Below are 56,940 nucleotides of genomic sequence, written 5' to 3' on the forward strand. Positions count from 1 at the left end.
GCGATGGCCGAAAGCCACGCCGGCGTGGCCCGCTGCGTCGGCCACACCCAGCGCACCGTGGCCCTGCTGGACAACGTGCACCGCTCCATCGAGGCGATTAAGGCGATTGGCGTTTCCACCCGCGAGCAGCTGGCGGCTACCGCCGAAGTGGCACGCCTGATCGAACAGGTGCGCCAGGTGGCCGGAGAGACGGCGCGCGACGCCGGCGAGGTGGCCGGCGACAGTCAGCGGCTGGCCTCGCTGGCCGAGCACCTGAATGGTCTTTGTGACCAGTTTCACGTCAGCCAGAACCGCGTGACGTCCTAGTTGCGGCCGGCGCCGATTGCTCGCAGCATGGGCGCCCTCGTAACAAGGATGTGAGCATGAAACGCCTATTTATCACCCTGGCTGCACTCATGCTGGCAGTGACTGGCGCAGGAGCCTGGTACCTGCACAGCAAGCAGCCACTGCGTGACGGCCAACTGACGCTGCAGCGTTTGAGCGCGCCGGTCGAGGTGCGCTACGACGAGCGCGGCGTGCCGCATATCGAGGCGCAGAACGAGTCCGACCTGTACCGCGCTCTGGGCTTCGCCCAGGCTCAGGATCGTCTGTTCCAGATGGAAATGCTGCGCCGCCTGGCACGCGGCGAACTAGCGGAAATTCTCGGCGCCAAACTGCTGCCCACCGACCGCCTGTTCCGTAGCCTGGAAATCCGCACAAGGGCCGACCAGCAGGCCGCCCTGCTGGATGCCGACAGCCCCCACGCCAAGGCACTCGCAGCCTATCTCGATGGCATCAACCAATATCAGGACAGCCGCCCGGCGCCCTTGGAGTTCGACCTGCTGGGCATCGAGAAGCGCCCTTTCACGGCCGCCGACACCCTGTCCATAGCCGGTTACCTGGCCTACAGCTTCGCCGCGGCGCTGCGCAGCGAGCCGCTGCTGACTCGTATCCGCGACGAGCTAGGCAGCGACTACCTGACTATCTTCGATCTCGACTGGCACCCCGAAGGGGTGATCGACGCATCCCTCGGGAAAAACGATTGGCAGATGCTCGACCGCCTCGCCCAGCTCAGCCAGCAAGCCCTGATCGACAGCGGTCTGCCGCAGTTCGAGGGCAGCAATGCCTGGGCGGTATCGGGTTCGCGCACCGCCAGCGGCAAGCCCCTGCTGGCCGGCGACCCGCATATTCGCTTCTCCGCACCGTCGGTGTGGTACGAGGCGCACCTCAAGTACCCGGGCTTCGAGCTGTACGGCCATCAACAGCCGGCGACCCCGGTGGCGTTTCTCGGCCACAACCGCGACTTCGCCTGGAGCCTGACCATGTTCCAGAACGACGACATGGATCTGATCGCCGAACGGGTCAACCCGGACAATCCCGGACAGGTCTGGTACCAGGGCCACTGGGTCGATCTGCAGCATCGCCAGGAGACCATTCAGGTCAAGGACGCCGAGCCAGTATCCCTGGAGCTGCGCCGCTCCCCTCACGGCCCGATCATCAACGATGCCCTGGGCGACGCCGACGGCACGACACCGATCGCCATGTGGTGGGCCTTTCTGGAAACCGAAAACCCGCTGCTCGATGCCTTCTACCGCCTGAACCGTGCCGACACCTTGGAAAAAGGCCGCGCCGCTGCAGAGCGCATCCACGCCCCCGGCCTGAACCTGGTCTGGGCCAACGCCAGCGGTGACATCGCCTGGTGGGCCGCGGCGAAACTGCCTGAACGACCTGCCGGGGTGAATCCGGCGTTCATTCTCGACGGCGGCAGCAACGCGGCAGACAAACCCGGCTTCCACCCCTTCAGCGCCAACCCTCAGGAAGAGAACCCTGCGCGCGGCTATATTGTCTCGGCCAACTTTCAGCCGCTGTCGCCCAACGGCCTCGCGGTTCCCGGTTACTACAACCCGCCCGAACGCGGCCAGCGCCTGAACCGGCACCTGAGCAATCCGGATGTGCGCTGGGATCTGCACAACAGCCAGGCCCTGCAGCTGGAAACCGGCACCGATTATGGCCCGCGGTTACTGGCGCCGATCCTCGATGACTTGCGTGCTGCCGCAGCGGATGATCATGAGCGCAAACTGGTGGAGTTACTGGCCGCTTGGGCGGGTGATCACCCCGTGAACTCGCTCGCCGCGACCCTGTTCAATCAACTCACCTACGAACTCAGCCGTATTGCCATGGCTGAGAGACTGGGCCAACCATCTTTCGACTACCTGCTGTCGACCCGCATGATCGACAGCGCACTACCACGCCTCACCGCCGACCCTCAGTCGCCTTGGTGGAAGCATCTCGGCGGCCAACCCCGTAGCCGGGCCGAGGCAGTGGCCGACGCATGGCGTGCGACCCTGCAGCACCTGCGAGCGACCCTCGGCGAGAATACCGAGCAATGGCACTGGGGCTCGGCGCACACCCTCACCCATCAGCACCCGCTGGGCGTGCAATGGCCGCTGAATGAGCTTCTCAACGTCGGCCCGCTGGCCGCGCCTGGTGGCCATGAAACGCCGAATAACCTGTCGCACCGTATCGCCAGTGCGCCCTGGCCGGTGGGCTACGGTCCCTCGACGCGGCGCCTGATCGATATGGCCGATGCCAGCCACAGCCTGGGCATCAACCCGCTTGGCCAGAGTGGCGTGCCTTTCGACCGCCATTACCGCGACCAGGCGCAGCGCTTCATCGACGGCCAGTACGCGCCACAACACCTGAGCGACACAGATGTCACCGCCAATACGCGCAGCACGCTGACCCTGCGCCCCCTACCTTAGGAACAAATCCCAGGCATGAAAAAGCCCACCATGAGGTGGGCTTTTTCAACAACAGGGTCGCCGATCAATTACTTGATCTTGGCTTCCTTGTAGTTCACGTGCTTACGTACGACAGGATCGAATTTCTTGATTTCGAGCTTGTCGGGGGTGGTGCGTTTGTTCTTGTCGGTGGTGTAGAAGTGGCCGGTACCGGCACTGGACACCAAACGGATCAGTTCGCGCATGATAGCTCCTTAAACCTTTTCGCCACGAGCACGAAGCTCGGCCAGGACAACGTCAATACCACGTTTGTCGATGATGCGCATACCTTTAGCAGTAAGGCGCAGACGCACGAAGCGATTCTCAGTCTCGACCCAGAAGCGATGATGCTGCAGGTTCGGCAGGAAACGACGACGGGTTTTATTGTTAGCGTGGGAAATGTTATTCCCGCTTACCGGACGCTTACCGGTAACTTGACAGACTCTCGACATACCTCAGCCCTCTAAAACCACATGCCCAACCCGGCATGGGTTGGCCGCTTAATCTCTGTTTTTCGGCGCTGGGCGCCGCGTTTCTTCAGGGTCTTACCGGTGATAGATAGCAATCAAGCAACCGGGCCCCTAGAAAAGAGCGCTGCTTTATACCAGAAAGACCTTGGTGCAACAAGCATGAACACACGCTAAAACGCAGTTCATCTGCGCTTTAGCCCGGCCCTGCGGGCGTGCCCAGCAACGACCATTGGTCGCCAGGATACGTTGTCCCCCTCCGACTTATCGCTTAGTGTCTGTTCACGCGTCAACGCGACCCACCCCAGTCAGCGTTTTCCATTCGACGGCCCGCCGGATGCGCGCCGCCCCGTTCAGGAGTTCACCATGCGTCTCGCCCTTTTGCCGCTACTCATCGCCCCGCTGTTCGCCCAGGCCGCCACCCTCAGCGTCTGTACCGAAGCCAGCCCGGACGGGTTCGACGTGGTGCAGTACAACTCCCTGACCACCACCAACGCCTCGGCCGACGTGCTGATGAACCGCCTGGTCGATTTCGATGCCGCCAGCGGCAAGCTGGTACCGAGCCTGGCCAGCAAATGGGAGGTTTCCCAGGACGGCCTCGCCTACACCTTTACCCTGCGCCCCGACGTGCAGTTCCACCGCACCGACTACTTCAAGCCCAGCCGCCCACTGGAAGCCGACGACGTGCTGTTCAGCTTCCAGCGCATGCTCGACCCTGCCCAGCCTTGGCATAAGGTGGCCACCAGCGGCTATCCCCATGCCCAATCCATGCAATGGCCTGAGCTGGTCAAGGCGATCGAGAAGGTCGATGCCCACCAGGTACGCATCACGCTCAACAAACCGGACGCGACCTTCCTCGCCACCCTGAGCATGGGCTTCGCCTCCATCTACTCGGCCGAATACGCGGATCAGTTGTTCAAGGCCGAGACGCCCGAGAAGCTCAACAGCCAGCCCATCGGCACCGGGCCTTTCGTGTTCAGGCGCTTCCAGAAGGACGCCGCCGTCCGCTATGTCGCCAACGCGGACTACTTCGCCGGCAAGCCGAACGTCGACGCGCTGGTGTTTGCCATCACCCCGGATGCCAACGTGCGCCTGCAGAAGCTGCGCCGCGGTGAATGCCATATCGCCCTGTCGCCCAAGCCGCTGGACGTCGAGGCCGCCGCCAAGGACGCCAACCTCAGCAGCGTGAAAACCGCGGCCTTCATGACCGCCTTCGTCGGCATCAACAGCCAGCACCCACCACTGGACAAGCCCGCCGTGCGCCAGGCCATCAACCTGGCGTTCGACAAAACTAGCTACCTGAAAGCGGTATTCGAGAACAGTGCAGAGCCCGCCAACGGCCCTTACCCGCCCAACACCTGGGGCTACGCCAGTGAACTGCCGGGCTACGCCCATGATCCGCAGAAAGCCCGTGAACTGTTGAAAGAAGCCGGGCTGGCCGACGGTTTCAGTACCACCATCTGGACGCGCCCGTCGGGCAGCCTGCTCAACCCCAACCCCAGCCTGGGCGCACAACTGCTGCAGGCCGACCTAGCCAAGGTCGGCATCAAGGCCGAAATCCGCGTGATTGAGTGGGGCGAACTGATCCGCCGCGCCAAAGCGGGCGAGCACGACTTGCTGTTCATGGGCTGGGCCGGCGACAACGGTGACCCGGACAACTTCCTGACCCCACAATTTTCCTGCGCCTCGGTGGAGTCCGGCCTGAACTTCGCCCGTTACTGCGACGCCAAGCTCGACAAGCTGATCGCCGACGGCAAGACGATCAGCGATCAGGCAAAACGCGCTGCGCTATATAAAGATGCTCAGGCGATCATCCAGCAGCAGGCGCTGTGGCTGCCTCTGGCGCACCCAACGGCCTACGCCCTCATCCGCAAGGATGTCGAGGGCTACAGCGTCAGCCCGTTCGGCCGCCAGGACTTCTCCAAGGTCAGCGTGAAGCCCTGAAACCCCGCGCCCTGTCTGCTGCCTGCCCGCTCTAGCTGCGTGCAGGTGGCAGGTAGTTGTCACAGCCATGACACACGCCTGCCCCACCCTGTCCGTTCTCTACAGACGGGGATCGTTCGGCCATGCGCTTCAATGCCAGTGTTTGCAAACTGCTAGCCACCACGCTCTGCTGCGTGCCGCTCATCGCCCATGGGCAGAACACAGCCAGCGCCTACCCGGCGATACTGGCCGGCCACGCCGTGCTACCTGCGGCCAGCTTCGTGACTCCGCCGGCGGATGCACCGGCCGATTTCGCGGTCAGCGGCAAATTCTCCAATGGCCAGCGCAGCGAGAAAATCGGCAGCGTCGAAGGGATGTCGGCCAATCGCCCCACCGGTATGTCGCTGCCTTTTGAAGGTCAGCCGCTGCAGGGCCATTCCGGCATCAAGCACATGCCTGATGGCAATTTCTGGGTGCTGACCGACAACGGCTTTGGCACCAAGGCCAACTCCGCCGACGCGATGCTCTACCTTAACCACTACAACGTCGACTTCCAGTCAGGCGAGTTCAAGCGGCTGGCGACGGTATTTCTCAGCGACCCGGACAAGAAGGTGCCATTTCGAATCGTTCACGAAGGCACGCAAGCGCGCTACCTGTCGGGCGCCGATTTCGATCCCGAGAGTTTCCAGTTCGCGGGTGATGCAATCTGGATCGGTGACGAGTTCGGCCCCTATGTGATCAAGACCGACCTGCAGGGCCGGGTGCAGAAGGTGTTCGACGTGGAGGTAGCGGGCAAACCGGTGCGCTCGCCCGACAACCCCGCGGTCAAGCTGCCTGGCTGGCCTGCCGAGCCGATGAATGTCGAGGTGCGTCGTTCCAAGGGCCTGGAAGGCATGGCGGCCTCCAGCGACGGCAGCAAGCTCTATGCACTGCTCGAAGGCCCCTTGTGGGACGCAGCCAGCAACGGCGCCGAGCAGCAGGATGGCAAGAGCGTATTGCGTATGGTCGAATTCGACGTGCAGCGCGAGGCCTGGACGGGTCGCCACTGGCTCTATCCCCTTGAGCAGCCCGGCCACGCTATCGGCGACTTCAACATGATCGATGCTGCCAGCGGGCTGATCATCGAACGCGACAATGGCGAAGGCACGCCCGACAAGGCCTGCCCTGCAGGCGAGACCGGCAGCACCTGCTTCTCAGACATCGCCCGCTTCAAGCGCGTCTACAAAGTAGCGTTCGACGATAGCAATGTTGGCCAGCCCGTGCGCAAGGTCGGCCATATCGACCTGCTCGCCATCCAGGATCCGCAAGGCCTGGCGCGCAAGCCGCTGAACGATGGCGTGCTGACCTTCCCGTTCTTCACCATCGAGAACGTCGACATCGTCGATGACACGCACATCGTTGTCGGCAACGATAACAACCTGCCGTTCTCCAGCAGCCGAGAGCCCAACCAGGTCGATGACAACGAACTGGTTCTGCTCGAGGTGGGCGAACTGCTGCGCGCCCAGTGATCGGCGATGGCCGCGCCGGCTACATCCAGCCGTGCTCGGCCATCGACAACGGCTCGCCATCGCCGACGATGAAATGGTCGAGGATGCGGACTTCGACCAGGGCGAGCGCCTCCTTCAATCGCTGGGTCAGCACCTTGTCGGCCTGACTCGGCTCCGCGACGCCTGACGGATGATTGTGCGTGAGGATCAGCGCGGCGGCATTATGCGCCAGCGCGCGCTTGACCACCTGGCGCGGGTAAACGCTGGCGCTGTCGATGGAGCCCTGGAACAGCGCCTCGAACGCCAGCACGCGATGCTTGGCATCGAGAAACAGGCAGCCGAACACTTCATGGGGTTCGTGACGCAGCAGCGCCTTGAGGTAATCGCGTACGGCCTGTGGGCTTTCCAGCGCTGAGTCACGGCGCAGTTGCTCGGCCAAATGTCGTCGAGCCATTTCCAGCACGGCCTGCAACTGGGCGAACTTGGCCGGGCCAAGCCCAAGACGCTGCGTGAAGGACGGCAGGTCGGCCTGCAGCAGCGCGCGCAGGCTGCCGAAGTCGGCGAGCAGATGGCGCGACAGATCCACCGCACTCTGCCCCGCTACACCGGTGCGCAGGAAGATCGCCAGCAACTCGGCGTCGGTCAGGCTCGCCGCGCCCTGGGCCAGCAACTTCTCCCGCGGGCGCTCTGCCGCGGGCCACTCACGAATACTCATAAGACACTCCTTGTCCATCCACTTGATTAGCGTGTGCCGTCGGCGATTCGCTCGCCGCGCGCGCCGCTGCTCCCCTGCTGCCGCTGTGCTATCGTAGCCCGGTTTTTCGCGTGGTGCCGGGCCTGGGGAGGATCGGTCATCTGCGTCTGTAACTACACACGACAAAGGCAGAGTTATGCAGCGGCTGTATCGCAAACGCATCATCCTCGGCGTGGGTGGCGGCATCGCGGCGTACAAGAGCGCCGAGCTGGTACGCCGACTCAAGGATCAGGGCGCCGAAGTGCGCGTGGTCATGACTCAGGGCGGTCGCGAGTTCATCACGCCGCTGACCCTGCAGGCGCTATCCGGTCACCCGGTGCATCAGGATCTGCTCGACCCGGCGGCCGAAGCCGCCATGGGCCATATCGAACTGGCGCGCTGGGCCGACCTGGTATTGATCGCGCCGGCGACCGCCGATCTTATGGCGCGCCTGGCACAGGGCGTGGCCGATGACCTGCTGACCACACTGGTACTCGCCACCGATGCCCCCGTAGCCCTGGCGCCCGCAATGAACCAGGCGATGTGGCGCGACCCGGCAACTCAAGCCAATACCGAGTTGCTGCGCGCACGCGGCCTGCGCCTGTTTGGCCCGGCATCCGGCAGCCAGGCCTGTGGCGACGTCGGCCTGGGGCGCATGCTCGAGGCCGATGACCTGGCGCACCTAGCTGCCGACTGCTTCGAGCATCTCGCGCTGACCGGCAAGCACGTGCTGATTACCGCCGGGCCGACCCAGGAAAACATCGACCCGGTGCGTTACATCACCAACCACAGCTCCGGCAAGATGGGCTTCGCCCTCGCCGAGGCTGCGGTGGAAGCCGGTGCCAAGGTCACCCTGATCAGCGGCCCGGTGCACCTGGCGACGCCGGATCGGGTCAACCGCATCGACGTGGTCAGTGCCCGTGACATGCTCGCTGCCTGCGAAGCGGCAATGCCCTGCGACATCCTCATCGCCGCGGCAGCGGTCGCCGACTACCGCCCGGAAGTTGTCGCTCAGCACAAATTGAAGAAAGACCCCAACAGCGGTGACGGCCTGCTGTTGCAGATGGTGCGCAACCCGGACATTCTCGCCACCCTGGCACACCGTGACGACCGCCCCTTCAGCGTCGGCTTCGCGGCCGAGACCGAGAACCTGCTGGAGTACGCCTCGCGCAAGCTCAAGGACAAGAACCTCGATCTGATCGTCGCCAACGACGTGGCCAACCCCAGCATCGGTTTCAACAGTGAAGACAACGCGATCACCATCATCGATCGCGAGCTCCACCAGAGCAGCTTCGCGCAAACCAGCAAGGGCAAGATCGCCCGACAACTGGTGAGCTTCATCGCCGCGCACCAACCGAAACCCTGACATTCATCAGCACGGAAACCCTGATCACCCCATGCACGCCCTACAAGCCAAGATTCTCGACCCCCGCCTCGGTAACGACTTCCCCATGCCGGCTTATGCCACGCCGGGTTCGGCAGGCCTCGATCTACGTGCCATGCTCAAGGAAGACCTGACCCTGGAACCGGGGCAGACCGTATTGATCCCCACCGGCCTGGCGATCCACGTTGCCGACCCGGGCCTGGCGGCGCTGATCCTGCCGCGCTCGGGCCTGGGCCACAAACACGGCATCGTGCTCGGCAATCTGGTCGGTCTGATCGACTCCGACTACCAGGGTGAACTGATGGTGTCGTGCTGGAACCGCGGCAACAGCGCCTTCAAGATGGCGATTGGCGAGCGCATCGCTCAGCTGGTGCTAGTGCCCGTCGTACAAGCTCGCTTCGAAGTGGTCGAGGAATTCGACGACAGCGAGCGCGGCACCGGTGGTTTCGGCCACTCCGGCAGCCACTGAAACAGACCCAATCGCCAGGAGACGTCTGATGAAAGGCTTCAAACGCGCGCCCAAGGAAGAACGCTCCGGCGATTCGCAAGACAACTCCCGGCCCAAGCAGAAGGCCAGTGCCGACCTGCTACCCGGCGCCCTGGCAGCCACCCTCGGCGCGGTGCTGGCTGGCGCGCTGCTGTGGATCACCGCAGTCAGCCCCGCCCAGCAATTGCAGCAGCAACAACTCACCCAGGCCTGGGGCAACAGCCAGGCGGCCAGCCTGCAGCAGGCGCTCAAGCAACTCAGCGCAGACACTATCGCAGCCGCACGCAACCCGGCGCTGTCGCAAGCGCTGCAGAGCGGTGACGAGCAGCAACTGCGCAACGCCGAAAACAGCCTGCGCTACTGGAGCGGCGTGGCCGATGCCCAGCTCAATCTTACCGGCCAGGCTGTGCCGGACAGCAGCCGCACAGCGCCGATGAACTTCGCCGCGCTGGACATGCTGCGTCGCCTCGAAGGTGGGCAGGCACCGGCAGTGGAAGCCTATCGGGTCGGCGATCGCTGGCTGGCCTATAGCGTCGCCCCTGTCCGTCAGGACGATGCCCAACCCATGCTCGGCACCCTGCTGCTGGCCGTCGATATCAACCGCGTGCTCGCCAACCTGCCGCCGCTACCGGCCGATGTCGGGCAGATCCAATTGGTGCAACGCTTCGATGGCGGCGCCCCGCAGGTTCTCATCCAGCGCGGCCAGGCCGATGGCAACGCCCAGGCATTCGCGACCGGTAACCCACACTGGACGCTGAACTTCACACCGGCCTCCAGCCTGGGGGCGAACGGGCTGTCGCCGACGCTGCTGGCACTTGCACTGCTGGTCGCGCTGGCTGGTGCTCTGGTGGGGCTCTACCTGGTCAACCGACGCCTGCAGCAGCGTCTGAACAGTGACACGTCGCAATTGACCCAGTTGGTTAAAGAACTCTCCGCGGGCAAAGCCGTCAAAGCCTTCAGCTTGAGCCTGCCCGCCCTGCATGACCTGGCGCAAAGCCTGAGCCGACTCCCACGTCGCGCCCAGGAGTCCGTGGCCGTACGCCCGGACGCTATCGTCAGTCAGCAACCCAGTAGTAGCGTCGCGGCCAAGCCGGCGGATCTCGTAAATCCGCTGTTTCAAGACACCGATATCCTCGATATCGACATTCTCGACGACGACCAGGATCTCCTGGGACTGGAGCAGACCCCGATCATGACCGCGCCGCAAGCCCCGAAACTTCCAGCAGATATCTTCCGCGCCTATGACATCCGCGGCGTGGTGGGCGCCGGCCTGACCCCGGAAACCGCCTATTGGATTGGCCGCGCCATCGGCTCACAGAGTCTGGCCGAGGGCGAGCCCAAGGTGTCCGTTGGCCGCGACGGCCGCCTGTCTGGCCCGACGCTCGTGCAGCAACTGATCCAGGGCTTGGTCGACAGCGGTTGCCAGGTCAGCGACGTCGGCATGGTGCCGACGCCCGTGGTGTATTACGCCGGTCACGTGCTGGCCGGCAAATCCGCGGTGATGCTCACTGGTAGCCACAACCCGCCAGACTACAACGGTTTCAAGATCGTCATCGCTGGCGACACCCTGGCCAACGAGCAGATTCAGGCACTCAAGACACGCATCGACACCAATGACCTGGTCAGCGGTGAAGGCAGCGTCGAGGCTATCGACCTGCTGCCACGCTACCTGGAACAAATCCGCAGCGATATCGCCATGGCCAAGCCCCTGCGCGTGGTGGTCGACTGTGGCAACGGCGCTGCAGGGGTGATCGCCCCGCAGTTGATCGAAGCCCTGGGTTGCGAAGTGATCCCACTGTTTTGCGATGTCGACGGCAACTTCCCCAACCATCACCCGGATCCAGGCAAGCCCGAGAACCTGGTCGACCTGATCGCCAAGGTCAAGGAAGAGAACGCAGACCTCGGCCTTGCCTTCGACGGTGATGGCGACCGCGTTGGTGTGGTCACCAACACCGGTTCTATCGTCTACGCAGATCGCCTGTTGATGCTGTTCGCCAAGGATGTGGTCTCGCGCAATCCGGGCGCCGACATTATCTTCGACGTCAAGTGCACCCGCCGCCTGACTCCGCTGATCAGCGGCTACGGTGGCCGTCCGGTGATGTGGAAGACCGGCCACTCGCTGATCAAGAAAAAGATGAAGGAAACCGGCGCCCTGCTGGCCGGCGAAATGAGCGGCCACGTGTTCTTCAAGGAGCGCTGGTACGGTTTCGACGACGGCATCTATGCAGCCGCCCGCCTGCTGGAAATTCTCAGCCAGGACAAGCGCACCGCCGAGCAGGTGTTCGCCGCGTTCCCGAATGATGTGTCCACACCAGAAATCAACATCCAGGTCACCGAACAGACCAAGTTCCCCATCGTCGAGCGCCTGCAGCGTGAAGGCCAGTGGGGCGAAGGCAGTGTGACCAACCTCGATGGTGTGCGCGTCGACTACCCGAAAGGTTGGGGCCTGGTGCGTGCGTCCAATACCACGCCGGTTCTGGTACTGCGCTTCGAAGCGGAGAACCTGGCTGAGCTGGAGCGGATTCAGGAACTGTTCCGCACGCAGATGCACCTCGTCGCGCCCGATGTCAAATTACCGTTCTGATCCGCCCAGCACTGGAGCCCCCGCATGACCCTAGAGCGTGATGCCGCCACCAACGTCGCCAAGGTTCTGTCCGAAGCACTGCCGTACATTCGCCGCTTCGTTGGCAAGACCCTGGTGATCAAATACGGCGGCAACGCCATGGAAAGCGACGAGCTGAAGACTGGCTTCGCCCGCGACATCGTGCTGATGAAAGCAGTAGGCATCAACCCGGTGGTAGTGCACGGCGGCGGTCCGCAGATCGGTGATCTGCTCAAGCGTCTGTCCATCGAAAGCCACTTTATCGATGGCATGCGCGTGACCGATGCGCAGACCATGGACGTGGTAGAGATGGTGCTCGGCGGCCAGGTCAACAAGGACATCGTCAACCTGATCAACCGTCATGGTGGCAGCGCCATCGGCCTGACCGGTAAAGACGCCGAGCTGATCCGCGCCAAGAAGCTCACCGTCAGCCGCCAGACTCCGGAAATGACCCAACCGGAAATCATCGACATCGGCCACGTTGGCGAAGTTACCGGGGTCAACACCGAGCTGCTGAACATGCTGGTACGCGGTAACTTCATCCCGGTGATCGCACCGATCGGCGTGGGTCCGGATGGCGAGTCCTACAACATCAACGCCGACCTGGTAGCCGGCAAGGTCGCCGAGGCGCTGAAGGCCGAGAAGCTGATGCTGCTGACCAATATCGCCGGTCTGCTGGACAAGCAGGGCCAGTTGCTGACCGGCATGACCACCGAACAGGTCGACAGCCTGATCGCCGACGGCACCATCTACGGCGGCATGCTGCCGAAAATTCGCTGCGCGCTGGAAGCAGTACAAGGCGGCGTGACCACTGCACACATCGTCGACGGTCGCGTGCCAAACGCCGTGCTGCTGGAAATCTTCACCGACACCGGTGTAGGCACCCTGATCAGCAACCGCAAGCGTCACTGATCGCGCTCCGTAAAACAAAAACGCCGGCTTCGCAGCCGGCGTTCTTGTTTCCGTAGGGTGGGTTAGGTGCCTGTCGGAAATCGGCAGGCGCACAAGCTTCATGCGGCACCGTAACCCACCATGGGTGAAACACCGATTATCGCCTGGTGGGTTACGCGCCGCATCGAGAGATCAGGCGCTTGCAATTACCTGGTACGGCGTCGCTAACCCACCCTACGGGTGCACCACTCAACGAATCGCGTAGATATCCTTCTCGTTGGCTTCGGCGTACTCGTACAGGCGCGCCAGATAGGCCTTCTGCTGCTCCCAGACCTTTTGCGCGGCGGGATCGGCGGCGGCGGTCGCATCGACCACTCCGGCTGACACTTCCTTGAGCTTGCTCAGCACGTCGTCCGGTAGGCGGCGCACGTCGACGCCCTCCTTCTTCAGCTGCTCCATCGCCTCCATGTTCTTGGCGTTGTAGTCGTCGAGCATGTCGGCGTTGACGTCACGGGCAGCGGCACGAACGATGGCCTGCAGGTCGGCCGGCAGGGTTTCCCAAGCCTTGATGTTGATATCCAGTTCGAAGGTGACGTTCGGCTCCTGCCAACCCGGCGTGTAGTAGTACTTGGCCGCCTTGTGCAGGCCGAGAGCCTGGTCGTTGTATGGGCCGATCCACTCGGTGGCGTCGATGGCACCGGTCTGCAGCGCGGTGAAGATCTCACCCGCGGGCATGTTGACCACCGTACCGCCGACCTTGGTCAACACTTCACCGCCGAGGCCAGGAGTACGCATTTTCAGACCTTTGAGGTCGTCGACCGTATTGATTTCCTTGTTGAACCAGCCAGCGGTCTGCACGCCAGTAGCACCGCACGCCATCGGCAGTACGCCGTAGGGCTTGTAGACCTCTTCCCACAACTGCATGCCGCCGCCGTAGTGCAGCCAGGCATTCATTTCCTGGGCATTGGGGCCGAATGGCAGTGCGCAGAAAAATTGCGCTGCGGGTACTTTGCCTTTCCAGTAGTAAGGCGCGCCGTGGCCCATTTCGGCAGTGCCGCGCGAGACTGCGTCGAACACCTCGAGGGCCGGCACCAGCTCACCGGCGGCGTAGACCTTGACCTTCAAACGGCCATTGCTCATCTGATCGACCAGCTTGGCGAAGCGTTCTGCACCGACACCCACACCTGGGAAGTTCTTTGGCCAGGAGGTGACCATTTTCCAGGCGAAGGTCTTGGCCTCGGCGGCCGGTTGCGACGAGTTGGCCGTACCCGCTTCCTCCTTGCAGCCAACCAATGCACCCGCGGCAATGCCGACACCTGCAGCAGCCAGTATTTGGCGACGTTTCATAAGTAAGCTCCTTGTTGTTGTTTTAATAGTTGTAGCGAAGCGATTGCAGAGCACAATAATACTTTTCTAGAAGGCTATCCTGCGTTTAAACGGCAGCGACACACAGGGTTCCGCTCCTGCTCCAACACTGCCTGAACATGAGCACATTAGAGGCAAGCCGCCATCAGGTATAGCAAACATGACTAAAGTCGTATCGCCATTGCTGTTTTAACTGGTAACTGCCTAGAATCAGCCGCTTTTTGCCTTCTCTATTTCATAACTATAAGGACGCCCTATGTCCAGCACGCCTTCACTTCCCCTCGGCATTGCCCACGTCATTGATACCGTCAATCAATACCTTGGCAAAACCTGTTCATGGCTGACACTTTTTCTGGTGCTCGGTACAACCATCGTTGTGATCCTACGTTATGGCTTCGGCATCGGCGCAACCGCTCTGCAAGAGGCGGTGCTCTATGGCCATGCGCTGGTATTCATGGGCGCCGCAGCTTGGACCATGCAGCGCAATGCACACGTGCGAGTGGACATTTTCTATCAACAGTTCAGCGGTCGGCGCCAGGCTCTGGTCGAGATTATGGGCAACGTGCTGTTTCTGCTGCCGGTCTGCCTGTTCCTCGGCTGGGCAAGCTGGGACTATGTCGGCAACGCATGGGCGACTTATGAAGGCTCCAGTGAATCGGGAGGGCTGAAATTCGTTTACCTGCAGAAGAGCATCATCTTGTTGCTGGTGGCCAGCCTGACGCTGCAAGGCATCTCCAACCTAATCAAAGCGCTCTACGTCATCACCGGTCGCCTGCCTGCTGCGGAGGTGAAACATGGCTGAGTTAATGGCAATCCTGCTGTTCGCCAGCATCTGCGTAGCGCTGATGGCCGGCTACCCGGTGGCCTTCACCCTAGGTGGCGTGTCGTTGCTGTTCGCTGGCATCGGCATCCTTACCGGCAGCTTCGACCCAGGTTACCTGAGCGCTCTGCCCAATCGCCTGTTCGGCATCATGAACAACCAGACCATGCTGGCGGTGCCGCTCTTCGTGTTCATGGGCGTGATGTTGGAACGCTCACGCGTGGCCGAAGACCTGCTCGAGTCGATGTCGCGCCTATTCGGCACCCTGCGCGGTGGCTTGGCGATTTCGGTCTGCGTGGTGGGTGCTCTACTCGCGGCCAGCACCGGTATCGTGGGTGCGACCGTGGTGACCATGGGCCTGCTGGCGTTGCCGACGATGCTGCGCCGCGGCTATGACCCGGCCATCTCCACCGGTACGCTGGCCGCCACCGGTACGCTGGGACAAATCATTCCACCATCGATCGTACTGGTACTGCTCGGTGACGTGATGTCCAGCGCCTACCAGCAGGCGCAACTGAAGATGGGCATCTTCTCGCCCAAAACGGTTTCGGTTGGTGACCTGTTCGTCGGCGCCCTGCTGCCGGGCCTGCTGCTGGTCGGTCTGTACATTGTGTACATCATTGTCGTGGCGATACTGCAGCCGAAAAAACTGCCAGCGCTATCCAAGGAAGAGCTCGGTGACGTCGAATGGGGCAAGTTGCTGAAAGCGCTGGTGCCGCCACTGGTGCTGATCGGCGCGGTACTCGGCTCGATTCTGGCTGGCTACGCAACCCCGACCGAAGCCGCTGCGCTCGGCGCAGTCGGTGCCATGCTACTGGCGCTGTTCAAGGGCAAGCTGAATTTCGGACAACTGCGTGACGTGGCCTACGGCACGACCGAGATCAGCGCCATGGTGTTCATGATCCTGATCGGCGCCTCGCTGTTCTCGCTGGTGTTCCGCGGCTTTGGTGGCGAAGCGTTGATCGAGGACGTATTCGCCCAATTGCCGGGGGGCGTACTCGGCGCGTTTTTCCTGGTCATGCTGGTGATCTTCCTGCTCGGGTTCATTCTCGACTTCATCGAAATCACCTTCGTGGTGGTTCCGATCGTCGGCCCCGTGCTGCTGGCCATGGGTCTGGATCCGGTCTGGCTGGGCGTAATGATCGCACTCAACCTGCAGACATCTTTCCTGACCCCGCCCTTCGGATTCGCCTTGTTCTACCTGCGCGGCGTGACACCACCCAGCATACCGACCAGTACCATTTACAAGGGTGTGGTGCCGTTCATTCTGATCCAACTGCTGCTGCTGGTGATCGCTTATATATTCCCCGGTCTTATTACCTGGCTACCCGAGCAGGTATACGGTTCCTGAAGGGCAGCAAGCGACTCAACTTCTGCGTTGCCTAGGTAGTGCAGACAGTAACGCCCGTCTCGACGGGCGTTTTTCATGGCGGCGCGCGAACCCCGAGGCCACGCCGTGGCCCAACAGGCAACGTCTACCAGGCTGTTGAAAAGCCACCTGCTACAGGAGCAGCATTTTAATGAGCACCACCAACGAACGTATCCAGCTCGGCGAGCTGGTCTGCTGGCGCATCCACCACGCCGGCGCCGAACTGCTGGTGAGCGAGCAAGGCGCACAGATCCTGCGTTATCAGCCAGCCAGCGGGCAGCCGCTCATCTGGTTGAGCGATGAGGCCACCTATGAGGCCGGGCAGAGCGTGCGCGGCGGGGTTCCGGTGTGCTGGCCCTGGTTCGGCGACCTGCAGCGCAATCCCGACGCGATACGGGCCGGCCATACGCGTCCTGAAAACGCCCCCGCACACGGCCTGGTGCGTAGCTGCGACTGGCAGCTGATCGGCCTGAACACCGAGGAAGATGGCGTGACGCTGTCGTTCGCCTTCGACACGGCTGCACAGCCGTTCGCAGAGTGGCCGTTCGCCGCCGAGCTGCAGCTCGACATCCATCTCGGCGAACGCCTCAAGCTGACCCTGACCACACGTAACCTCGGCGATACCGAGCTGCCAATCAGCCAGGCGCTGCATAGCTACTTCGCGGTCAGCGACATCCGCCAGGTGAAGGTCGAAGGCCTGGATGCCTGCCGCTACGTCGACACCCTGGACGGCTGGAAGAAAGTCCGCCAAAAAGGTGCGCTGACCTTCAGCGGCGAGACCGACCGCATCTACCTCGACACACCGGCGCAACTGAGTATCGTCGACCCGCTGTGGAAGCGGCGCATTCTCATGCGCAGCGAAGGCTCAGGCTCCGCGGTGGTGTGGAATCCCTGGATCGCCAAGGCCAAACGCCTGTCGCAGTTCGCCGATGACGCCTGGCAGGGCATGCTCTGTATCGAGCACGCCAATGTGCTGGACGACGCCCTGATTCTCGCCCCGGACGCCGAGTACAAACTCGAAGTGACGCTCTGGTCGCAAGCACTCTGAGACAGCGCAGCAGTCAGCCCGTACGCGTCAGCGGGGCTCCAGCCTGATAGACTGCCGCGATGCACGCCCTCCACCGGATACCCCGATGCAAGCAAAGAACCCTGCAATCGGCTTGTGTCAGCAAGCCACCTTTCTGATCAGCGCCGCCAAGGTCGACCAATGCCCGGACGACCAGGGCTACGAAGTGGCTTTCGCCGGGCGTTCCAACGCCGGCAAATCCAGCGCGCTGAATACCCTGACCCACGCCAGCCTAGCGCGCACCTCGAAAACGCCAGGGCGCACCCAGTTGCTCAACTTCTTCCGCCTGGATGAAGAGCGCCGCCTGGTCGACCTGCCCGGCTACGGTTACGCCAAGGTGCCGATCCCGCTCAAGCTGCATTGGCAGAAGCACCTGGAGGCGTACCTCAGCAGCCGTGAAAGCCTGCGCGGGCTGATGCTGATGATGGATATCCGTCATCCGCTGACCGAATTCGACCGCATGATGCTCGACTGGTCCGGCGCCAGCGGCATGCCCATGCACATCCTCCTGACCAAGGCCGACAAACTGGCTTTCGGCGCGGCGAAAACTGCGCTGCTCAAGGTTCAGCAGGACATTCGCAAGGGCTGGGGCGACCATGTGAGCATCCAGCTGTTCTCGGCACCCAAGCGCATTGGCGTGGAAGACGCACAGACCGTTCTGGGCCACTGGCTGGGCCTGATGGGCGAAGAGCAAGAGCCGGAGGAGTAACCTCCGCCCTGCTGCCCAACGCCGGGCATGTACAGTGCTTGCAAGCGCTTCCCTGGGTTTCGCTGCGCTCAACACCAGGCTACGAACGCCCCGCCTACGCGGGGCGTTTTGCATTGTGGGGCAGGTAAGCAAAACCCCGTAGCCCGCGGTTGAGCGCAGCGATACCCGGGGGAATTATCGACAGCCGCAGAGTGCTTGCGAGCGCCCCGAGGTTTCGCTTCGCTCACCGCCAGGCTACGAATCTCGGGCCACAGTGTTTTTGTACCGGCAGGAATTTACGCCCAGGCAATCAGGGTCTACGCTGCAGATGGGGAGATCGAAGGGCGATGCCGCCTGGCACTTTTCTGCAGGCAAAAAAAACCCCGAACTTCATATGGGGAGGGAGAAGATCGGGGTTTAAGGGTCTGAACCGCTAGGGCGGGGTTCAGATGTCTGCCAACACTTAACACAACAAAGGAGCATCGAAGGGCTTTATGGGCCATTCACAAACTCTGACCGGGTGGACAGGAGTAAAGTTCAGCGATGCTTAGAACCCTTTGTTTGGTCTCGATATCCACTAATGCCTCTGGGCACTAATTGATAATGTGACGCATCCACTCAGTGGGCTTCATCCCAGTTATTGCCTACACCGACCTCGACGAGCATCGGCACATCCAGCTCGGCGGCCCCGGCCATCAGCGGACGAATCTGCGCGCTGACCTGCTCGAGCAGATCTTCACGCACCTCCAGCACCAGTTCATCGTGTACCTGCAGGATTACCCTGGCATCCAGGCCCGACTCGGTGAGCCAGTTATCCACAGCCACCATGGCCTTCTTGATAATATCCGCCGCAGTGCCCTGCATCGGCGCGTTGATTGCCGTTCGTTCGGCACCGGCGCGTTCCTGAGGGCGACTGGACTTGATCTGCGGCAGGTACAGACGACGCCCGAACAGGGTTTCCACGAAACCCTGCTCCGCGGCCTGCCGACGGGTGCGATCCATGTATTCGCGCACGCCGGGGTAACGAGCGAAGTAGGTCTCGATGTAGGCCTTGGCCGTTTTGCTGTCGACGCCAATGTCCTTGGCCAGCTTCTGCGCGCCCATGCCGTAGATCAGGCCGAAGTTGATGGCCTTGGCGCTACGCCGCTGATCCAAGGTCACCTGATCCAGCTCGACCTTGAACACTTCCGCGGCAGTCGCGGTGTGCACATCGAGGTTTTCGCGGAAGGCATTCATCAGCCCTTCATCGCGCGACAGGTGCGCCATGATGCGCAGCTCGATCTGCGAATAGTCGGCTGCCAGCAGCTTGTAACCCTCAGGCGCGATGAAGGCCTGGCGAATACGCCGGCCCTCGGCACTGCGTATTGGGATGTTCTGCAGGTTCGGGTCGCTGGACGATAGGCGCCCAGTGGACGCCACTGCCTGTTGATAACTGGTGTGGATACGCCCGGTACGCGGGTTGATCTGTTCTGGCAGGCGATCGGTGTAGGTGCTCTTGAGCTTGCTCAGGCTGCGGTACTGCATCAGCACCTTGGGCAGTTCGTAGTCCTGCTCGGCCAGCTCCGCGAGCACCGCTTCGGCAGTCGACGCCTGACCTTTGGCGGTCTTGCTGATGATCGGCAAACCGAGCTTTTCATAAAGAATGGCGCCGAGCTGCTTGGGCGAACCAAGGTTGAATTCCTCGCCTGCCACCTCGAAAGCCTCGCGTTCCAGGGCGACCAGCTTCTCGCCCAGCTCCTGGCTGTGGCGGCCCAGCAGGTTGGCATCGACCAGCGCACCATTGCGCTCGATACGCGCCAGCACCGGTACCAATGGAATTTCGATATCACTCAGCACGCTGGCCAGACTCGGCACCTGCTCCAGGCGGTTCCACAGGTGCTGATGCAGGCGCAAGGTCACGTCGGCGTCTTCAGCCGCATAAGGGCCAGCCTGCTCCAGGGCGATCTGGTCGAAAGTCAGTTGCTTGGCGCCCTTGCCGGCGATGTCTTCGAAACGGATGGTGCTGTGCCCCAAGTACTTTAGCGACAGGCTGTCCATGTCATGGCGCGTGGCGGTGGAGTCCAGTACGTAGGACTCGAGCATGGTGTCGAACGCCACGCCCTGTACGGTGATGGGCGTGGAGGCGTTGGCGAGGATATTGATGTCGTACTTGGCGTGCTGGCCGACCTTGGCCTTGGCCGGATCTTCGAGAATCGGCTTGAGCGCGCGCAACACGGCATCACGATCCAGTTGCTGCGGCACGCCCATGTAGCTGTGGGCGACCGGCACGTAGACAGCCTCACCGGCCTTGACCGCGAATGACAGGCCGACCAGCTGCGCCTGCTGGGCGTCGACGCTGGTGGTTTCGGTATCGAAGGCGATCAGCTCGGCCTGCTGCAACTGCGCGAGTAGCGCGTCGAATTCGCCCTGCTCGAGGATCGTGCGGTAGTTACCGGTAACCGCCACCGGCTCGCTTTCGGCAACGGGCGCTTCATCTGCTGCAGGCGCAGGGCTTTCTGGGTTGCTGAACAGATCGTCGGCAGCCGGGGTGAGTTCAGTCTTGGCCTTGGCTTTGGGCGCAGCGCTTTTGTTCTGGCGCAGCAACTCGTCGAGCCAGCCCTTGAACTCCAGCTCTTCGTAGAGCGGTTTGAGCGCCTCAATATCCGGCTCGCCCGGGTAAAGCCTGGCGTAATCAAGATCCAGCGGCACGTCCAGCTTGATGGTCGCCAGTTGATAGGAGAGATAGGCCATATCGCGGTGTTCTTCGAGCTTGGCCGGCAGCGTCTTGGCACCGCGGATCGGCAGGCCTGGCACCTTGTCGAGGTTGGCGTAGAGCACGTCGAGGCCACCACCGACACCGACCAGCAGGCCCAGGGCGGTTTTCTCGCCGACGCCGGGCACGCCCGGAATGTTGTCGACCTTGTCACCCATCAGCGCCAGGTAATCGATGATCAGCTCAGGGCCGACACCAAACTTCCCTTTCACGCCCTCGATGTCGTAAACGCTACCGGTCATGGTGTTGACCAGCGTAACGTGCTGGCACACCAGCTGCGCCATGTCCTTGTCGCCCGTAGAGATCACCACGTCACGGCCCTCGGCGGCGCTCTGCCGGGCCAGGGTACCGATCACGTCGTCCGCTTCCACACCCTCGATGCACAGCAGGGGCAGGCCGAGTGCGCGCACGCTGGCGTGCAGCGGCTCGACCTGCAGGCGCAGCTCGTCGGGCATCGGTGGGCGGTTGGCCTTGTAGTCGGCGAACAGCTCATCGCGGAAGGTACCGCCCTTGGCATCGAAGACCACCGCGAGTGGGCTGTCCGGGTACTGCCGCCGCAGGCTGCGCAGCATGTTCAACACACCCTTGACCGCACCTGTCGGCAGGCCTTTGGACGTGGTCAGGGGCGGCAGGGCATGGAAGGCGCGGTACAGGTAAGAGGAACCGTCGACCAGGACGAGGGGGGCTTGGCTCATGAGCGTGATCAACCTTTTCGGCGGGCGTGGCGCTAGAATACGCAGTACCGTTGATTTCAAAGGGACAAGGTTACCATGGGACTCTTCAATCGCTTGATCCTGCTTGCCGTGCTGGCCGCAGTGCCGTTCGTTGCGCAGGCCAGTGATGCGCCCTCGGCGGAACCCGATGTCACCATCCGCCAGGACGGCGACCGTACCGTGGAGGAGTACCGGGTCAACGGCTTCCTCTACGCCATCAAGGTCACCCCCAAAGGTGGCAAACCCTATTTCCTGGTTCGGTCTGACGGCAGTGACGGTAGCTTCGTGCGCTCCGATTCGCCGGACATGCTGATCCCGGCCTGGGAAATCTTCAGCTGGTAAGGCAGTCAATTCATGTCGGTGTTCACCCCGCTGCAACGTCCGCAACTGGACACGTTTCTCGCGCCCTACGGGCTCGGCCGTCTGCTCGATTTTCAGGGCATCGAGGCCGGTAGCGAAAACAGCAACTTCTTCGTCAGCATGGAGCAGGGCGAGTTCGTGCTGACCCTGATCGAGCGCGGGCCAAGCGACGACCTGCCGTTCTTCATCGAGCTGCTGGACGTGCTCCACGCCGCTGGCCTGCCGGTGCCCTACGCACTGCGCACCGACAGTGGCGCAGCCCTGCGCAGCCTGGCTGGCAAGCCGGCGCTGCTGCAGCCACGACTGAGCGGCAAGCACATCAGCGCGGTCAACGCCCACCATTGCCAGGAAATCGGCGGCCTGCTAGCGCGCATTCATCTGGCTACCCGCGAACATCCTCTATCGCGCAAGAGTGATCGGGGCCTGGAGTGGATGTTGCACGAAGGCGCAGCGCTGGCCCAGCGGCTACCGGCCGAGCAGACCAGCCTGCTGAATAGCGCGCTGGAAGAGATCGCGACACTGCAGAACCGCGTGCGCAAGCTGCCGGGTGCCAACCTGCATGCCGATCTGTTTCGCGACAACTGCCTGTTCGAAGGCACGCACCTGAGCGGAGTGATCGACTTCTACAACGCTTGTTCGGGGCCGATGCTCTATGACCTGGCCATCGCCGTGAACGACTGGTGCTCGGACGAGCAGGGGCGCCTGAATGCCGAGCGCACTCGCGCGCTGCTCGGCGCCTATGCCGCACTGCGCCCGTTCAGCGCCGCTGAAGCCGAGCTGTGGCCTGCCCTGCTGCGCATCGGTTGCGTGCGTTTCTGGCTGTCACGGCTGATCGCTGCCGAGGCCTTTGCCGGCCAGGACGTATTGATCCACGACCCTGCCGAATTCCAGCGACGTCTGGCAGAGCGTCAACACGTCGACCTAGCACTGCCATTCGCGCTTTAGATCACCCCTGGGGCCAGGCGTCTGTAGCATCCAGTCGCGCATGCCCTGGCTCAGCGCTTGTAGCGTTCGAGCGCTTGCCCCTATGCTGCGGCTCTCATCCGCTGCTACCGGTAAAACGCGGCTGGCAGCTCGATCTCCACTGACTCGCGCGAAATCGAGTCAGCTTCATGACCTTGCAGCGGGCCCTCATGCAATCACCGACGCCCAATCACAAAGGGCGCCCGGCGCCCGCAACACCCGCCACCTGGGCACTGCGTATTCTTGGCGCGATCGTCTTGCTGGTGCTCGCCGTACTGATCTGGAACGCCTGGGATCATCAGGCGTTCATCGCCTGGCGCGAAGAGGCTGGGGTGCTGCCGTTTTTCTTCGCCATGGCGATACTACCGGCGCTGGGTGTGCCGATCACACCCTTCTTCATCGTCGCCGGGGCAACCTTCGGCGTGCATACCGGGCTTGCCGGCAGCGCGGTCGCCCTGTCGGCCAATCTGCTGCTGTGCTACTGGATAGCGCGCAGCGGCCTGCGGCCCTGGCTAAGTCGCCTACTCGCACGCACTCGCTATAGCATTCCCGACTTCGAGAAGGGTGAAGGTGCGCTGCGTTTTACGCTGCTGGTCAAACTGGCCCCGGGCGTGCCCATCTTCATCAAGCACTATCTGCTCGGGATGGCCGGGGTTCCCTTCTGGATCTACTTCGCGGTGTCGGGGCTGATCACCGGCGTTTATGCAGTGGCCTTTGTGGTGCTTGGCGAGTCACTGCTCGAGCATGACCTGGGCAACAGCGCGGCGGCGCTCGCCGTACTGGGCCTGGTCGCGCTGACGATCTATCTGTGGCGTCGGCGTAATACCAACAGGCAAGACGCCGAGTGAGCGATCCGAGCCTCTGTGAATTATGGACACCCGGTTTTAAAGCTGACCCAAGCAGCCACTAAAACCATCGGCTAACTCTTGCAGCAGGCTTTCATAACCGGCCGCGCTGATCGGTGCCGCCGCGCCCATGGCGTCGAGCTCGGCGAGAGTAGCCGGCAAGCCAGCAGTCAGGGTCTCGGCCAGACGCGGGCGCAGCGGTGGCTCGCTGAACACGCAGCTCGGCCCTACGCGCTGCAGTTGCTCACGCATCGCCGCCACGTGACGAGCACCCGGCTGCACTTCGCTGGCCACACTGAACACACCGACATGCTTGAGGCCGTAAGCGGCTTCGAAGTAGTCGAACGCCTCATGGAATACGAAGAACGGTTTGGCCGCCAGCGGCTGGAGCTGCGCCTGCAGGCGCGGCTCCAGCGCATCGAGGCGCTTGTCGAACGATGCCAGGTTGGCTTGATAGCGCGCGGCATTGGCTGGGTCAGCCTTGCTCAAGTCGGTCGCCATGCGTGCCGCGATCACCCGCGCATTGGCCGATGACAACCACAGATGGGCGTCCAGGCTGCCGGGACGATGATCATGGTCATGCTCGCCAACCTCTTCGGCAGCCAGCTCGTCGCCGTGATCGTGATCGTGATCGTGATCGTGATCGTCGCCATGTTCCTCGCCAAAATGGCGCAGTGTCATGTCCGGTAGGCTCTGCACGGCGACGCTGGTTTTCTCACGGGTAGCCAGCACGCGAGGCATGAAGCTCTCCATGTCTGGGCCGATCCAATACAGCAGATCCACTTCCTGCACCTTGCGCATGTCAGATGGGCGCAGCGCGTAGTGATGCGGCGACGCCCCCGGCGGCAGCAAAACCTCGGGTTCGCCCACGCCGTCTTGCACGGCAGCGGCTATCAGTTGCAGCGGTTTGATGCTGGTGAGTACGCGCACTTCGGCCTGAGCAGCGCCTGCGGCAAGAGCAAGAAGAAATAGCAGTGACGAGAGCAAACGCAGTGGCATGGGCAAAGATTCATTCGGCGTACAAAGGGGTAATACAATAACATCCTATTGCGAGAATTTGGCATCCGCTGAGCGAGACATCGTTTTATCCACAGAGCAGTCATCGGCACATGCGTGGCATCCGAGCGACGATGCGTAATAGAATAACGTCCTACGCTTCGAGGCCCTCGCCATGTACAAACCCGTCAGCGTCGTGCCGCCTTTGGCATCGCGCCCACATGACCACTCCCATTGCGTCAGCCACGCGCTGGCCGAAGCCGAGGCCATCTGCGCTCGCCAGGGTCTGCGCCTGACCGCCCTGCGCAAGCGGGTGCTGGAGCTGGTATGGGCTAGCCACAAGCCGCTAGGCGCCTACGACATTCTTGGCGTGCTCAGCGAGGAAGACGGCCGCCGCGCCGCGCCGCCGACCGTTTACCGCGCCCTGGATTTCCTTCTGGAAAACGGCCTGGTGCACCGTATCGCCTCGCTCAACGCCTTCGTTGGCTGCAGCCATCCGGCGCACGCTCACCAGAGCCAGTTCCTGATCTGCCGCAATTGCAACGCGGCCGTGGAGCTGGAACAGACAGCGATCAGCGATGCCATCGTCACGGGCGCCAAGGGTGTCGGCTTCACTGTCGAGAGCCAGACCGTGGAAGTTGTCGGCCTGTGCGCAGGCTGCCAAGGCAGCAAATGAGCGACGCGCTGATTCGCCTCGAAGGCGTGACTGTCGGTTTCTCCGGGCAGACGGTGCTCGATAACGTCGAGCTGACCATCAAACCCGGCGAGATCGTCACCCTGATCGGCCCCAATGGCGCCGGCAAGACCACCCTGGTACGCGCCGTGCTCGGCCTGCTCAAGCAGGACAGCGGCAGCGTCTGGCGCAAGCCCAAGCTGCGTATCGGCTACATGCCGCAGAAACTGCACGTCGACCCGACCTTGCCGCTCAGCGTGCTGCGCTTTCTGCGCCTGGTACCCGGCGTAGACCGTGCCCGCGCCCAGGCGGCGCTGGCGGAGGTGGGTGCCAGCCAGGTGCTCGACAGCCCGCTGCAAGGTATCTCTGGTGGCGAACTGCAACGCGTGCTGCTGGCTCGTGCCCTGCTGCGCGAGCCGCAGCTGCTGGTGCTCGACGAGCCTGTCCAAGGCGTTGACGTAGCCGGCCAGGCCGAGCTGTATCGGCTGATCACCCGACTGCGTGACCGCCACGGCTGCGGCGTGCTGATGGTCTCCCACGATTTGCATCTGGTAATGAGCACCACCGATCAGGTGGTGTGCCTGAACCGTCACGTGTGCTGTTCCGGCCACCCCGAGCAGGTCAGCTTCGACCCGGCCTTCGTCGAACTGTTCGGCCGTGATGCCCAGAGCCTGGCGGTCTATCACCACCACCACGACCATGAACACGACCTGCATGGCGGCGTGGTCAGCGAAAAACCGGGCCTGGCCATCAACGGCCCGGTTCGCCCCCACGTACACGGAGATGGCTGCAAGCATGGCTGATTTTCTGCTCAACGCCCTGCTCGCTGGCCTCGCCCTGGCGCTGGTCGCCGGCCCATTGGGCTCCTTCGTGGTGTGGCGGCGCATGGCCTACTTCGGCGACACCCTGTCCCACGCAGCGCTGCTCGGTGTGGCCCTAGGGCTGATGCTGGACGTCAGCCCGACCTTCGCGGTGACCGTCGGCTGCGTGCTGCTGGCGATCCTGCTGGTCACCCTGCAGACACGCCAGCCGCTGGCCAGCGACACGCTGCTCGGCATCCTCGCCCACAGCACGCTATCACTGGGCCTGGTGGTGCTGAGTTTCATGCGCGACGTGCGCATCGACCTGATGGGCTACCTGTTCGGCGACCTGCTCGCCGTCAGCACCACCGATCTGGCCTGGATTCTTGCCGGCAGTGCTCTGGTACTGATCCTGCTGGTGCTGATGTGGCGTCCGCTACTGGCGATCACCGTGCACGAGGAACTGGCCAGGGTCGAAGGCCTGCCAGTGGCAGCGATCCGCCTCGGCCTGATGCTGCTCATCGCCATCGTCATCGCCGTGGCGATGAAGATCGTCGGCGTGCTGCTGATCACCTCGTTGCTGATCATTCCCGCCGCCGCCGCCCAGCGGCACGCGCGCACGCCGGAGCAAATGGCGTTTGGCGCCAGCCTGCTGGGAATCGTGGCGGTGTGCTGCGGTCTGAGTCTGTCCTGGTTCAAGGACACCCCGGCCGGCCCGTCCATCGTGGTTTCCGCGGCCAGCCTGTTCCTGCTCAGTTTCGTACTGCCGCGCCGCAGGGCCTGAGCTGCAGAATTTGGTCAGCGCATGAGCCAGCGTGTAGAATTGCGTGTTTTTTGCACAAATCGAGACTCGCGACCATGACATCGTTCTCCATAAGCCGTGCCGCCCTGGCCGTACTGGTGCTGCTGATGGTCGGCTGCCAGAGCCGCCAGGAAGCCGAACCAGTGGCAGTTCCGGCTACCGTGGCGGTTGCGCCCAGTGCCCAGGAACAGTTCGACGACAACCTTGCCAGCGGCCGGCTGGCCGAGGCCGAGGCGCAGTTCGAGGCGCTGCAGCAGGGCGGTGACCCCGCCGCAGTGCTGCACGCTCAGCGACGCCTCTCGGAAGCCTATCTGCAGGAAGGTCAGAAAGCCCTGGAAAACGGCGATCTCGACAAGGCCGCCAAATCCCTCGGTCACGCTCGCAACCTGATGCCCAAGGCCCCGGCGCTGACCACCGGCCTCGATGGCGCTATCGGCAAGGCCCGTGAAGCCGAGCTGAGCGCAGTCGAGCAGGCACGCCAGGCCGGTGAGCAGGCTCAGGCCGCACGCCAGGAACAGCTGCGCCTGTTGCGCCAGGCTGCCGAGGCACAGGCAGCCGCAACCCGTGCCGCCGATGCGCAGCCGGAAGTACCGGCGAAGCTGATCGATCCTGCCGCCACACGCAGCGAAATCAGCCTGCCGATGCTGGATAGCCGTGATGAGGCCGCTTTGTTCGAACGCCTCGATGCGGTGGCTGCGGATGTGGTGACCTTCGACCGCACCGTACATATCCAGGTGCGCAGCGCCGAAGATCTGCGCCGCGTCACTAGCCTGCTCGAAGCACGGGTGATGAAACGCGACCCGACCTTCAAGCTGACCCTCAGCCATGCGGTAAAACCCGTCCAGGTGCCCCACCTGATACTGAGTTCGCGCAATCGGTAGCTGAATGGATGTGCTGCCTGGAGCGGCACACTTCAACCAGCTTTTTAGCTATAAACATAGGCCTACAAAGATCTTTGAGGCCTAACAAGCGCCGGATAAACTAGCGCATCTAATCTATATGCCTATCCGGCAAAAACGACGAACCCAAAAGGTTTAACGCGTGATCGATTTCCATCAGGTTCACAAGGCGTACCGCGTCAGTGGCCGCGATATCCCCGCCCTGCAACCCTGCGATTTGCACATCGACCGTGGCGAAGTATTCGGCATCATCGGTCACTCCGGTGCAGGCAAGAGTACCCTGCTGCGCCTGATCAACCGCCTCGAAGAGCCTTCGGGCGGGCGCATCGATATCGACGGCGTGGACGTGACCGCCCTCGGTGCCGATGGCCTGCGCAAGTTCCGCCAGCAGGTCGGCATGATCTTCCAGCACTTCAACCTGCTGTCTTCCAAGACCGTTGCCGCCAACGTCGCCATGCCCTTGAAGCTGGCTGGCGTGGCAAACGCGGAGATCGAGCAGCGCGTTGCCGCCCTGCTCGAGCGCGTTGGCCTCCAGGATCACGCCAACAAGTACCCGGCGCAGCTGTCTGGCGGGCAAAAACAGCGTGTGGGCATCGCCCGCGCCCTGGCGACCCGGCCGAAGATTCTGCTCTGCGACGAGGCCACCAGCGCCCTCGACCCCCAGACCACCGCGTCGGTGCTGCAGCTGCTGGCCGAGATCAACCGCGAGCTGGGCCTGACCATCGTCCTGATCACCCATGAAATGGACGTGATTCGCCGCGTCTGCGACCGCGTGGCGGTGATGGATGCGGGCGTGATCGTCGAACAGGGTGCCGTCGCCGACGTCTTCCTGCATCCGCAGCACGCCACCACCAAGCGTTTCGTGCAAGAAGCAGATCATGTCGACGAAAACGAGCAGCGCGACGACTTCGCCCATGTTCAAGGCCGCATCCTGCGCCTGACCTTTCAGGGTGACTCGACCTATTCGCCGATCCTCGGCCAGGTCGCCCGGGAAACTGGTATCGACTACAGCATCCTTGCCGGGCGTATCGACCGCATCAAGGACACGCCCTACGGCCAGCTGACCCTGGCACTGAGCGGCGGCGATATCGACGCGGCCCTGGCTCGCTTCGAAGCGGCCGACGTGCACCTGGAGGTTCTGCGCTGATGGAAGCCTTACTGCCCAACGTCGACTGGCTGGAAATCTGGCAGGCCAGCCTCGACACCCTGAACATGCTCGGCGCCTCCATGCTGTTCACCGTGCTGTTCGGCCTGCCCCTCGGCGTGCTGCTGTTCCTCACCGGGCCACGGCAGATGTTCGAACAGAAGGCGCTCTATGCGGTGGTCTCACTGCTGGTGAACATCTTGCGTTCAGTGCCTTTCGTGATCCTGCTGATCCTGCTGATCCCGGTCACGGTATTGATCACCGGCACATCACTGGGCGTTGCCGGGGCCATTCCACCACTGGTGGTCGGTGCCACGCCGTTCTTCGCACGTCTGGTGGAAACCGCGTTGCGTGAGGTCGACCGCGGCATCATCGAAGCGACCCAGGCGATGGGTGCCAGCACCCGACAGATCATCTTCAACGCCCTGCTGCCCGAGGCCCTGCCGGGCATTCTGGCGGCGGTCACCGTCACCGCCATCACCCTGGTGTCCTACACCGCGATGAGTGGCCTGATCGGCGGCGGCGGCCTGGGCGACCTGGCGGTGCGTTACGGCTACCAGCGTTACCAGCCGGACGTGATGTTCGTGACCGTGGCGCTGCTGGTGGTGCTCGTACAAATTCTGCAAACCATCGGTGATCGGCTGGTGGTGCACTTCTCTCGTAAATAAAACAGCTGGAACGGACGACCGGCACTTTGCCGCCACGCCGCCTCATCTCAAGGAGTCAAATGATGAAAAAACTGCTTACTGCCCTGGCTGTCGTCGCAGCCTTTTCCAGCGCCGCCCAGGCTGAAACTCTGACCGTCGCTGCTTCGGCCGTGCCGCACGCGGAGATCCTCAACTTCGTCAAACCGGCACTGGCCAAAGAAGGCGTGGAGCTGGACGTCAAAGTGTTCACCGACTACGTACAGCCCAACGTACAGGTCGCTGAGAAGCGCCTGGACGCCAACTTCTTCCAGCACCAGCCCTACCTGGACGAGTTCAACAAGAGCCGTGGTACCACCCTGGTCAGCGTAGGCGGTGTGCACGTCGAACCGTTCGGCGCCTACTCGAGCAAGATCAAGGATCTGAAAGACCTGCCGCAAGGCGCCAACGTGGTGATCCCCAACGACGCCACCAATGGCGGCCGTGCCCTGCTGCTGCTGCAGAAGGCAGGCGTGATCACGCTCAAGGACGCCAACAACATCCTCTCCACACCGAAAGACATCGCCGAGAACCCGAAGAGCATCAAGGTGCGTGAACTGGAAGCCGCGACCCTGCCGCGCGTTCTGACCCAAGTCGACCTGGCGCTGATCAACACCAACTACGCGCTGGAAGCCAAGCTGAACCCGACCCAGGACGCCCTGGCCATCGAAGGCAGCGACTCGCCGTACGTCAACATCCTGGTTACTCGTGAAGACAACAAGGACAGCGCCGCCGTACAGAAGCTGGTCAAGGCCCTGCACAGCGACGAAGTGAAAGCCTTCATCCTGGAAAAATACAAAGGCGCGGTCGTTCCGGCGTTCTGATTGCCGTAATACCACTCCTGCAGTACCCGATGCCGCGTAGCCTTCGAGCTACGCGGCATTTTCATTTCTGCACGGCGGGCTGCACGCTCACGACGGGATAAAGCGCAGCACGCCAGCCTGCCGCGGTCCGGCGCCAGAGGGATCGTCCTTCGGGTGGGCGATGCCATCGCTGACCGGCACCTCGGCAAAGTCGAACGGGCTGACACCTTCGAGGCACGCCACGTTGACGCCGTACTGATGAGGATTGGAGCGGCGTTGATGGTGGGTGTAGATACCGCAGCGCGAGCAGAAGTAATGCTCCGCGCTCTTGGTATTGAATCGATAGACCGTCAGCAACTCTGCGCCCTGCAGCACGCGAAAATCCGCCAGCTCGGCCGATACCGCCACCGCGCCGCGCATACGGCAATAGGAGCAGTTGCAGCGCCGCGCGGTATGCAGGCCGTTGCTCAGCGTCACCTGAAAGCGCACCCCGCCACAATGGCAGGCACCGCTGATCTCGCCGATATCCTTGTTCATACACCATCCTCTAGGCATGAGCGCTGATCATAAGTCGAATTGTCGGCGGATGGTGCTGCCAGGCACTGCAGCAGCCAGTCCAGTGCCGGCTGGCGCTGTGCCCGGCGCAAGATCGCCACCAACTCACGATGGAAAGTCAGCTCACCCAACTCCAGCACGCGCAACGTCGTGGGCCGCTGGCACCAGAGCCCGGCGCGGGGAATCAGGGAAACGCCCAGGCCACACTCGACCATGCGCACGATGGCTTCCAGTTCATCCAGCTCCAGTGCCTCGCGAGGCGTCAGGCGCTGCTCGCGCAGGAAGCGTTCGGCCTGGCGGCCGCCGAAGGAGCGCCGATCGTAGCGCACGAAGGGCTGCTCACGCAGCAGTTGCAACGGGTCATCGCCGGGAAGCTCGGGGGGCGCGATCAACACGAAAGGCTCGCGTACCAGTTCTACCTGCAGCAGCTCCTTGGGCAATTCGAACGGCGGGCGGATCAGCACGGCCAGATCCAGTTCGCCGGCATCCACCTGACCCAGCAGGTCGAGAGAAACCCCGGGAACCAGCTTCAGCTCCACCTGCGAAGCCTGGGTGCGAAACCGCACCAGCGCTTCGGGCAACAATCCGGTCTGCACGCTGGCGATGGCGCCGATCTTCAATTCACCCTGCCATTCCGCCAATACGGTAGGCAGGGCCATCTGCGCATACAGGCCAAGGATCTGCTCGGCCAGCGGCAGCGCATGGCGCCCGCCCGCACTCAGCACGGCGCTGCGTCCGCTGCGATCGAACAGGCGCACGCCCAGGCTCTGCTCCAGCACGCGCATCTGTGCGCTCACGGCGGATTGGGTCAGGCCCACACGCAACCCGGCGGCGGCGAAGGTGCCATAGCGGGCGACGGCGATGAAGGTTTTCAATTCGCGGAGCATTGATCGATTTCATTTGAGCTGGACGGCAAGAATATTCGCTTTTAATCAAAATTCTTGCATCTAAAATCGACTGGCACCGACCTAAGGAGCCTGATCATGGCACTCTCCCCGTTTCACCTGGCCATTCCGGTCTACGACCTGGCAGCCGCCAGACATTTCTATGGCGACGTCTTTGGCTGCGCCGAAGGCCGCAGCAGCGACCACTGGGTGGATTTCGATTTCTTCGGTCACCAGTTGGTGATCCACGAGGCGCCGAAGATGGCGTACCAGGAATCGGCCGTCAGCAACCCGGTAGACGGCCACGACGTACCGGTGCCGCACTTCGGCGTGATTCTCGACTGGCCGGTGTGGGAAGCCCTGGCGCAGCGCCTGCAAGAGCGCGAGACGGCGTTCGTGATCGAACCCTACGTGCGCTTCAAGGGCCAGGTGGGCGAACAGGCCACCATGTTCCTCCTCGACCCGTGCGGCAACGCCTTGGAGTTCAAGGCGTTCAAGGATATGAGCCAACTGTTCGCGAAATGAAAAATGGGGCCGTACAGGCCCCATTCTTTCAGTCTTTGCGAATCAAACCCGGCAACTGTGCGGCCAGTTTTTCGACATTGATCGGCGCACGAATGAAGCCACGCTGGGTGCCGTCCGGGCCGATGACGGCGAGGTTGCCGCTGTGGTCGACAAGGTAGTTTTCCTTGCTGGTGTCAGCCGGGATATAGGGAATGCTCACCGCGTTGGCCAGTTTCTGGATGGTGTCCGGCTCGCCTATCAGGCCCATGTAACCGGCATCGAAATAGCCCAGGTACTTTTTCATCTGTTCTGGGGTATCACGGTTCGGGTCGACGGTCACCAGCACGATGCGCAGGTTGTTCCAGGCCTCCTCCGGGATTTCCGAACGCAGTTGGCGCAGTTGGGCCAGCGTCGCCGGGCAGATGTCCGGGCAGAAGGTGTAACCGAAGAACAGCAGGCTCCATTGATCCTTGAGCTGGCCAGTCGAAAAGGTCTGGCCGTCTTGGTCGACGAAGTCCAGCGCTGGTACCTGGCGGTGTTGCGGCAGCATCACGATGCCGGCGCTGAGCAACGCGGCGGGATCGCTTTTCGACTTGCTGCTGAGCACCTGATTGACGGCAAGGCCGAGCACCAGCGCGGTAATGGCGATCAGGACGAATACGGTGATTTGCTTTCGGGTCATGGCGGCCACGATGGTCTGAGTGAAAGGTGATCGCCCAGTCTGGCCAGATAGCCCCGATCGACACGCATATGGCACGTCGGCCAGGCAGATGAGATCAGCCGGTAGGCGATGAACAGCGGGAAAAGGTACCAGATACTGAGCGCCAAGGTCGCATTGGCGCCTGCGGCCAGCTGTCACGGTGAACAGAGTTGCGCCTGCCATTGCAGCAGGCGCGCATGAAGCGGGCAGGCTCCACGCTGCACATTTGCAGCTGAAGCCCGCGGGCTATCAGGCCACCGCGCGACGCATGCTCAGTGTGCGACCTTCCAGCCGTCGGTTGAGGCCGTGGCGTTCGATCAGCAGCGCACCGCCCTGCTGCTCTGCCGCGCGGCCCCAGTCGTCGAGCAACTCCATGCAGGCATGATCGACGTAGCTGAGCTTGTCCAGCGGCACATACAGGCGAGTGGTCGGCGGGATACCCTCCAGCACGCTGGCCAGGTGCGGCACCTTGAGGAAAGTGGCGGAGCCGATAAGGCGCAACTCCGCTTCATCTGGGCCGAGCTGGTTGATATTGACCTTCAGGCGCGAGGCCTTGCCGGCCAGTTTGACCAGGGTCAGCGCGAAGCCGATCAACACACCAGTGAGCAGGTCGACTGTGACGATGCCGATGGCAGTGGCCGCGTAGATGAATACCGGCGCGCGCCCATAGCGGCCAAGGCTGCGGATTGCCTTGATGTCGACCAGTTTGAACCCGGTGTACACCAGTACCCCGCCGAGCGATGCGATGGGAATGCTCTGCAGCACGCCGGGCAGCAGCATCACGAACGCCAGCAACCAGGCCCCGTGCAGGATGGCCGACATGCGGGTGCGCGCGCCGGCCTGCACATTGGCCGAACTGCGCACGATGACCCCGGTCATCGGCAAGGCGCCGAGCACACCGCAGAGCATGTTGCCGATCCCCTGAGCGGATAGCTCACGATCCATATTGGAGCGTGCGCCACTGTGCATGCGATCCACCGCCGCGGCAGACAACAGGGTTTCCGCACTGGCGATGAAGGCCACCACGACTGCGGCCAGCAGAATGTGCGGATTGGCGAGGTTAAGCAGGTCGGCGGGCTTTACCCAGTCGATGGCATCGCTCAGCGTGGCCGGCACTTCGACCCGCGCCACGCCCAGGTTCATCCACAGGCTGATCAGCGTCATCGACGCAACACCCAGCAATGCACCAGGCAGAAAACGCAGGCTGTTGGGGCGCAACTTGTCCCACAGGAACATGCAGGCGATGGTGCCGAAACCCAGCAGGGCTGCCGCCATGGCGCTGCCGCCACCAAGGCCGGGAATCGCCTGGCGCACCGTATCGGGGAAGGCCAGCAGGTTGTCCAGGCCGGACGCCTGGGGTTTTACATCGAACATCACGTGCAACTGTGAAAGCACGATCAGGATGCCGATACCGGCAAGCATGCCGTACACCACTGCCGGTGCCGTAACGCGAAACCAGCAGCCCAGTCGCAGGCGCCCGGCGATCAGTTGCAGCAGACCAGCGAGCAGCAGAATCGGCCCGAGCATGGCCAGGCCGTGGGTGCGTACCAATTCGAACACCAGCACGGCGAGGCCGGCAGCCGGGCCGCTGACCTGCAGCGGCGAACCGGCCAGCCAACCGACCACCAGGCCACCGATGATCCCGGTGATCAGGCCTTTGGCCGGCGGCATGCCAGACGCGATGGCGATACCCATGCACAGCGGCAGGGCAACGAGAAATACCACGATGGATGCCAGGGCATCACGGGGTAGCGCGGATTTGAAAGAAGCTAGGGTCATGGTGCGGTCTCCTGCGGGTACGGCGCACGTAAAGGTCACGACGACAAGCAACGCTCGCCGTCTGGCAGGTAGGCAGTCAAAACCCAAGGGTCTATCACCGTCGTACATGACGGAGCAGACCCGAACACGGCTGTCGATTGTTGGCGGGATTAACCCACGGGTCGATTCATGGCCACCGGGTGACGTCCTGTCGGGTCGGCTAGGAAGCCAGGTAACGCGCTCGGGGGCTGGCGTTGGGAGCGGTGTCGCCATCGAGAGGCAGAAACTCGCCACGCTCGGCGTCATAGGCCTTGATGGTGCAGTTCTCGATGTCGTAAACCCAGCCGTGGATGAACAGCTGGCCGCTGGCCAGGCGCGCCGCTACCGACGGGTGCGTGCGCAGGTGGTCGAGCTGGGCCACCACGTTCTCTTCGGTGAGCACGCCCAGCGTGGAGTGATCGGCGCAACCACAGTTGTCGGCCACCACGGTCTTGGCGACTTCGGCGTGGCGCAGCCAGGCCTTGACCGTCGGCATGCGCTCGATGGTGTCAGGCGCCAGCACCGCTTTCATGGCGCCGCAATCGGAATGCCCACAGATGATGATGTGCTGCACGCCTAGGCCCATCACCGCGTACTCGATGGCGGTGGATACACCACCGTTCATCTGCCCGTACGGCGGTACCACGTTGCCGACATTGCGGGTCACGAACAGCGAGCCAGGATCGCTCTGGGTAATCAATTCGGGAACGATGCGCGAATCCGCGCAGGTGATGAACATGGCCCGTGGGCTTTGTTGGTGGGCCAGCTTGCTGAACAGCTCGCGCTGCTCGGGAAAGACTTCGGTACGAAAGCGCTGAAAGCCATCAAGCAGGGTCTGCAGGGCATCTTCCGCGGTCTGCTTGCCGGCTGCCGGGGGTGTGGCGGATCGGATGGAACGAATGCGCTCGCTCATGGTGCCTCCTGGTTTCAGTCGTGATATTGACTTGCCATCTGATGGCAGTTTGCTTCGTGACTATTCAGTCACATCGCAGACGAATTTACCCATGAAGGCTTAAACCAACCTTAATCACAAGAAAAGCGATCCAAATTGGTTGGCGATATGTAACTGCATGCCACCGAGCCAGGCTTACCCTGGCTCTGCAAGCAACTGCTCTAGCACGGGCCTTAAACCTATCCCATGTAAAAGCGTGCAGATGTCCGCAGTGTTACACCGAGCGGCCTTTGATCAGAAAAGTCATGCATGAGCAGAGCAAGGCCGGCCACGCACGGCCAGGCAAAACACTGATCAAAGGGAGAAATGCCGGGCGGCTTTTGCGCATATGGCTGCGCAAAAGCCGCTTCAGGCAAAGGTACTTCGGAGCAATCAGCCGCGGTGACGACCGCGGAAGAAGTCGATCAGGCCCTGGGTGGAGCCGTCTTCCGCACGCGTTTCTTCGCTGCCGACCATGCGCGAATAAACGCCCTTGCCAAGATCCTTGCCCAGCTCCACGCCCCACTGGTCGAAGGCGTTGTTGCCCCAGATAACGCTCTGCACGAACACCTTGTGCTCGTACATGGCGATCAGAGCGCCCAGGCGCCGTGGGCTGACGCGTTCCATGACCAGGGTGTTGCTCGGACGGTTGCCAGGGATCACCTTGTGCGGCGCCAGGCGCTGCACTTCTTCCTCGTTCACACCCTTGGCGCGCAGCTCTTCCTCGGCTTCCTCGCGAGACTTGCCGAGCATCAGCGCCTGGCTCTGCGACAGGCAGTTGGCGTACAGCCACTGCTGGTGGTCGGCGACCGGGTTGTAGCTGCTCACCGGCACGATGAAATCCGCCGGAATCAACTGGGTGCCCTGATGCAGCAGCTGGTGGTAGGCGTGCTGGCCGTTGCAGCCCACACCACCCCAGATCACCGGCCCGGTGGCAGTGGTGACCGGCTCGCCATCCTTGCGCACGCTCTTGCCGTTGGATTCCATGTCCAGCTGCTGCAGGTGCTTGGTGATGTTTCGCAGGTAGTGGTCGTACGGCAGGATGGCATGGCTCTGGGCGTTCCAGAAGTTGCCGTACCAGACGCCGAGCAGGGCCAGCAGTACCGGCATGTTCTCTTCGAACGGCGCGGTCTGGAAGTGCTCGTCCATGCGGTAGGCACCGGACAGCAGCTCCTTGAAGTTGGACATGCCGATGGACAGCGCAATCGGCAAACCGATGGCCGACCACAGCGAGTAGCGCCCGCCAACCCAGTCCCACATCGGGAAGATGTTCTCTTCACGAATGCCGAAGCCCACCGCTGCTTCGCGGTTGCTCGACACGGCGATGAAGTGGCGATACAGCTCGGCCTCGGAGCCACCCTGAGCCAGGTACCAGCCGCGAGCGGCCTGGGCATTCTTGAGGGTTTCCAGGGTGCCGAAGGACTTCGACGAGACGATGAACAGCGTGGTCTCGGCACGCAGCTTGGCGGACAGCTCGTGGAACTCGCTGCCGTCGATATTGGCCAGGTAGTGGCAGCGCACACCGCGCTGGGCGAAGGGCAGCAGCGCCTCGGAGACCAGTTGCGGGCCGAGGAAGGAGCCACCGATGCCGATGTTCACCACGTCGGTGATGGGCTTCTCGGTGTAACCGCGCCACAGGCCGTCGTGGATGCGCCCGACCAGCTCGGTCATCTGCTGCAGCACGCGCTGCACCTCGGGGATGATGTCGACGCCGTCGACCTGCACCTTGTCACCCAACGGACGACGCAGCGCGGTATGCAGTGCCGGGCGCTTCTCGGTGTTGTTCAGCAGCTCGCCGTCGAACAGCGCCCGAATGCCCCGCTCTAGCCCCACTTCACGGGCCAGATTGACCAGCAGCTCGCGGGTCTCGGTATTGATCAGGTTCTTCGAGTAATCCAGAAACAGCCCGCAGCCGCTCAGGCTGAAATTCTCGAAACGCTGCGGGTCAGCGGCGAAGGCCTGGCGCATGCTGAAACTGGCGAGGCGCTCGCGGTGGGCGACCAGGGCCTGCCAGCTCGGCAATTGCGTGACATCCAGCGATGATGAAAGGTACGGCATGAAGACTCCTTGGTTCGGGCCAGCCAGGCTGACCTCGCGAATTCAATTACATGCCGCATGGGTATCCGGCGTTGGCAAAATACTGCGCTGAAAATTGCCTACTACGCCTGGTGTCCCTCAACGGCCTGATAACGCTCCAGTTCATGGCGATACGGCAACTGCGGACCAACCCGTGAACAGGTCAACGCCGCGGCCTGCACCGCAAAATCAAGCATCGCATCGAGCCTCTCACGAGACAACGCAGCGAGGGCAGTCGGGCTGTCCAGCCCATGCTGCACCAGGTAAGCGATGATCGCCGCCTGGAAGGTATCCCCCGCTCCCACCGTGTCACGCGTGACCACCTGGCGCGCCGGCACTGACCAGTGCCCATGCTGCCGACTGAACACGCTCGCCCCGTCGCTGCCACGGGTCAGAAACACCACCTGGCAACGCTGGGCCAACCAGCGCTCGACGCTCGTCAGCGGCTCGATACCGGGATAGAGCAGCTCCAGGTCTTCCTCGCTGACCTTGATCAGATGCGCGTGGGCGGCAAAAGATTCAATTCGCTGGCGCCAGCGCTCGATATCCGGCGCAGGATTGAGACGTACGTTGGGATCCAGGGTGATCAGCCGGCGTTGGCTTTCGCGTTCGACCAGCGCCAGCAAGGTATCGCCAACTGGCGGTACGACCAGCGAATAGGAGCCGACGTGCAGGCCGGTGACCTGCTCGTCCAGAGCGGGCAGATGCTCGGGGAGCAACTGTCGATCCGCACAACCCTCGCCGCGAAACATGTACTGCGGCGAGCCCTTGGCATCCAGCGCGACCATGGCCATGGTGGTCGGCGCCTCGCTGGCGATCAGGTAACGATCGCTCACGCCCTCCTCCTCCAGCACCTGGCGCAGGCGCTGGCCGAGGTAATCGCTGGAAATACCGCCGAACAGGGCTGACTCCACGCCCAGCCGGCGCAGGCCGACCGCTACGTTGAACGGCGAACCACCGGCCAGGGCCTGGAAATTCAGCTCGCTGCTGCGCTCGCCAGGGTCGCAGAAGAAATCGAACAGGGCTTCGCCGCATACCAGGTACATGGAGTCTCCGCATCACAGAAGGCGCGCTCGCGCAGGAAAGAGCCGACGGCGAAAGGCCGCCGGAATGGATTCATTGCAGCTGTCGCACCTGCTCACGGTAGCGTTGATAGACGCCCTCGTAAGCCCGACTGCGCAGCGCGTCGGGTTGTGCGCTGCGGGTTTCGTCCAGGGTCACGCAGCGCTCGCACAGGTCATCCAGGCTCAGTGCCTCGCCGTGTTCATGACTCGCGCACCAGGCTGCCTGGATCGCCGCACCGAGGGCCGCCGCTTCGGTGTGCTGCGGGCAGGCCACTGGCGCGTCCATGATGTCGGCGACGACCTGCCGCCATGTGGCGCTCTTCGCGCCGCCACCGATCAGGCGGATGGCATCGCTGCGGATGCCGCTGTCGCGCAGCAGGTCGAGACCGTAGCGCAAGCCGAAGGTAGTGCCTTCCACCACCGCGCGACAGAGATTGGCGCGGGTCAGATTGTCAGTCGTCAGGCCATGCAGGCTGCCGCTGGTACGCGGTAGCGCCGGCACCCGTTCGCCGTTGAGAAATGGCAGCATCAGCACGCCGCCGGCGCCAATGGGCGCTTCGCCGACCAGCGCGCCGAAGGCATCGATATCCAGCCCCAGCAATTCACGAATCGCACCGCTGGCGTTGGTCAGGTTCATGGTGCAGATCAACGGCAGCCAGCCACCGGATGACGAACAAAAAGTCGCCACCTGCGGATGCGGGCTGACCCGCGGCTGATCGGCGTAGGCGTATACCGTGCCGGATGTGCCGAGGCTCATGGTGATGGCGCCAGGGGCGATATTGCCTGTGCCGATGGCGCCCATCATGTTGTCGCCACCGCCGCTGGCCACCAGCGCCCTGGGGTTGAGGCCGAGGCGCTCGGCGATCTGCGGGCGAATCGGGCCGACGCAGCGATGCGATTCGAGCAACTCAGGCAAGGCCCGCACCAGGGCGCCGCTCGGATCGATCAGCTCGAGCAGTTCGCTATCCCAGGCACGGGTGCGCACGTTGAAATAACCGCTGCCCGAGGCATCGCCGTACTCGGCGCAGAAACGTCCGGTCAGCCAGTAATTCAGGTAGTCGTGGGGCAGCAGGATGTGGGCGATACGGGCGAACACTTCAGGATGGTGATCACGGGTCCACAGCAGTTTCGATACCGTGTAGCCCGGCGCGATAGCGAGGCCAAGGCGCTCGAGCGAGCCGCTGTCACCACCGAGAAAATCCAGCAGATGAGCGTTCTCGGGCGCTGATTCGGTGTCGCACCACAGCTTGGCAGGACGCAGCACTTCGCCTTTGGCATCGAGCAGCACCAGGCCGTGTTGCTGCCCGGACACGCCAATGCCGAGGATCTCGCGACCCGACACGCCGGCCTGCTGCAACGCCCGCGCGGTGGCCAGCTCGAAGGCCTGCAACCAATCGGCCGGTTCCTGCTCACGACGCCCGTTGGCACCGCTGATCAGTTGGTGCGCCGCGCTGCCCTCGCCGAGCACCCGGCCACTGTGGATATCCAGCACCAGCGCCTTGGTGCCCTGGGTGCCGCAATCGATGCCGAGGTACATGATTCAATCAGCCAGCAGGGTTTGCAGGGTGCGCGTCACACCGAGCTTGCGCAGGCTGTCGTAGCAAAGCTCGAAGGCCGTGACGAACGCCGCCGACTGCGGGATGGCCGTGCCGAAGATCACCTCGACGCCGAGCACGCGCTCGCTGACCCGCTCGTCGTCCTGCACCAGTTTCTGACAGAACTCGGCACGCGGATCGGGAATGCGATAGCGGGTGCCTTTCTCGTCGACCCCCTTGAGATACAGCGCCCACGCAGCGACCACCAGCGCCGCGCGCTCCAACGGCCGACCGTCCTCGATCAGCCGGTTGATGGTCGGCACGATGAACTTGGGAAACTTCGACGAGCCGTCCGAGCAGACGCGCTCGAGCTGATCGGCGATGGCCTGGTTGGAGAAGCGCTCGATCAGCGTGTCTTTGTAGGCCTCCAGATCGATACCCGGCACCGCCGCCAGTTGCGGGGTCACGTCGAGATCCATGAAGGTACGCACATAGCGCTGGAACAGCGGATCGTTCATGGCTTCGTGAACGAAGCGATAGCCCTTGAGAAAGCCCAGGTAGGTCAACGCCAGGTGGCTGCCGTTGAGCAGTTTGATCTTCATCTCCTCATAGGGCGTGACGTCGTCGGTGAACTGCACGCCGACCTTTTCCCAGGCGGGCCGGCCGCTGACGAACTTGTCTTCGAGGACCCACTGCAGGAACGGCTCGCAGACCACCGGCCAGGCATCCTCGACGCCATGGCGCTCGGCCAGTTGCTGACGGTGAGCGTCGCTGGTCATCGGCGTGATGCGGTCGACCATGGCATTGGGGAAGCTGACGTGGCTGTCGATCCAGGTCGCCAGCTCGTGGTCGGCCAGGTGGGCGAAAGCCAGCAGCGCCTTGCGGGTCACCGCGCCGTTGTGCGGCAGGTTATCGCAGGACATCAGCGTGAACGCCGGCGTGCCGGCAGCACGGCGCCTGGCCAGGGCGGCGCAGAGGAACCCGAAGACGCTACGCGGTGCATCCGGGTGCGCCAGGTCATGCTGGATGTCCGGCAGATGGGCCATGAACTCGCCGCTGCTGTCGTCGATGCAGTAGCCACCTTCGGTGATGGTCAGCGAGACGATGCGGATCGCCGGGTCAGCCAGTTTGTCGATCAGCGCGGCCGGCGAATCCTCGGCCAGCAGCATGCCGTTGATGGCACCGACAACGCGCACTTCCAAACCGGGCTCATCGCCCAGCACGAACATCGTGTAGAGGTGATCCTGCTCGGCCAGCGCCTGTTGCATGGCGCGATCCTCACGCCGCAGGCCAACGCCACAGATGCCCCAGTCGAGGGCTTCGCCACGGTTGAGCAGCGCTTCGGTGTAGATCGCCTGGTGAGCGCGGTGGAAGCCGCCGACGCCGATGTGGGCGATGCCCTGGCGCACGTCCGCCGGATCGTAGGCCGGTACGTCGACCTCGGCGGCCAGTGATGCGAGATTCTTGCGGGTCAGTTTCATGGGGTCATTCCTGCGCTTCAGGCGGCCTGGCCAGCCTGGATGCGTTTGTCGATGGCCAGGCCATCGGCGTTGAAGAGGTGGCAGTGGGCCGGATCGAAATCCAGCGCCAGGGGCTCGCCATAGGCCGGGGAGAAATCACCGCGCACGCGCACGGTGAGCACCTCATCGCCTACCCGGACATGGCAGAAGGTGTCGCTGCCCAGACGCTCGCTGACGTCCGCCGTCGCCTGCAGTCGGCCCTGGCCGGCAGGCACCACGTTGAGGTGCTCGGGGCGGATGCCCAGGGTGACCTGGCTGCCGCTCGCCAGGCCGGTACCTGCCAGCGGCAGATCCAGCGTGGAGGCGCCTTCCAGGCGGATCTGGCACAAACCGGCATCGACGCGCTCGACCTGGCCGCGCAGGAAACCCATCTTCGGCGTGCCGAGAAAACCCGCGACGAACAGGTTGACCGGGTGGTTGTAGAGCTCCAGCGGTGAACCGACCTGCTCCACGCGGCCGCCGTTGAGCACCACCACCTTGTCGGCCAGGGTCATGGCCTCGACCTGATCGTGAGTCACGTAGATCATCGTCGCCTTCAGCTCCTTGTGCAGGCGCGCCAGTTCCAGGCGGGTCTGCACGCGCAGGGCGGCATCGAGGTTGGACAGTGGCTCGTCGAACAGGAAGATCTTCGGATTGCGCACGATGGCGCGGCCGATGGCCACGCGCTGGCGCTGACCGCCGGAGAGCTGCTTGGGCTTGCGCTCGAGCAGGGCGTCCAGCTCGAGGATGCGCGCCGCATTGGCGACCTTCTCCTGCACCTCCTGCTTGCCCACCCGGGCGAGATCGAGGGCGAAGGACAGGTTCTTGCGCACGGTCATGTGCGGATACAGGGCGTAGGTCTGGAACACCATCGCCAGGTCGCGCTTGGCTGGCGCGGTGTCGGTGATATCGGTGCCGTCGAGGGTGATCGTCCCGCTGGACACTTCCTCCAGCCCGGCGATCAGCCGCAGCAGCGTGGACTTGCCGCAGCCGGACGGCCCGACGAACACCACGAACTCGCGGTTCTCGATATCCAGGTCGATGCCCTTGATGATCGCCGTGCCGTCGAAGCCTTTCTTCAGGTTGCGGATTTTCAAATCAGCCATGGATCGAATCCTCTTGAGGGGCTGTCGGTGTTTCTGCGCGAGTCGCGTTGCCGCGCCAAATGGCGTCAGGCGAGGCGCAGGACGCGGGTAATGGACGCCCCTTATCAAGTCCTGCAACGAAGCCTCGCGCCATTTGGCGCGCAACCCGAAGGGACGAACCCGCTTTTGCACGGCCCGCCGTTACATAGTTGTTACCTGCAATAATCAAAATTCCTCCTTGCCGCTCCCGCAGTGCAAAAGCGGGATTCGTCGCGGCCGTGAAGAAGCATCGACTGCCCCTCACTTGACGGCGCCGAACGACAGGCCGCGCACCAGCTGCTTCTGGCTGATCCAGCCGAAGATCAGGATGGGCGCACAGGCAAGCGTCGAAACGGCGGAAAGCTTGGCCCAGAACAGGCCTTCGGGACTGGAATAGGACGCTACCAGCGCGGTCAGTGGTGCCGCGGCGGAGCTGGTCAGGTTGAGCGACCAGAAGGCTTCGTTCCAGCACAGGATCAACGACAGCAGCATGGTCGAGGCCAGGCCGCCGCGGGCGATGGGCAGCAGCACGCGGACGATCTCCTGCCAGGTGGTGGCCCCATCCAGGCGCGCCGCTTCAAGGATCTCCACGGGGATGTCCTTGAAGTAGGTGTACACCATCCACACCACGATCGGCAGGTTGATCAGGGTGTAGATGACGATCAGCGCGATACGCGAATCGAGCAGGCCGAACTGCTTGGCCAGCAGGTAGATCGGCACCAGCACACCGACTGGCGGCAGCATCTTGGTCGACAGCATCCATAGCAGCGTGCCTTTGGTGCGCTTGGTCTCGAAGAAGGCCATCGAGTAGGCCGCTGGCACCGCGATCAGCATGCACAGCAGGGTCGCCGAGAAGGAGATCAGCACCGAGTTCCAGGCAAAGCTGAAGTAGTTGCTGCGCTCGTTGATGTGCAGGTAGTTCTCCAACGTCGGCGTGAAGATGAACTGTGGCGGCGTGGCGAAGGCGTCGAGCTCGGTCTTCAGGCTGGTCAGTACCATCCAGAAGATCGGAAAGAAGATCAACGCGGCGATGGCCCAGGACAGGGTGCCGATGATCAGGCTCTGCAGGCGACGGGATTGCTTGAGCGTCAACATGTCAGGGCCCTCACTGCTTATCGGTCAGGTTTTTGCCGATCATGCGAATCAGCACAATGGCGGCGATATTGGCGATGACCACGGCGATCAGCCCGCCGGCGGAGGCCATGCCCACGTCGAACTGCAGCAGCGCCTGGGTGTAGATCAGGTAAGCGAGGTTGGTGGACTCATAACCCGGCCCGCCGCCGGTGGTGGTGTAGATCTCGGCGAATACCGAGAGCAGGAAGATGGTTTCGATCATCACCACCACCGCAATCGGTCGCGCCAGATGCGGCAGGGTCAGGTGCCAGAAAATGGCCAGCGGTCCGGCACCGTCGAGGCGCGCAGCTTCCTTCTGCTCCTGGTCGAGCGACTGCATGGCGGTCATCAGGATGAGGATGGCGAACGGCAGCCACTGCCAGGACACGATGAGGATGATCGAGAACAATGGGTGGTGCGCCAGCCAGTCAACCGGCTGAGCACCGAAGAACTGCCAGACGGCAGCAAGAATCCCCGAAACCGGATGGAAGATCAGGTTCTTCCACAGCAGCGCACTGACCGTCGGCATGATGAAGAACGGCGAGATAAGCAGCACCCGCACGATACCCCGGCCAAAGAACTCGCTGGCCTCCAGCAACGCGGAAATCAGCACGCCGAACACCACGCTGATCAGCAGCACGCTGCCCACCAGCAACAGGGTATTGCCCGCGCCAGACAGGAACGCGGGGTCGGTGACGAAGTATTCGAAGTTCTCCAACCCGACGAAATCGTTCTCGCCGGGGTACAGCAGGTTGTAACGGATCAGCGAGAAATAGATGGTCATACCCAGGGGCACGATCATCCAGATCAGCAGCAGGATGACCGAGGGGCTGACCAGAAACCAGCCGGGCGCCAGGCGTCGCGACTTACGCGGCGCCGGCTCGCGGGCCTGCTCTGCAGGATTTTCGATGGTGTTCATCGTGTCTCCGAAAGACGGTTCTACAGCGGATTGATCGTTCCCACGTCGAGGCGTCGAACCGTCCGCGTGGGAACGCCGCCTGTGGCGCTCCGCGCCGCGTAACACCGGGTCAACGGACGCGGAGCGTCCCGACATACGTTCCCACGCAGAGCGTGGGAACGATCGCGGTTCCGCTACTTCGGATACCCGGCGCGCTTCATTTCCCGCTCGGTGCTCTGCTGTGCTGCCTGCAGGGCCTGATCAGGTTTCATCTGCCCGGTAAGCGCGGCGGCGAACAGCTTGCCGACACTGGTGCCGATGGCCTGGAACTCGGGAATGGTCACCAGTTGGATACCCACGTAAGGCACGGGCTTGGCACTGGGGTTGGCCGGGTCGGCCTTCTTCAGCGAGTCGAGGGTGACCTTGGCGAACGGCGCCGCCTTCATGTAGGCATCGCTGTAGGTCGAAGCGCGGGTACCTGGCGGCACGTTGGCTACGCCATCCTTCTCGGCGACCAGCTGGCCGTAGGCCTTGGAGGTGGCCCAGGCGCTGAAGGTCTTGGCGGCTTCCTTGGACTTGGAGCTAGTGGGGATCGCCAGCGCCCACGAGTACAGCCAGGAGGCGCCCTTGTCGGTGACCTGGGTCGGCGCGAAGGTAAAGCCCACCGAATCGGCGACCTTGCTTTGCGACTTGTCGGTGACGAACGAGCCGGCCACGCTGGCATCGACCCACATCGCGCACTTGCCGCTGTTGAACAGCGCCAGGTTCTCGTTGAAACCGTTGCTCGACGCGCCCGGCGGGCCGTACTTGTTCATGGTGTCGACGTAGAAATTCAGCGCGTTCTTCCACTCGCTGCCGGTGAATTCAGGCTTCCACTGCTCATCGAACCAGCGCGCGCCGTAGGCATTGGCCACGGTGGTGATCAGCGCCATGTTCTCGCCCCAGCCGGCCTTGCCGCGCAGGCAGATACCGTACTGGCCCTTGTCGGGCTGGTGCAGTTTGCTGGCGAATTCGGCCATCTGATCCCAGGTCGGCTGTTCGGGCATCTTCAACCCGGCCTGCTCGAACAGATCCTTGCGGTAGTAGGTGATGGATGCTTCGGCGTAGAACGGCAGGGCGTAGAGCTGACCCTTGGCCGAGAGGCCTTCACGCACGGAGGGGAATACGTCCTCGAGGGCGTAGTCGGCGGGCAGATCGGTCATCGGCTCCAGCCAGCCCTTCTCGCCCCACAGCGCCGCTTCGTACATGCCGATGGTCAGCACGTCGAACTGGCCACCCTGGGTGGCGATGTCGGTGGTCAGGCGCTGACGCAGCACGTTCTCTTCGAGCACCACCCACTTGAGCTTGATGTCGGGGTTCTGTTCTTCGAAGGTTTTCGCCAGGCGCTGCATGCGAATCATGTCGCTGTTGTTGACCGTGGCGATGGTCACGGTCTCGGCGGCCTGCGCGCCAACGGTGAGCGACAGGCATGAAGCGGCTACCAATACTTTGATCGTGTGGTTCATGGTCTTGAACTCCTCTCCCTGGCTGCTTGAGCCTCGGGAGACATTATTGTTTTTGTGGGCCGACCCGGATTACACCCCTACGACCGAGCGCGGACAACGCCTCGACTGCACTGCAACCGATACTTTTTTGCACTCACCAGGTAACGGGCAGCAGTCATCAAATGAAGCAGAAAGGCTCAAACGCGAGCCTTTCGACATCTTTCCGGTGAATGAGAGCGACAGAATCAGTACAGGTTTTGCTCGGTAACCCGCTGCGTACCCAGCCTGCGATAGCCGCTGGGTGTCATGCCCTTGAGTTGCTGGAAGCGCCGGTTGAAGTTGGAAATATTGTTGAAGCCCGACTCGAAACACACCTGGGTCACCGGCTTGTCGCTCTGGGTCAGCAGCTCGCAGGACTTGCTCACCCGCATGCGATTGACGAATTCGACGAAGCCACGCCCGGTGGCCTGCTTGAAGAAACGCGAGAAATAGGTGGGCGTCATGCCCAGGTACTCGGCCACTTCTTCCTGGGTCAGTTCCTGGGCGTAGTGCTGGAAGATGTAATCCACCGCGCGGTTGATACGTTCGACGTGGTGCTCGTCAGCCAGCTGCGCAGCGGTTCTGTCCGATAGCAACTGGTAGTCGTCGCAGGCGGCGAGCAGCTCCATGAGAATGAAGAAATTGCCCAGCCGGGTCATGCCTTGGGAATCGGCGATACGCTGCAGCAGCTGGCGTGCCTCGGCGATAGTGCGCTCGCAGCGGAACTCGATGCCATAATGGGCACGGCTGAGCAGCGGCTGCAGATCCTTGAGTTCGGCGAATACCGCAGTGCCACTTTCCAGCACCTCGTCGGTGAAGTTGACCAGCATGTCGCGCTCGGCCACCGCCTCGCCGGCACTCATCTGGCTGATCCAGTTGTGCGGCAGGTTGGGACCGGTAAGAAACAGGGTATCGGGGGAGAAATTGCCGATGTAGTCGCCGATGAACACCTTGCCGGAACTGGCAACGATCAGGTGCAGCTCGTATTCCTTGTGGAAATGCCAACGCACCAGCGGGCTGGGGAAGCCGTGCTGGCGATAGATCAACGAATGACCTTCGTGGTCATCCATCAACTCATACGACGGGTCGAGCGTTCTTTGCATTCGGGACATGGCTCGGCAGCCTGCTCTTGTTCTTGTCGAAACAGTTATCGACTAGAGACCCTAGCACAGACCGATGGGTTCGCTGACTGACCTCGCGTCGCGAACCCGGTCACAGCCTGAGCCCTTGAAACCGGGGTCAGGTGTGCGGGCACGATCAAGGCGTAAGCGGACGGCCGCGATCTCGTGGGAGGGGCCGGGCGGCGATCCGCTTTAGCCGCGAGCTCTTTACGCCTAGCTAGGCAAAATCGAGGCTAAAGCCTCTCCCACAAAAGCTCTGCTCACCGTCCGCTATCGCCTTATTGCAGCCCCACTACGCAACCCTCAACGGGCAGACAAGCTCAACCCTGTGGATAACGAGCACGCGGCGTCGCCATCGGCAGCGGACCGTCGCCAATCTGGCGGAACTCGCCGGTTTCGGAGTCGTAAGCCTTGATCTGGCAGCTTTCGATGTCGTACACCCAGCCGTGGATGAACAGCTGCCCGGCGGCGAGGCGCGAGGCTACCGAGGGGTGGGTACGCAAGTGGTCGAGCTGGGCGACCACGTTCTCTTCGGTGAGCACGCCGAGGGTGGTGTGATCGGCACAACCGCAGTTGTCGGCGACGACCGTCTTGGCGACTTCGGCGTGGCGCAGCCAGGCTTTTACCGTGGGCATGCGCTCCAGGGTAGCCGGGTCGAGCACCGCTTTCATCGCGCCGCAGTCGGAGTGACCGCAGACGATGATGTGCTGAACGCCCAATGCCGCCACGGCGTATTCGATGGCGGTGGAAACGCCACCGTTCATCTGCCCGTAGGGCGGCACCACGTTACCGACGTTGCGAGTCACGAACAGATCGCCCGGCTCGCTCTGGGTGATCAGCTCGGGAACGATGCGCGAATCGGCGCAGGTGATGAACATGGCGCGCGGCGACTGAGCGTGGGCCAGCTTCTTGAACAGCGCCTGCTGCTGCGGGAAAACATCCTGGCGAAAGCGCAAGAAGCCATCGACCAGATGATCCAGCGCTTCGGCGGCGGAAGCGGCGTTTTTCTCGGATTTGCCATCGGCAGAACGACGATTACCAGGCATAGCGTTACCTCGTTTACGGATGGGGGCGAAGCCTATGACAGTGCACAAGCTTCCCAGTCGGCAGGGTTGTCGACAAGTGGTCGAAGGCTTGGACTGTGCCAGGATGATTCAAGGCACGTCTGGGTGACAAATCTCCGCCCGGCGGGTGAGTGCAAGCATCCCTTCAGCCAGTTTTTGTCCACAAACCTTGTCCTGGGTATCGCTTCGCTCAACGCCAGGCTACGCAGCGCCAGCCGCCAGCCGCCAAACCCGTAGCCCGGGTCGAGCGCAGCGACACCCGGGAATTCCAGCAACGACGAAGGTCGTCAGAACAGCCCCATCTGCTGTCCGGGTGGTGCAAACAGCGAGCAGTCCAGAACCGCTCGCTTCGTACCGTCGTACCCATAACGTCGGCGGGCCAGTCGAAAGCGCTGGGCCAACAGTTCGGCAAAGTGGCCTTCACCCTTCATCCGCGCGCCAAAGCGACTGTCGTAATTTTGCCCACCGCGGGACTGGCGGATAAGGCTCATCACGTGCTCGGCCCGCTCGGGAAAATGGCTCTGTAGCCACTCCTCGAACAGCCCGGCGATCTCCAGCGGTAAACGCAGCAACACGTAGCCGGCCGAGCTCGCCCCCGCCTCACGCCCGGCCTCGAGCAGGCGCTCCAGCTCCATGTCATTGATCATCGGAATCATCGGCGCCGCCATCAGGCCCACCGGCACGCCGTGCTCGTGCAGGGTACGCATGGCCCGCAGGCGCGCCTTCGGCGTCGCGGTACGCGGCTCCATGATGCGCTTGAGCTCGTCGTCCAGGGTGGTGACGCTGAAGGCCACGCTGACCAGATTGAGGCTGGCCAGCTCCTCGAGCAGATCGAGGTCGCGAAGAATCAGCGCGCTCTTGGTGATGATGCTGACCGGATGGCGATAGCGCAGAAGAATCTCCAGGGCCTGGCGCGTCAACTGGTGCTCACGCTCGATCGGCTGATAGCCATCGGTGTTGATGCCCAGCGCGATGGGCTTCGGCACGTAACCGGGCTTGCTCAGTTGTTCTTCGAGACGCTCGGCGAGGTTGGTCTTGGCGATCAGCTTGGTCTCGAAATCGATGCCTGGCGACAGATCCCAATACGCGTGGCTGGGCCTAGCGAAACAATAGATACAGCCATGCTCGCAGCCTCGATAGGGATTCACCGAACGGTCGAAGCCAACATCCGGCGAGCTGTTGCGGCTGATCACCGTCTTCGCCAACTCCTGACGGACTTCAGTGACGAAGGTCAACGGCGTCTGTTCCTGATACCAACCATCGTCCTCGGCCTCACTGCTGGTGGGCGCAAAGCGGTTGTTAGGCTTGCTGGCGGTGCCGCGCCCGCGCGGGGCTGAAGTCGGGTTCATGGTGCAGGCTCGATAACTGTATATAAACACAGTATTCGTTTTGACTGCCTCTGCACAAGCCACCTTCGTCGGCGCGCTCGTGCCGAAACGGGTGCAGACCCTATGAGGTTGCCTGAACCGTTCGTCGCCTGCCGCGGTCGCATCTGCACACACCTTCGCTTCCTGCCGTGCCGGAGCCTCCATGCCGCCCGTATCGATCTTCGCCTCGCCTCGCATCGCCGCGGCCTCGCTGGCTTTCGCGCTGCTGGCTGGCTGTGCCGATGAGGCACCACCTGAGCCGCAGCATCCACGGGTCAAGGTGGCGACCGTGAGCCAGATCGACTACGCGGCCGATGCCACGCTGACCGGCGATATCCAGGCACGGGTGCAGACCGACCTGTCGTTCCGTATCGGCGGCAAGATCACCGAGCGCCTGGTCGATGTCGGTGACAGCGTGCAGGCCGGCCAGGTGCTGGCACGCCTCGACCCGCAGGATCAACGCAACGCGGTGCGCTCCGCCGAGGCCGCCGCCGAAGCCGCACGGGCTCAGGTGAAACTGAGCGCCGCCAACCTCTGGCGCCAGCAGCAACTGCTGCCCAAGGGCTACACCAGTCGCAGCGAATACGACAGCGCCCTGGCCAGCGACCGTAGCGCACGCAACAGCCTGGCCGCAGCCGAAGCACAGCTGGCCGATGCCCGCGAACAAAGTGGTTACACCGAACTGCGCACAGAGAGCGACGGGGTGATCACCGCCCGCCAGGCCGAAGTCGGCCAGGTCGTGCAGGCAGCTACGCCAATCTTCGGCCTGGCCCGTGAAGGTGAACGCGACGCGGTGTTCAACGTTTTTGAAGCGCTGCTGGTCGAGCCTGGCCAGGCACTGCGCGTCAGCCTGCTGGACAACCCGGATGTCAGCGCCGAAGGCAAGGTTCGCGAGGTCAACCCTCAGGTCTCGGCGCAGAGCGGCACGGTGCAGGTCAAAGTCGGCCTGGAGCAGGTACCGGCAGCGATGACCCTGGGGGCGACGGTCAGTGCGCATGTGCGCAACCCGGCCAGTCACAGCGTCGAGCTACCCTGGTCGGCACTCACCAAGGCCGAGCACGAGCCGGCAGTGTGGCGGCTGGGGGATGACAATACCGCGCAGTTGCATCCCGTGCAGGTCGGCCGCTACCTGACCGACAAGGTGATCATCCGCGGCGGCCTGCAAGATGGCGATCGCGTGGTGGTCGCCGGCGGTCAACTGCTGCATCCGGGCCAGAAAGTGGAAATCGCCGAAGCGCGCGAGCAGAAGGATCAGCCATGAAGCGCTCTATAGGTATCGCCCTGCTCACCGCACTGCTCCTGGCAGGCTGCGCAGAGGAAGAGAAGCCCGAGCCGATCCGCCCGGTGCTGTACACCGAGGTGCAACAGCAGAACCAGCAGGTTCTTGGCCGCTTCGCCGGCACCATCGAGGCTCGGGTGCAGAGCACCCTGGGCTTCCGGGTTGGCGGTCGCGTCGCCCAGCGCCTGGTGGATGCCGGTGCCGAAGTGAAGGCCGGAACAATCCTGGCCACCCTCGACCCCACCGATCAACAGAATGCCCTGCGCGCCAGCGAAGGTGACCAGGCACGTAGCGAGGCGCAGTGGATCAACGCCCAGGCCAATGCGCGGCGCCAGCAGGAACTGTTCGACCGAGGGGTCGGCGCCAAGGCCGTGCTGGAGCAGGCGCAGACCGAACTGAGCAGCGCGCGCAGCAGCCGCGACCAGGCCGCAGCCGCCACCCGCCAGGCCCGCGACCGACTCGCCTACGGCAGCCTGAGCAGCGAATTCGACGCGGTGGTGACGGCCTGGCACGTGGAGGCTGGCCAGGTGGTCGGTGCCGGGCAGGAAGTGGTGACGCTGGCTCGTCCCGACGTCAAGGAAGCGGTTTTCGACCTGCCCGTGGAGCTGGCTGATGCCCTCGACGACCAAGTGCAGTTCAATATCGCCTCCCAGCTCGACCCGAGCATTGCCACCCGCGGCCAACTGCGCGAGCTGGGCCCCCGCGCCGACGCCGCGACCCGTACCCGGCGCGCCCGCCTGAGCCTGGAAGACACCCCACCCGGCCTGCGCCTGGGCACCGCGGTGGCCGTCAGCCTGACCCGCGAACAGAAACCGCGCAGCCTGCTGCCAGCCAGCGCCCTGCAGGAAGTCGACGGCCAGAGCCGCGTGTGGGTCATCGATACGGCAGCGAAAACCGTGCACCCGCGCGCCGTGCAGGTAGTCGGCCGCGAGGGAGAACAGATCAGCGTCGAGGGCCTGGCGCCTGGCGACAAAGTAGTCAGCGCCGGCTTGAGCGAGCTCAAGGACGGCCAGGCAGTACGCATCGATGAGGGCGTGGCACCATGAACCAGCAGGCGCCGCGCAAGAACGGCTTCAACCTCTCCGACTGGGCGCTGCGGCATCAGTCGTTCGTCTGGTACCTGATGTTCGTGTCCCTGCTCATGGGGGTGATCTCCTACATGAACCTGGGTCGCGAGGAAGACCCCTCCTTCACCATCAAGACCATGGTCATCCAGACCCGCTGGCCGGGCGCCACGGTGGACGAAACCCTCACCCAGGTCACCGACCGCATCGAGAAGAAGCTCGAGGAACTGGACTCTCTGGACTACGTGAAGAGCTACACGCGGCCCGGTGAATCGACCGTCATGGTGTTCCTGCGCGACACCACCAAGGCCGGCGACATCGACGGCATCTGGTACCAGGTGCGCAAGAAGATCGACGACATTCGCGGCGAGTTCCCCCAGGGCCTGCAGGGCCCGTCGTTCAACGACGAATTCGGCGACGTGTTCGGCTCCATCTATGCCTTCACCGGCGATGGCCTGAGCATGCGTGCCCTGCGCGACTACGTCGAACGGGTGCGCGCCGAGATCCGCAGCGTGCCCGACCTCGGCAAGGTGCAGATGGTCGGCCAGCAAAACGAAGTGTTCTACCTCAATTTCTCGACCCGCAAACTGGCTGCCCTGGGCATCGATCAGAGCCAGGTGATCCAGAGCCTGCAGGCACAGAACGCGGTAACGCCCTCCGGGGTGATCGAGGCCGGTCCGGAGCGCATTTCCGTACGCACCAGCGGCCAGTTCGCCTCGGAAGCCGACCTGCGCAACGTCAACCTGCGCCTGGATGACCGCTTCTATCGGCTGACCGATATCGCCGAGATCAGCCGCGACTACGTCGACCCGCCGCAATCGTTGTTCCGCTTCGACGGCAAGCCGGCCATCGGCCTGGCCATCGCCATGCGCGACGGCGGCAATATCCAGACCTTCGGCAAGGCCCTGCACGCGAAAATGGATGAGCTGACCGCCGACCTGCCGGTGGGCGTTGGCGTGCATGTGGTGTCCGACCAGGCCGAAGTGGTGGAGGAAGCCGTCAGCGGCTTCACCCGCGCCCTGTTCGAAGCGGTGCTGATCGTCATGCTGGTGAGCTTCGTCAGCCTCGGCATTCGCGCCGGCCTGGTGGTCGCCTGCTCGATCCCGCTGGTGCTGGCCATGGTCTTCATGTTCATGGAATACAGCGGCATCACCATGCAGCGGATTTCCCTGGGGGCGCTGATCATCGCCCTCGGGTTGATGGTCGATGACGCCATGATCACCGTGGAAGTGATGGTCACCCGCCTGGAAAAGGGCGACTCACTTCACGACGCCGGCACCTTCGCCTACACCTCCACGGCGTTTCCGATGCTCACCGGTACCCTGGTGACGGTGGCCGGCTTCGTGCCCATCGGCCTCAACGCCAGCTCCGCCGGCGAGTACACCTTCACCCTGTTCGCGGTGATCGCCGTGGCGCTGTCGCTGTCCTGGCTGGTGGCGGTGGTGTTCGCCCCGGTGATCGCCGTGCACATCCTGCCCAAACGCATGAAGGCCAAGGAAAGCGGCCCGGGACGCATCGCCCGCACCTTCGACAAGGGCCTGCTGCTGGCCATGCGGCACCGTTGGTGGACGATCGGCCTGACTATAGCGATGTTCGCCGCCTCCCTGGCAGGCATGACCCTGGTGCAGAGCCAGTTCTTCCCCGCGTCGGATCGCCCGGAGATTCTCGTCGACCTGAATCTGCCGCAGAACGCCTCGATCAACGAAACCCGCGCCCAGGTCGACCGCCTCGAAGCCAGCCTCAAGGACGACCCGGACATCGCTCGCTGGAGCACCTACATCGGCCAGGGCGCGCTGCGCTTCTACCTGCCGCTGGATCAGCAACTGCAGAATCCGTTCTACGCCCAACTCGTGATCGTCAGCCAGGACATCGACGCCCGTGATCGGCTGGTCGGCAAACTGAAGAAACGCCTGCGCGAGGACTTCGTCGGCATCGGCAGCTTCGTCCAGCCACTGGAGATGGGCCCACCGGTGGGTCGGCCGATCCAGTACCGGATCAGCGGGGCGGATGTCGACCAGGTGCGCAAGCACGCCCTGGAACTGGCGGCGCTGCTGGACAAAAATCCGGACATCGGCGAAATGGTCTACGACTGGAACGAGCCGGGCAAGGTGCTGCGCATCGACATCGCCCAGGACAAGGCGCGCCAGTTCGGGCTGTCCTCGGAAGATGTCGCCAACCTGCTGAACAGCATCGTCAGCGGCACCACGGTCACCCAGGTCAAGGACGACATCTACCTGATCGACGTGATCGGCCGGGCCGAAGACAGCGAACGCAGTTCGCCGCAGACCCTGGAAAACCTGCAGATAGTCACCCCAAGCGGCGTGGCCATTCCGCTGCGCGCGTTCGCCACCGTGGGCTACGAGCTGGAGCAGCCGCTGGTATGGCGCCGCGACCGCAAGCCGACCATCACCCTCAAGGCCGCCGTGGTCAGCGAGATCCAGCCGACCGATCTGGTCGCCGATCTGGCGCCGGATATCCAGAAATTCTCGGACGAGTTACCCACTGGCTACAGCGTCGCCACCGGCGGCACGGTGGAAGAAAGCGGCAAGGCCCAGGGCCCCATCGCCAGCGTGCTGCCACTGATGCTGTTCCTGATGGCCACTTTCCTGATGATCCAGCTGCACAGCGTGGCGAAGACCTTCCTGGTATTCAGCGTGGCGCCCCTGGGGCTGATCGGCGTGGTGCTGGCGCTGGTGCCCACCGGCACGCCCATGGGCTTCGTGGCGATCCTCGGCATTCTCGCGCTGATCGGCATCATCATCCGTAACTCGGTGATTTTGGTGACCCAGATCGACGAGTTCGAGCGAGCCGGCGACTCGCCGTGGCAGGCCGTGATCGACGCCACCCAGCACCGCCGCCGGCCGATTCTACTCACCGCCGCCGCCGCCAGCCTGGGCATGATTCCCATCGCCCGCGAGGTGTTCTGGGGGCCGATGGCCTACGCCATGATCGGCGGCATCTTCAGCGCCACACTACTGACCCTGCTGTTCCTGCCGGCCCTGTATGTGGCGTGGTACCGCATCCGCGAGGATGACCCACAGGATCAACCGAACAAAGACTAACGGCGACGCGCCTACCCAGCAGGGTAGGCGCAGATCGTGAAAGTACTCAGAAACTGCCGTTTGATTGGTAGGCCAGCAGTGCTTCTGCCAGTTGCAGATCGCTGTAATGGGCATACGCCGTGCGCTGCAGCAGCACCTCAAGCGCCGCCTCCAGCATCACGCCCCGAATCTGCCCGTGGCTACCGACAAAGGCCGCTGCATCGTCTCGAGCCAGCTTCAGCTTCTGGTCGATGCTGCTGCTTTCTTCGGATGCCGCCTCGGTCATTTCAGTGCCATCACCGGGTAATGTGGTGGTGATGAATGGTGCCACCGTCAACACCATACCGTAGTAACTGCTGGCGCCCACTGGCTGATCGGCGAACTCCGGCGTCACCCTGACCCAGGCATGAGCCGGCAGGGCCGGCAGCAAAGCGATCAACAGCAGTGAAGCCTTGAGCAGCCTGCAACGGCTCAATTCACGGCCACCTTGTTTTCGCTCGGCACAGCCGGGTCGAGCCGCTTGGCATAGCGCTGGGCCAGCACCGCGCAGACCATCAGCTGAATCTGATGGAACAGCATCATTGGCAGAATCATCAGGCCAATGCTGCTGCCGGCGAACAGCACCTGGGCCATGGGTACGCCGGTGGCCAGACTCTTTTTCGACCCGCAGAATAGGATGGTGATGCGGTCTTCCATATTGAAGCCGCACCACTTGCCGAGCAGCGCGGTGATACCCAACGCGAGAGCGAGCAGCAGACAGCAGGCGAACACCAGGGCCGCCAGAGTTGGCCAGGACACCTGATTCCACAGCCCTTCGACCACTGCCGCACTGAAAGCGGTGTAGACCACCAGCAGGATCGAGCTCTGATCGACATACTTGAGCCAGTTCTTGTTGCGGCCGACCCAGGCACCGATCCAGCGGCGGGCGATCTGGCCAAGGATGAAAGGCACCAGCAGTTGCAGGGTGATCTTGCCGATGGCATCGAGTAGCGAACCGCCGCTGCCGTGCACGTCCATCAGCAGTGCCACCAGCAACGGCGTGAGGAAAATGCCGAACAAGCTGGAGGCGGCCGCGCTGCAGATCGCTGCAGGAATGTTGCCGCGCGCCAGCGAAGTGAACGCGATGGCCGACTGCACAGTGGCCGGCAGGGCGCACAGGTAGAGCATGCCCAGGTACAGCTCGGTGCCGATCATCGGCGACAGCAGCGGCTTGAGTGCCAGACCCAGCAACGGAAACAGGATGAAAGTGCAACTGAACACCAGCAGGTGCAGGCGCCAGTGGCCGGCCCCGGCGACGATGGCTTCACGCGACAGCTTGGCACCGTGC

The 56,940-nt window shown here is 63.0% G+C and carries 50 protein-coding genes (2 of these 50 only partly in view); 26 read left to right on the forward strand and 24 right to left on the reverse strand.

All coding sequences use genetic code 11. The annotated features are described in order from the left end of the window. Together ACZ3GY_RS18740 and ACZ3GY_RS18745 are read left to right on the forward strand one after the other, a co-directional pair. On the forward strand, positions 1-306 hold the 3' end of the coding sequence (locus tag ACZ3GY_RS18740; protein ID WP_463565958.1) for a methyl-accepting chemotaxis protein. 408 nt of this gene lie to the left of the window's left edge; only the last 306 of its 714 coding nucleotides appear in the window; its start codon lies beyond the left edge, outside the window; its stop codon occupies positions 304-306. A 56-nt stretch (positions 307-362) separates the two neighbouring features. Next, the gene (locus ACZ3GY_RS18745; RefSeq protein ID WP_465911526.1) at positions 363-2,741 is read left to right on the forward strand and encodes a penicillin acylase family protein; all 2,379 of its coding nucleotides are present in this window, start codon (positions 363-365) and stop codon (positions 2,739-2,741) included. A gap of 68 nt (positions 2,742-2,809) precedes the next feature. Here the strand turns inward: ACZ3GY_RS18745 and rpmG are convergent, their stop codons facing one another. Both rpmG and rpmB read right to left on the reverse strand, forming a co-directional pair. Continuing rightward, a complete protein-coding gene (gene rpmG, locus ACZ3GY_RS18750) occupies positions 2,810-2,965 on the reverse strand; it encodes a 50S ribosomal protein L33 (protein WP_079203857.1) in 156 nt (51 codons plus the stop codon). A 9-nt stretch (positions 2,966-2,974) separates the two neighbouring features. Continuing rightward, the gene (rpmB, locus tag ACZ3GY_RS18755) at positions 2,975-3,211 is read right to left on the reverse strand and encodes a 50S ribosomal protein L28 (RefSeq protein WP_225837198.1); all 237 of its coding nucleotides are present in this window, start codon (positions 3,209-3,211) and stop codon (positions 2,975-2,977) included. Positions 3,212-3,592: 381 nt separating this feature from the next. Here rpmB and ACZ3GY_RS18760 point away from each other — a divergent pair, with 381 nt between their 5' ends. After that, complete coding sequence (locus ACZ3GY_RS18760) at positions 3,593-5,170, forward strand: ABC transporter substrate-binding protein (protein ID WP_465911529.1); 1,578 nt, start codon at positions 3,593-3,595, stop codon at positions 5,168-5,170. A gap of 122 nt (positions 5,171-5,292) precedes the next feature. Then, on the forward strand, positions 5,293-6,657 hold the full coding sequence (locus ACZ3GY_RS18765; RefSeq protein WP_465911530.1) for an esterase-like activity of phytase family protein: 1,365 nt from the start codon (positions 5,293-5,295) through the stop codon (positions 6,655-6,657). 19 nt (positions 6,658-6,676) lie between these two features. On the opposite strand, the gene radC is transcribed toward ACZ3GY_RS18765, so the two are convergent. Further along, entirely contained in the window at positions 6,677-7,351 is a 675-nt protein-coding gene (radC, locus tag ACZ3GY_RS18770) for a RadC family protein (protein WP_463562817.1), read from the reverse strand. A gap of 175 nt (positions 7,352-7,526) precedes the next feature. Here radC and coaBC point away from each other — a divergent pair, with 175 nt between their 5' ends. The 4 genes from coaBC to argB all read left to right on the forward strand — a co-directional run bounded on the left by coaBC (position 7,527) and on the right by argB (position 12,754). Then, positions 7,527-8,735, forward strand: a complete 1,209-nt coding sequence (gene coaBC / locus ACZ3GY_RS18775) for a bifunctional phosphopantothenoylcysteine decarboxylase/phosphopantothenate--cysteine ligase CoaBC (RefSeq protein ID WP_465911531.1) — start codon at positions 7,527-7,529, stop codon at positions 8,733-8,735. A gap of 31 nt (positions 8,736-8,766) precedes the next feature. Beyond that, a complete protein-coding gene (dut, locus tag ACZ3GY_RS18780) occupies positions 8,767-9,222 on the forward strand; it encodes a dUTP diphosphatase (RefSeq protein WP_225837193.1) in 456 nt (151 codons plus the stop codon). Between the two features lie 1,210 nt (positions 9,223-10,432). Continuing rightward, on the forward strand, positions 10,433-11,824 hold the full coding sequence (algC, locus tag ACZ3GY_RS18785; protein WP_465911848.1) for a phosphomannomutase/phosphoglucomutase: 1,392 nt from the start codon (positions 10,433-10,435) through the stop codon (positions 11,822-11,824). Between the two features lie 24 nt (positions 11,825-11,848). Then, a complete protein-coding gene (gene argB / locus ACZ3GY_RS18790) occupies positions 11,849-12,754 on the forward strand; it encodes an acetylglutamate kinase (RefSeq protein WP_465911533.1) in 906 nt (301 codons plus the stop codon). A gap of 228 nt (positions 12,755-12,982) precedes the next feature. On the opposite strand, the gene ACZ3GY_RS18795 is transcribed toward argB, so the two are convergent. Further along, positions 12,983-14,080, reverse strand: a complete 1,098-nt coding sequence (locus tag ACZ3GY_RS18795; protein ID WP_463562821.1) for a TRAP transporter substrate-binding protein — start codon at positions 14,078-14,080, stop codon at positions 12,983-12,985. Positions 14,081-14,354: 274 nt separating this feature from the next. Here ACZ3GY_RS18795 and ACZ3GY_RS18800 point away from each other — a divergent pair, with 274 nt between their 5' ends. The 4 genes from ACZ3GY_RS18800 to yihA all read left to right on the forward strand — a co-directional run bounded on the left by ACZ3GY_RS18800 (position 14,355) and on the right by yihA (position 18,062). Continuing rightward, positions 14,355-14,900 carry a TRAP transporter small permease subunit gene (locus ACZ3GY_RS18800; RefSeq protein WP_463562822.1) on the forward strand — a complete coding sequence of 182 codons (546 nt, stop codon included), beginning with the start codon at positions 14,355-14,357 and terminating at the stop codon, positions 14,898-14,900. After that, a complete protein-coding gene (locus ACZ3GY_RS18805) occupies positions 14,893-16,269 on the forward strand; it encodes a TRAP transporter large permease (protein WP_463562823.1) in 1,377 nt (458 codons plus the stop codon). Before ACZ3GY_RS18800 ends, ACZ3GY_RS18805 begins: the two co-directional genes overlap by 8 nt. A gap of 169 nt (positions 16,270-16,438) precedes the next feature. After that, positions 16,439-17,335 (forward strand): D-hexose-6-phosphate mutarotase, encoded by an 897-nt coding sequence (locus ACZ3GY_RS18810; protein WP_465911536.1) that lies wholly within the window; start codon positions 16,439-16,441, stop codon positions 17,333-17,335. An 85-nt stretch (positions 17,336-17,420) separates the two neighbouring features. Beyond that, positions 17,421-18,062: a ribosome biogenesis GTP-binding protein YihA/YsxC gene (yihA, locus tag ACZ3GY_RS18815; RefSeq protein WP_465911538.1), complete on the forward strand. Its 642-nt coding sequence runs from the start codon at positions 17,421-17,423 to the stop codon at positions 18,060-18,062. 597 nt (positions 18,063-18,659) lie between these two features. On the opposite strand, the gene polA is transcribed toward yihA, so the two are convergent. Next, positions 18,660-21,488: a DNA polymerase I gene (polA, locus tag ACZ3GY_RS18820; RefSeq protein ID WP_465911540.1), complete on the reverse strand. Its 2,829-nt coding sequence runs from the start codon at positions 21,486-21,488 to the stop codon at positions 18,660-18,662. A 75-nt stretch (positions 21,489-21,563) separates the two neighbouring features. Between polA and ACZ3GY_RS18825 the strand changes: the two genes are divergently transcribed. The 3 genes from ACZ3GY_RS18825 to ACZ3GY_RS18835 all read left to right on the forward strand — a co-directional run bounded on the left by ACZ3GY_RS18825 (position 21,564) and on the right by ACZ3GY_RS18835 (position 23,677). Further along, the gene (locus tag ACZ3GY_RS18825) at positions 21,564-21,848 is read left to right on the forward strand and encodes a DUF2782 domain-containing protein (protein ID WP_465911542.1); all 285 of its coding nucleotides are present in this window, start codon (positions 21,564-21,566) and stop codon (positions 21,846-21,848) included. A gap of 12 nt (positions 21,849-21,860) precedes the next feature. Beyond that, positions 21,861-22,811 carry a homoserine kinase gene (locus tag ACZ3GY_RS18830; protein WP_465911543.1) on the forward strand — a complete coding sequence of 317 codons (951 nt, stop codon included), beginning with the start codon at positions 21,861-21,863 and terminating at the stop codon, positions 22,809-22,811. A gap of 167 nt (positions 22,812-22,978) precedes the next feature. Continuing rightward, complete coding sequence (locus ACZ3GY_RS18835; RefSeq protein WP_465911544.1) at positions 22,979-23,677, forward strand: TVP38/TMEM64 family protein; 699 nt, start codon at positions 22,979-22,981, stop codon at positions 23,675-23,677. A gap of 36 nt (positions 23,678-23,713) precedes the next feature. Here ACZ3GY_RS18835 and znuA read toward each other — a convergent pair whose 3' ends face one another. Beyond that, the gene (gene znuA / locus ACZ3GY_RS18840) at positions 23,714-24,673 is read right to left on the reverse strand and encodes a zinc ABC transporter substrate-binding protein ZnuA (protein WP_465911545.1); all 960 of its coding nucleotides are present in this window, start codon (positions 24,671-24,673) and stop codon (positions 23,714-23,716) included. A 172-nt stretch (positions 24,674-24,845) separates the two neighbouring features. On the opposite strand from znuA, the gene ACZ3GY_RS18845 reads away from it, so the two are divergent. From ACZ3GY_RS18845 to ACZ3GY_RS18875, 7 genes are all read left to right on the forward strand, one after another. Further along, entirely contained in the window at positions 24,846-25,346 is a 501-nt protein-coding gene (locus ACZ3GY_RS18845) for a Fur family transcriptional regulator (RefSeq protein ID WP_465911547.1), read from the forward strand. Further along, entirely contained in the window at positions 25,343-26,146 is an 804-nt protein-coding gene (znuC, locus tag ACZ3GY_RS18850; protein ID WP_465911548.1) for a zinc ABC transporter ATP-binding protein ZnuC, read from the forward strand. The genes ACZ3GY_RS18845 and znuC overlap by 4 nt, the downstream gene beginning before the upstream one ends. Beyond that, positions 26,139-26,927, forward strand: a complete 789-nt coding sequence (gene znuB / locus ACZ3GY_RS18855; RefSeq protein WP_463562831.1) for a zinc ABC transporter permease subunit ZnuB — start codon at positions 26,139-26,141, stop codon at positions 26,925-26,927. Before znuC ends, znuB begins: the two co-directional genes overlap by 8 nt. 74 nt (positions 26,928-27,001) lie before the next feature. Beyond that, entirely contained in the window at positions 27,002-27,826 is an 825-nt protein-coding gene (locus ACZ3GY_RS18860; protein WP_465911550.1) for a PA5502 family lipoprotein, read from the forward strand. Positions 27,827-27,986: 160 nt separating this feature from the next. After that, positions 27,987-28,991 (forward strand): methionine ABC transporter ATP-binding protein, encoded by a 1,005-nt coding sequence (locus ACZ3GY_RS18865; RefSeq protein ID WP_465911551.1) that lies wholly within the window; start codon positions 27,987-27,989, stop codon positions 28,989-28,991. Next, positions 28,991-29,656 carry a methionine ABC transporter permease gene (locus tag ACZ3GY_RS18870; RefSeq protein WP_465911552.1) on the forward strand — a complete coding sequence of 222 codons (666 nt, stop codon included), beginning with the start codon at positions 28,991-28,993 and terminating at the stop codon, positions 29,654-29,656. The genes ACZ3GY_RS18865 and ACZ3GY_RS18870 overlap by 1 nt, the downstream gene beginning before the upstream one ends. A gap of 62 nt (positions 29,657-29,718) precedes the next feature. Further along, entirely contained in the window at positions 29,719-30,495 is a 777-nt protein-coding gene (locus tag ACZ3GY_RS18875; RefSeq protein WP_465911553.1) for a MetQ/NlpA family ABC transporter substrate-binding protein, read from the forward strand. A gap of 87 nt (positions 30,496-30,582) precedes the next feature. On the opposite strand, the gene ACZ3GY_RS18880 is transcribed toward ACZ3GY_RS18875, so the two are convergent. Both ACZ3GY_RS18880 and ACZ3GY_RS18885 read right to left on the reverse strand, forming a co-directional pair. Continuing rightward, positions 30,583-31,011 carry a GFA family protein gene (locus ACZ3GY_RS18880; protein WP_465911555.1) on the reverse strand — a complete coding sequence of 143 codons (429 nt, stop codon included), beginning with the start codon at positions 31,009-31,011 and terminating at the stop codon, positions 30,583-30,585. Continuing rightward, positions 31,008-31,916 carry a LysR family transcriptional regulator gene (locus ACZ3GY_RS18885; protein WP_465911556.1) on the reverse strand — a complete coding sequence of 303 codons (909 nt, stop codon included), beginning with the start codon at positions 31,914-31,916 and terminating at the stop codon, positions 31,008-31,010. The genes ACZ3GY_RS18880 and ACZ3GY_RS18885 overlap by 4 nt, the downstream gene beginning before the upstream one ends. A gap of 96 nt (positions 31,917-32,012) precedes the next feature. Between ACZ3GY_RS18885 and ACZ3GY_RS18890 the strand changes: the two genes are divergently transcribed. Beyond that, positions 32,013-32,438, forward strand: coding sequence for a VOC family protein (locus tag ACZ3GY_RS18890; protein WP_225837150.1), 426 nt, complete (start codon positions 32,013-32,015; stop codon positions 32,436-32,438). A gap of 28 nt (positions 32,439-32,466) precedes the next feature. Here the strand turns inward: ACZ3GY_RS18890 and ACZ3GY_RS18895 are convergent, their stop codons facing one another. The 14 genes from ACZ3GY_RS18895 to ACZ3GY_RS18960 form a co-directional block, all read right to left on the reverse strand. Beyond that, positions 32,467-33,099, reverse strand: a complete 633-nt coding sequence (locus ACZ3GY_RS18895) for an SCO family protein (protein ID WP_465911559.1) — start codon at positions 33,097-33,099, stop codon at positions 32,467-32,469. Positions 33,100-33,366: 267 nt separating this feature from the next. Then, complete coding sequence (locus tag ACZ3GY_RS18900; RefSeq protein WP_465911561.1) at positions 33,367-34,896, reverse strand: SulP family inorganic anion transporter; 1,530 nt, start codon at positions 34,894-34,896, stop codon at positions 33,367-33,369. 199 nt (positions 34,897-35,095) lie between these two features. Then, complete coding sequence (locus ACZ3GY_RS18905) at positions 35,096-35,827, reverse strand: carbonic anhydrase (protein ID WP_465911563.1); 732 nt, start codon at positions 35,825-35,827, stop codon at positions 35,096-35,098. A 411-nt stretch (positions 35,828-36,238) separates the two neighbouring features. Beyond that, entirely contained in the window at positions 36,239-37,903 is a 1,665-nt protein-coding gene (pgi, locus tag ACZ3GY_RS18910) for a glucose-6-phosphate isomerase (protein WP_465911565.1), read from the reverse strand. A gap of 101 nt (positions 37,904-38,004) precedes the next feature. Then, complete coding sequence (locus ACZ3GY_RS18915) at positions 38,005-38,967, reverse strand: carbohydrate kinase family protein (protein WP_465911567.1); 963 nt, start codon at positions 38,965-38,967, stop codon at positions 38,005-38,007. Positions 38,968-39,037: 70 nt separating this feature from the next. After that, positions 39,038-40,522 (reverse strand): xylulokinase, encoded by a 1,485-nt coding sequence (gene xylB / locus ACZ3GY_RS18920; RefSeq protein WP_465911568.1) that lies wholly within the window; start codon positions 40,520-40,522, stop codon positions 39,038-39,040. Between the two features lie 3 nt (positions 40,523-40,525). Continuing rightward, the gene (locus tag ACZ3GY_RS18925) at positions 40,526-42,001 is read right to left on the reverse strand and encodes a mannitol dehydrogenase family protein (protein WP_465911569.1); all 1,476 of its coding nucleotides are present in this window, start codon (positions 41,999-42,001) and stop codon (positions 40,526-40,528) included. A gap of 17 nt (positions 42,002-42,018) precedes the next feature. Beyond that, positions 42,019-43,125 (reverse strand): ABC transporter ATP-binding protein, encoded by a 1,107-nt coding sequence (locus ACZ3GY_RS18930; protein WP_465911570.1) that lies wholly within the window; start codon positions 43,123-43,125, stop codon positions 42,019-42,021. Between the two features lie 279 nt (positions 43,126-43,404). After that, positions 43,405-44,238, reverse strand: a complete 834-nt coding sequence (locus tag ACZ3GY_RS18935; RefSeq protein WP_225837133.1) for a carbohydrate ABC transporter permease — start codon at positions 44,236-44,238, stop codon at positions 43,405-43,407. 10 nt (positions 44,239-44,248) lie between these two features. Further along, positions 44,249-45,175 (reverse strand): carbohydrate ABC transporter permease, encoded by a 927-nt coding sequence (locus ACZ3GY_RS18940; RefSeq protein WP_465911571.1) that lies wholly within the window; start codon positions 45,173-45,175, stop codon positions 44,249-44,251. 173 nt (positions 45,176-45,348) lie between these two features. After that, positions 45,349-46,659 (reverse strand): ABC transporter substrate-binding protein, encoded by a 1,311-nt coding sequence (locus ACZ3GY_RS18945; protein ID WP_465911572.1) that lies wholly within the window; start codon positions 46,657-46,659, stop codon positions 45,349-45,351. Positions 46,660-46,883: 224 nt separating this feature from the next. Then, on the reverse strand, positions 46,884-47,789 hold the full coding sequence (locus ACZ3GY_RS18950; RefSeq protein ID WP_465911573.1) for a helix-turn-helix domain-containing protein: 906 nt from the start codon (positions 47,787-47,789) through the stop codon (positions 46,884-46,886). A 329-nt stretch (positions 47,790-48,118) separates the two neighbouring features. Next, positions 48,119-48,844: a carbonic anhydrase gene (locus ACZ3GY_RS18955; RefSeq protein WP_225837125.1), complete on the reverse strand. Its 726-nt coding sequence runs from the start codon at positions 48,842-48,844 to the stop codon at positions 48,119-48,121. A gap of 305 nt (positions 48,845-49,149) precedes the next feature. Continuing rightward, positions 49,150-50,211: a PA0069 family radical SAM protein gene (locus ACZ3GY_RS18960; protein WP_465911574.1), complete on the reverse strand. Its 1,062-nt coding sequence runs from the start codon at positions 50,209-50,211 to the stop codon at positions 49,150-49,152. Positions 50,212-50,392: 181 nt separating this feature from the next. Here ACZ3GY_RS18960 and ACZ3GY_RS18965 point away from each other — a divergent pair, with 181 nt between their 5' ends. Genes ACZ3GY_RS18965 through ACZ3GY_RS18975 form a run of 3 tightly spaced genes read left to right on the forward strand, consistent with a single transcriptional unit; the run spans position 50,393 to position 55,634 of the window. Further along, positions 50,393-51,490, forward strand: a complete 1,098-nt coding sequence (locus tag ACZ3GY_RS18965; protein ID WP_465911575.1) for an efflux RND transporter periplasmic adaptor subunit — start codon at positions 50,393-50,395, stop codon at positions 51,488-51,490. Continuing rightward, positions 51,487-52,554: an efflux RND transporter periplasmic adaptor subunit gene (locus tag ACZ3GY_RS18970; RefSeq protein WP_465911576.1), complete on the forward strand. Its 1,068-nt coding sequence runs from the start codon at positions 51,487-51,489 to the stop codon at positions 52,552-52,554. The genes ACZ3GY_RS18965 and ACZ3GY_RS18970 overlap by 4 nt, the downstream gene beginning before the upstream one ends. Further along, positions 52,551-55,634: an efflux RND transporter permease subunit gene (locus ACZ3GY_RS18975; RefSeq protein ID WP_465911577.1), complete on the forward strand. Its 3,084-nt coding sequence runs from the start codon at positions 52,551-52,553 to the stop codon at positions 55,632-55,634. Before ACZ3GY_RS18970 ends, ACZ3GY_RS18975 begins: the two co-directional genes overlap by 4 nt. Positions 55,635-55,680: 46 nt before the next feature. On the opposite strand, the gene ACZ3GY_RS18980 is transcribed toward ACZ3GY_RS18975, so the two are convergent. Both ACZ3GY_RS18980 and ACZ3GY_RS18985 read right to left on the reverse strand, forming a co-directional pair. After that, positions 55,681-56,088 (reverse strand): DUF2388 domain-containing protein, encoded by a 408-nt coding sequence (locus ACZ3GY_RS18980; protein ID WP_465911578.1) that lies wholly within the window; start codon positions 56,086-56,088, stop codon positions 55,681-55,683. Beyond that, positions 56,085-56,940 carry the 3' portion of a bile acid:sodium symporter family protein gene (locus ACZ3GY_RS18985; protein ID WP_463562858.1) on the reverse strand. The gene runs 146 nt beyond the window's last position, so the window shows 856 of its 1,002 coding nt (coding positions 147-1,002); the start codon falls outside the window, past its right edge; it ends in the stop codon at positions 56,085-56,087. Before ACZ3GY_RS18985 ends, ACZ3GY_RS18980 begins: the two co-directional genes overlap by 4 nt.

Source organism: Pseudomonas sp. PME37.24/006 (assembly GCF_055556635.1).

Bases quoted from the DNA above. Each gene is read 5' to 3' on its own strand.
- ACZ3GY_RS18745 (WP_465911526.1), top strand. From the start codon at position 363: ATGAAACGCCTATTTATCACCCTGGCTGCACTCATGCTGGCAGTGACT.
- rpmG (WP_079203857.1), bottom strand. From the start codon at position 2,965: ATGCGCGAACTGATCCGTTTGGTGTCCAGTGCCGGTACCGGCCACTTC.
- rpmB (WP_225837198.1), bottom strand. From the start codon at position 3,211: ATGTCGAGAGTCTGTCAAGTTACCGGTAAGCGTCCGGTAAGCGGGAAT.
- ACZ3GY_RS18760 (WP_465911529.1), top strand. From the start codon at position 3,593: ATGCGTCTCGCCCTTTTGCCGCTACTCATCGCCCCGCTGTTCGCCCAG.
- ACZ3GY_RS18765 (WP_465911530.1), top strand. From the start codon at position 5,293: ATGCGCTTCAATGCCAGTGTTTGCAAACTGCTAGCCACCACGCTCTGC.
- radC (WP_463562817.1), bottom strand. From the start codon at position 7,351: ATGAGTATTCGTGAGTGGCCCGCGGCAGAGCGCCCGCGGGAGAAGTTG.
- coaBC (WP_465911531.1), top strand. From the start codon at position 7,527: ATGCAGCGGCTGTATCGCAAACGCATCATCCTCGGCGTGGGTGGCGGC.
- dut (WP_225837193.1), top strand. From the start codon at position 8,767: ATGCACGCCCTACAAGCCAAGATTCTCGACCCCCGCCTCGGTAACGAC.
- algC (WP_465911848.1), top strand. From the start codon at position 10,433: ATGACCGCGCCGCAAGCCCCGAAACTTCCAGCAGATATCTTCCGCGCC.
- argB (WP_465911533.1), top strand. From the start codon at position 11,849: ATGACCCTAGAGCGTGATGCCGCCACCAACGTCGCCAAGGTTCTGTCC.
- ACZ3GY_RS18795 (WP_463562821.1), bottom strand. From the start codon at position 14,080: ATGAAACGTCGCCAAATACTGGCTGCTGCAGGTGTCGGCATTGCCGCG.
- ACZ3GY_RS18800 (WP_463562822.1), top strand. From the start codon at position 14,355: ATGTCCAGCACGCCTTCACTTCCCCTCGGCATTGCCCACGTCATTGAT.
- ACZ3GY_RS18805 (WP_463562823.1), top strand. From the start codon at position 14,893: ATGGCTGAGTTAATGGCAATCCTGCTGTTCGCCAGCATCTGCGTAGCG.
- ACZ3GY_RS18810 (WP_465911536.1), top strand. From the start codon at position 16,439: ATGAGCACCACCAACGAACGTATCCAGCTCGGCGAGCTGGTCTGCTGG.
- yihA (WP_465911538.1), top strand. From the start codon at position 17,421: ATGCAAGCAAAGAACCCTGCAATCGGCTTGTGTCAGCAAGCCACCTTT.
- polA (WP_465911540.1), bottom strand. From the start codon at position 21,488: ATGAGCCAAGCCCCCCTCGTCCTGGTCGACGGTTCCTCTTACCTGTAC.
- ACZ3GY_RS18825 (WP_465911542.1), top strand. From the start codon at position 21,564: ATGGGACTCTTCAATCGCTTGATCCTGCTTGCCGTGCTGGCCGCAGTG.
- ACZ3GY_RS18830 (WP_465911543.1), top strand. From the start codon at position 21,861: ATGTCGGTGTTCACCCCGCTGCAACGTCCGCAACTGGACACGTTTCTC.
- ACZ3GY_RS18835 (WP_465911544.1), top strand. From the start codon at position 22,979: ATGACCTTGCAGCGGGCCCTCATGCAATCACCGACGCCCAATCACAAA.
- znuA (WP_465911545.1), bottom strand. From the start codon at position 24,673: ATGCCACTGCGTTTGCTCTCGTCACTGCTATTTCTTCTTGCTCTTGCC.
- ACZ3GY_RS18845 (WP_465911547.1), top strand. From the start codon at position 24,846: ATGTACAAACCCGTCAGCGTCGTGCCGCCTTTGGCATCGCGCCCACAT.
- znuC (WP_465911548.1), top strand. From the start codon at position 25,343: ATGAGCGACGCGCTGATTCGCCTCGAAGGCGTGACTGTCGGTTTCTCC.
- znuB (WP_463562831.1), top strand. From the start codon at position 26,139: ATGGCTGATTTTCTGCTCAACGCCCTGCTCGCTGGCCTCGCCCTGGCG.
- ACZ3GY_RS18860 (WP_465911550.1), top strand. From the start codon at position 27,002: ATGACATCGTTCTCCATAAGCCGTGCCGCCCTGGCCGTACTGGTGCTG.
- ACZ3GY_RS18870 (WP_465911552.1), top strand. From the start codon at position 28,991: ATGGAAGCCTTACTGCCCAACGTCGACTGGCTGGAAATCTGGCAGGCC.
- ACZ3GY_RS18875 (WP_465911553.1), top strand. From the start codon at position 29,719: ATGAAAAAACTGCTTACTGCCCTGGCTGTCGTCGCAGCCTTTTCCAGC.
- ACZ3GY_RS18880 (WP_465911555.1), bottom strand. From the start codon at position 31,011: ATGAACAAGGATATCGGCGAGATCAGCGGTGCCTGCCATTGTGGCGGG.
- ACZ3GY_RS18885 (WP_465911556.1), bottom strand. From the start codon at position 31,916: ATGCTCCGCGAATTGAAAACCTTCATCGCCGTCGCCCGCTATGGCACC.
- ACZ3GY_RS18890 (WP_225837150.1), top strand. From the start codon at position 32,013: ATGGCACTCTCCCCGTTTCACCTGGCCATTCCGGTCTACGACCTGGCA.
- ACZ3GY_RS18895 (WP_465911559.1), bottom strand. From the start codon at position 33,099: ATGACCCGAAAGCAAATCACCGTATTCGTCCTGATCGCCATTACCGCG.
- ACZ3GY_RS18900 (WP_465911561.1), bottom strand. From the start codon at position 34,896: ATGACCCTAGCTTCTTTCAAATCCGCGCTACCCCGTGATGCCCTGGCA.
- ACZ3GY_RS18905 (WP_465911563.1), bottom strand. From the start codon at position 35,827: ATGAGCGAGCGCATTCGTTCCATCCGATCCGCCACACCCCCGGCAGCC.
- pgi (WP_465911565.1), bottom strand. From the start codon at position 37,903: ATGCCGTACCTTTCATCATCGCTGGATGTCACGCAATTGCCGAGCTGG.
- ACZ3GY_RS18915 (WP_465911567.1), bottom strand. From the start codon at position 38,967: ATGTACCTGGTATGCGGCGAAGCCCTGTTCGATTTCTTCTGCGACCCT.
- xylB (WP_465911568.1), bottom strand. From the start codon at position 40,522: ATGTACCTCGGCATCGATTGCGGCACCCAGGGCACCAAGGCGCTGGTG.
- ACZ3GY_RS18925 (WP_465911569.1), bottom strand. From the start codon at position 42,001: ATGAAACTGACCCGCAAGAATCTCGCATCACTGGCCGCCGAGGTCGAC.
- ACZ3GY_RS18930 (WP_465911570.1), bottom strand. From the start codon at position 43,125: ATGGCTGATTTGAAAATCCGCAACCTGAAGAAAGGCTTCGACGGCACG.
- ACZ3GY_RS18935 (WP_225837133.1), bottom strand. From the start codon at position 44,238: ATGTTGACGCTCAAGCAATCCCGTCGCCTGCAGAGCCTGATCATCGGC.
- ACZ3GY_RS18940 (WP_465911571.1), bottom strand. From the start codon at position 45,175: ATGAACACCATCGAAAATCCTGCAGAGCAGGCCCGCGAGCCGGCGCCG.
- ACZ3GY_RS18945 (WP_465911572.1), bottom strand. From the start codon at position 46,659: ATGAACCACACGATCAAAGTATTGGTAGCCGCTTCATGCCTGTCGCTC.
- ACZ3GY_RS18950 (WP_465911573.1), bottom strand. From the start codon at position 47,789: ATGTCCCGAATGCAAAGAACGCTCGACCCGTCGTATGAGTTGATGGAT.
- ACZ3GY_RS18955 (WP_225837125.1), bottom strand. From the start codon at position 48,844: ATGCCTGGTAATCGTCGTTCTGCCGATGGCAAATCCGAGAAAAACGCC.
- ACZ3GY_RS18960 (WP_465911574.1), bottom strand. From the start codon at position 50,211: ATGAACCCGACTTCAGCCCCGCGCGGGCGCGGCACCGCCAGCAAGCCT.
- ACZ3GY_RS18965 (WP_465911575.1), top strand. From the start codon at position 50,393: ATGCCGCCCGTATCGATCTTCGCCTCGCCTCGCATCGCCGCGGCCTCG.
- ACZ3GY_RS18970 (WP_465911576.1), top strand. From the start codon at position 51,487: ATGAAGCGCTCTATAGGTATCGCCCTGCTCACCGCACTGCTCCTGGCA.
- ACZ3GY_RS18975 (WP_465911577.1), top strand. From the start codon at position 52,551: ATGAACCAGCAGGCGCCGCGCAAGAACGGCTTCAACCTCTCCGACTGG.